Genomic DNA, 49266 nt, shown 5'->3' on the forward strand with positions numbered 1-49266 from the left:
CGAAGGCATGAAGCCCCTTCCCGCCCGCAGTGTCGCCGTCGTCCTCGGTACCCGCCCCGAGCTGGTCAAGCTCGCCGAACTGATCCGGGTCCTCGGCCCGGCCGCCCGGGTCGTGCACACCGGCCAGCACTACGACGACGCCCTCTCCGGCGACTTCCTCGACGAACTGGGGCTGCCCGAGCCCGAGTACCTGACGGGGGTCGGCGGGCAGCCGCGCGCCGTGCAGGTCGCCGCCGCGCTCGCCGGTCTGGACGAGCGGTTCGCCGCCGATCCGCCGCTCGCGGTCGTCGTCCAGGGCGACACCAACGCGGCGCTCTCCGGCGCGCTCGCCGCCAACGCCCGCGACCTCCCCCTGGTCCACGTGGAGGCGGGCCTGCGCAGCCACGACCGGGCCATGCCCGAGGAGCACAACCGGGTCCTCATCGACCGGCTCGCCGACGTCCTGTGCGCCGCGACCCCCGACAACCGCGACCTCCTCCTCGCCGAGGGCATCGCGGACGAGCGGATCGCCGTCACCGGCAACACCGTCGTCGAAGCCGTCCACGACCACCTCCCGCCGCCGCAGGAGCGCGCCCGGCTGCTCGCCGTCAGCGGCCTCGTCCCCGACGGCTACGTCCTGGCGACCGTCCACCGCCCGGAGAACACCGACGACCCGGCCGCCCTCGCCGCCGTCCTGACGGAGCTGGCCGCGCTCGCCCGCGAACTGCCGGTCGTCCTCCCGCTGCACCCCCGCACCCGGGCCCGGGTGGAGGCCACCGGTCTGGCGCACCTCCTCGACGGCCTCACCGTGCTGCCCCCGGCCGGATACGGCACCTTCCTGGCGCTGGCCCGGCACGCGGCCCTGATCGTCTCCGACTCCGGCGGCATCCAGGAGGAGACGACCGTCCTCGGCCGTCCCCTCGTCGTCGTCCGCCGCTCCACCGAACGGCCCGAGTCCCTCACCGACTTCGCCGACCTGGTCGAGCCGGGCCCCGGCATCGGCACGGCGGCCCGCCGCAGGCTCGCCGAGGGCGGCCTCGGTCTGCGCCACCTGGGCACGCTGCCCAGCCCGTACGGCGACGGCACCGCGTCCCACCGGATCGCCGGTCTGCTCGGCGACCTGGTCGCCGGGCGGAACGCGGACCGGACGGTCCCGGCCCCCCGCCACGCCCACGCCACCGCGGCCTGAGACTCCCCCGGAGCACCGCCATGAGCTTCCATCTCCTGCTGTACGTCTTCCCGTTCCTGCTGCTCGCCGGTTTCCTCGTGTACTGGGCCGGGTCGCGCCACGCCTACGACCGGCGTGAGCCCTCCCGGCCCGGTGACCCGGCCGCGTTCGACTGGCACTTCTTCGTCCCCTGCCGCGACGAGGAGGCCGTCATCGCCACCACCGTCACCCGGCTGCGCGGCGACTTCCCCGGCAGTCACGTCTGGGTCATCGACGACGCCAGCGACGACCTCACCGCCCCCATCGTCACCGCCCTCGCCGACCAGGACCCCCGTGTCCATCTGGTCTCCCGGCGCCGCCCCGACGCCCGCATCGGCAAGGGCGCGGCCCTCAACTCGGCCTACACCGCCCTCGACGAGCACCTGGAGGCGGACACCGACCGCTCCCGGGTGATCGTCTGTGTCGTGGACGCCGACGGCCAGCTGTCCTCCGACACCCTCACCCACGTCAGCGGCCCCGACGCCTTCGGCGACCCGGACACGGGCGGAGTGCAGATCGGCGTCCGGATGCGCAACGTCGAGGACGAACGCCCCCTGGAACACGGCGGCCGTGCCGCCAACGCCTACGCCCGCCTCCTGATCCGGATGCAGGACGCCGAGTTCGCCGTCTCCAACACCGGGATGCAGCTGCTGCGCCGCCGCACCGGCTCCGTCGGCCTCGGCGGCAACGGCCAGTTCACCCGCCTCACCGCCCTCGACCGGATCGCCGCCGCCGAGCGCCGCCCCTGGCAGCACGACGCCCTCCTGGAGGACTACGAGCTCGGCCTCCACATGCGTCTCGCCGGTTACCGGATCACCCATGTCCACGACACCTGGGTCACCCAGGAAGCGCTGCCCTACACCCGCCGCTTCCTCACCCAGCGCACCCGCTGGGCCCAGGGCAACATCCAGTGCGTCCGCTACGCCACCCGCATCATCGGCTCCCGCCACTACAAGGCCCGCGGCGTCGTGGAGTCCCTCTACACCTTCTTCCAGCCCATCGCCCACCTCGCCACCCTGCTGCTCACCCTGATCATGCTGGTGGCGCTGGTGACCGGCGGCGGCGCGGCCGAGGTCGTCCTCGCCGCCTGGCCGCTCGCGCTCGCCCTCGCGGTGGTCTCCGTCGTCCCCTTCCTGCTCTGGGGCCCCGTCTACCGCCGCGAGTTCGCCCCCGACCGCTCCCGCCTCAAGGGCCTCCTGTGGGGCTTCGCGCTCTGGCTCTACGCGTACCACCTCTTCATCGTCTCCACCCGGGGCTTCGTCCGCCTCGTCCGCGGCAGGACCGGCTGGGCGAAGACCCGCCGCAACGCCGAGACGGCGGGCGTCGGCCCGGTCGCCACGGAGTCCTGAGCGGAGCCTTTCGAGCGGAGCCCTCCCCCCGGGGTACGGCGAAGGGCCCGGAACCGTCGACCGGTTCCGGGCCCTTCGCCGTACGCGCGTCCCGAGGGACCGGCCGCTAACCCTGCGGCAGGTTCGCCAGCTGGTTCTGGATGCGGGCGATGTCCTCGTCCGCCTTGGCCAGTCGCCCCTTGATCTTGTCCACGACGTTGTCGGGCGCCTTCGCCAGGAACGCCTCGTTGCCGAGCTTGGCCTCGGCCTGGGCCTTCTCCTTCTCGGCGGCGGCCAGGTCCTTCGAGAGCCGCTTGCGCTCGGCGGCCACGTCGATCGTGCCCGACAGGTCGAGCGCGACCGTGCAGCCCGCGACCGGCAGGGAGGCGGTGGCGGCGAAGCCCTCGCCCTCCGGCTGAAGGCGCAGCAGCTGGCGGATGGCCGCCTCGTGCGGAGCGATGGCGGTGCCGCTCAGGTCGAGCCGGGCGGGGACCTTCTGGCCGGGCTGGAGGCCCTGGTCCGAGCGGAAGCGGCGGACCTCGGTGACGACCCGCTGGACCAGCTCGATCTCCTTCTCCGCGGCTTCGTCGCGGAATCCGGAGTCCTTCGGCCAGTCGGCGATGACGACCGACTCCTGGCCCGTCAGCGTGGTCCACAGGGTGTCCGTGACGAACGGGACGATCGGGTGGAGCAGCCGCAGGGTGACGTCGAGGACCTCGCCCAGGACCCGCGCCGAGACCTTGGCCTGCTCGCCGCCGTCGAAGAACGTCGTCTTCGACAGCTCGACGTACCAGTCGAAGACCTCGTCCCACGCGAAGTGGTAGAGCGCGTCCGCGAGCTTGGCGAACTGGTAGTCGTCGTAGTGGGCGTCCGCCTCGGCGACGATCTTGTTCAGCCGCGAGAGGATCCAGCGGTCGGTCGCCGACATCGCGGCGGCGTCCGGCAGCGGGCCCTCGACCGTCGCGCCGTTCATCATCGCGAAGCGGGTGGCGTTCCAGATCTTGTTGGCGAAGTTCCGGGACGCCTGGACCCAGTCCTCGCCGATCGGGACGTCCACGCCCGGGTTGGCGCCCTTGGCCAGCGTGAAGCGCAGGGCGTCGGAGCCGTACTTGTCCATCCAGTCCAGCGGGTTGACGGTGTTCCCGAACGACTTCGACATCTTCTTGCCGAGCTCGTCACGGACCATGCCGTGGAACGCGATCGTGCGGAACGGCGGCTGGCCGTCCATCGTGTACAGGCCGAACATCATCATCCGGGCGACCCAGAAGAACATCAGGTCATAGCCGGTGACCAGGACGGAGTTCGGGTAGAACTTCTCCAGGTCGGGCGTCCGCTCGGGCCAGCCGAGCGTGGAGAACGGCCACAGGCCGGAGGAGAACCAGGTGTCGAGGACATCGGTGTCCTGCGTCCAGCCCTCGCCCGTGGGCGGCTCCTCGTCCGGTCCGACGCAGACCAGTTCGCCGTCCGGGCCGTGCCAGACCGGGATGCGGTGGCCCCACCAGAGCTGGCGCGAGATGCACCAGTCGTTGAGGTTGTCGACCCAGTCGAAGTAGCGCTGCGACATGTCGGCCGGGTGGATGTCGACCCGGCCGTCGCGGACCGCGTCACCGGCGGCCTTGGCGAGGGTCTCGACCTTGACCCACCACTGCATCGACAGACGCGGTTCCAGCGTCGTCTTGCAGCGGGAGCAGTGCCCGACGGAGTGGACGTAGGGGCGCTTCTCGGCGACGATCCGGCCTTCGGCGCGCAGGGCGGCGACGATCGCGGAACGCGCCTCGAAGCGGTCCAGGCCCTCGAAGGGGCCGTGGACGGTGATCACACCGCGCTCGTCGAGGACCTCGATGGAGTCGAGGCCGTGGCGCTGGCCGATGGCGAAGTCGTTGGGGTCGTGCGCCGGGGTCACCTTGACGGCGCCGGTGCCGAACTCCGGATCGACATGGGTGTCGGCGACGACCGGGATCGTGCGGTCGGTCAGCGGCAGCTTGATCCGCTTGCCGATCAGACGGGCGTAGCGCTCGTCGTCGGGGTGGACGGCGACGGCGGTGTCGCCGAGCATCGTCTCCGCGCGGGTCGTGGCGACGACGATGGTGTCCTCGCCCTCGCCGTACTTCATCGAGACGAGCTCGCCGTCGTCGTCCTGGTAGTCGACCTCGATGTCGGAGATCGCCGTCAGACAGCGCGGGCACCAGTTGATGATGCGCTCGGCGCGGTAGATCAGACCGTCGTCGAACATCTTCTTGAAGACGGTCTGGACGGCCCGGGACAGCCCCTCGTCCATGGTGAAGCGGTCCCGGCTCCACGCCAGGCCCTCACCGAGGCGCCGCATCTGGCCGGCGATCTGGCCGCCGGACTCGGCCTTCCACTCCCAGACGCGCTCGACGAAGGCCTCGCGGCCCAGGTCGTGGCGGGACTTGCCCTCCTTGGCCAGCTCGCGCTCGACGACGTTCTGGGTGGCGATGCCCGCGTGGTCCATGCCGGGCTGCCACAGCGTCTCGAAGCCCTGCATCCGCTTGCGGCGGGTGAGGGCGTCGATCAGCGTGTGCTCGAAGGCGTGGCCCAGGTGGAGCGAGCCGGTGACGTTCGGCGGCGGGATGACGATGGTGTACGCGGGCTTCTCGCTCTTCGCGTCCGCCTCGAAGTACCCGCGCTCCACCCAGCGCTCGTACAGCGGCCCCTCTACCTCGGCCGGCGCGTACTGGGTCGGCAGTTCGGTGGTGGGCGCTGTCTGCTGCTGAGGGTTCTCGGTCACGGGCCCAGTTTAGGGGTGTCACGGCGTGGTCCTGAAACGCGATCGTTCGGTAACGGTGTGGCCCCCGCCGCACTGCTCGGGCGGCGGTTCCGCCAGGATGTCCGGCAGGCATAAACATTCTGTGAGGGGAACCTGTCGATGAGCTACAACCAGCCGGGCCCGTACGGCGGCCAGCCGCCCCAGCAGCCCGGCCCCTACGGCCAGCCGGGCCCCTACGGCCAGCCGCAGCAGCCGGGCCCGTACGGCCAGCCGCAGGCGCCCCAGCCGGGATACGGATACCCCCAGCAGGCCCCCCAGGGCGTTCCGCCGCAGCAGCCTCCGCAGGGCCCGTACGGCTACCCGCAGCAGCCCGGCCCCTACGGGCAGCAGCCGCCCTACGGCGCCCCGCAGGGCCCCGGTGGCCATGTGCCGCACCCGCCCGCTCCGAAGAAGTCGAAGGCGGGCTGGATCATCGGCGCGGTCGCGGTGGTCGCGGCGATCGGCGTCGGCGCGTACTTCGTGCTCGGTGGGAGCGGGGGCTCCTCGGTCGCGGACGACGGCCCGCACAAGCTGATCACCCCGGAGACCGTGCTCGGCGAGTACAAGAAGGCCCCCGGCAAGGAGGGTTCCGCGGACAGGAACTCCCTGAAGGAGGCCGAGAAGAACGGCGTGAAGAACGCCAAGGAAGCCGGCGCCTCCTACCAGGTGAAGGACCCGGCCAACCCGATGGGCGTCAAGATGATCTCGTTCAACGGTCTGTACGGCGAGATCGCCGACCCGGAGAAGGTCGTCGACGCCATCTTCGCGGCGTCCAAGGCCGAGGCCGACAAGGACAAGGGCAACCCCGAGGAGCCGGAGCTGGTCGGCAGCCCGCAGGCGTACACACCGGCCGGGCTCGACGGCGCGGTCCTGAAGTGCCAGCAGGCGAAGACCAAGCCGAACGCGGCGAACGGCACGCCCGCGTTCTCCATGACGATGTGCGTCTGGGCCGACCACTCGACGGTGGGCTTCGTCGTCCCCGTCGACATGGCGTCCATGATCGCGGGCAAGTCCGGTTCGGCCGAGGACGCCGCCGCCCTCACCGCCAAGTTCCGCGAGGAAGTCCGCGTCAAGCTCTGACCGGATTCCGCTCTCCGCCTCCCGGGGGCCGGGCACGGACACGGACATGGAAGAGGGGGTCCCGCCTCGGGCGGGACCCCCTCTTCGCCGTTCCGGTGGCTACGCCGACTTCTCGTGCCTGCCGTCGTTCTTCACGATCCTCGGGACCAGCGTCGGGTTCACGTTGTCGCGGACGACGTCCGCCGTGATGACGACCCGGGCCACGTCCTTGCGGGACGGGACCTCGTACATCACCGACTGGAGGACCTCCTCCATGATGGCGCGCAGACCGCGTGCGCCGGTGCCGCGCAGGATCGCCTGGTCGGCGATGGCCTCCAGGGCCGGGCGGTCGAAGTCCAGCTCCACACCGTCGAGTTCGAAGAGGCGCTGGTACTGCTTCACCAGCGCGTTGCGCGGCTCGACGAGGATCTGGAGGAGGGCCTCGCGGTCCAGGTTGTGCACCGAGGTGATCACGGGGAGGCGGCCGATGAACTCGGGGATCATCCCGAACTTCACCAGGTCCTCCGGCATGACCTCCTGGAACTGGTCGCTGGCCTCGATCTCGCGCTTGGAGCGGATGGTCGCCCCGAAGCCGATGCCCTTGGAGCCCGCCCGCGACTCGATGATCTTCTCCAGGCCGGCGAAGGCGCCGCCCACGATGAAGAGCACGTTCGTCGTGTCGATCTGGATGAACTCCTGGTGCGGGTGCTTCCGTCCGCCCTGCGGCGGTACGGAGGCGGTGGTGCCCTCCAGGATCTTCAGCAGGGCCTGCTGCACGCCCTCGCCGGAGACGTCCCGCGTGATCGACGGGTTTTCGCTCTTACGGGCGACCTTGTCGATCTCGTCGATGTAGATGATCCCGGTCTCGGCCTTCTTGACGTCGTAGTCGGCCGCCTGGATCAGCTTCAGCAGGATGTTCTCGACGTCCTCGCCGACATAGCCGGCCTCCGTCAGCGCCGTCGCGTCGGCGATGGCGAACGGGACGTTGAGCATCCGGGCCAGTGTCTGCGCGAGCAGCGTCTTGCCCGAGCCGGTGGGGCCCAGCAGCAGGATGTTGGACTTGGCCAGTTCGATGGCGTCGTCCCGGCTCTGCCCGCCGCCGTTCTCACCGGCCTGGACCCGCTTGTAGTGGTTGTAGACCGCGACCGAGAGGGCCTTCTTCGCGGGCTCCTGCCCGACGACGTACCCCTCGAGGAACTCGTAGATCTCGCGGGGCTTGGGAAGTTCCTCCCAGCGCACCTCGCTCGTCTCCGCGAGTTCTTCCTCGATGATCTCGTTGCAGAGGTCGATGCACTCGTCGCAGATGTACACACCGGGACCCGCGATGAGCTTCTTCACCTGCTTCTGGCTCTTTCCGCAGAACGAGCACTTGAGCAGGTCGCCGCCATCACCGATGCGTGCCACGAGGTGCTTCCCCTTCGCCTGGGAGCGCCTGGTTCAGCGACTCCTGGTGCCTCATATTCGACGGTACCTTGCCGGGCCCCTCGTTCGGGCCCCCCTTGGCACGGTTCTCATGGTCGTGATTCGGCCACAAGGACCGTGCCAGGGGAAGGTCGGGCGTCAGTTTCCCGCGGAGGCCGTGCTCTTGCGGGTCGAGATGATCTGGTCGACCAGGCCGTACGCCAGGGCGTCCTCGGCCGTCAGGATCTTGTCACGCTCGATGTCCTCGCGGATCTTCTCGATCGGCGTGGTCGAGTGCTTGGCCAGCATGGTCTCCAGCTGGTCGCGCATCCGCAGGATCTCCCTGGCCGCGATCTCCAGGTCGGAGAGCTGCTCTCGGCCGGTGCCGCCGGACGGCTGGTGGATGAGCACGCGGGCGTTCGGCAGGGCCATCCGCTTGCCGGGGGTGCCCGCGGCGAGCAGCACGGCCGCGGCGGAGGCCGCCTGGCCCATGCAGACCGTCTGGATGTCCGGCTTCACGAACTGCATCGTGTCGTAGATCGCCGTCAGCGCGGTGAAGGAGCCACCGGGGCTGTTGATGTAGATCGAGATGTCCCGGTCGGGGTCCATCGACTCCAGGCAGAGGAGCTGGGCCATGACGTCGTTGGCGGAGGCGTCGTCGATCTGCACGCCGAGGAAGATCACGCGCTCCTCGAACAGCTTCGCGTACGGGTCGTACTCGCGGACGCCCTGCGAGGTGCGCTCGACGAAGCGCGGCACGACGTAGCGGTTGTCCATCGGCGCGCCGGTGTAGAGGCCGCTCGGGGAGAGGTTGTTCTGCATCTGGGTGTTCACCGTCCTGGTGGCGTTCGGCGGGGGGCTGGGGCTCTGCTGCGGGCGGCCGGCGCTCAGGCGCCCGTGCCGCCGCCGCCCGGAACACCCGCGGCGTGCGTGATGATGTCGTCGATGAGGCCGTAGTTCTTGGCCTCCTCCGCGGTGAACCAGCGGTCGCGGTCGCCGTCGCGGATGATCGCCTCGACGGTCTGGCCGGAGTGGTGCGCGGTGATCTCGGCCATCCGCCTCTTCGTGCGGAGCAGGTACTCGGCCTGGATCTTGATGTCGGAGGCCGTGCCGCCGATACCGGCGGAGCCCTGGTGCATCAGGATGTCGGTGTTCGGCAGGGCGAAGCGCTTGCCGGGGGTGCCGCCGGTGAGCAGGAACTGGCCCATGGACGCCGCCATGCCCATACCGATGGTGACGACGTCGTTCGGGATGTACTGCATGGTGTCGTAGACGGCCATGCCGGCCGTCACCGAGCCACCGGGGCTGTTGATGTAGAGGAAGATGTCCTTCTCCGGGTCGGCGGCCAGGAGGAGCATCTGAGCGGTGATCTTGTTGGCGATGTCGTCGTCGACCTGCTGGCCGAGGAAGATGATCCGCTCGCCGAGCAGCCGGTTGTAGACATGGTCGCCGAGGCCGCCACCGATGGACGGCTCACCCGCGGCGTAAGGCTTCAGATTCGTCACGTATCCACCTGCTCGTCTCCGACGGCCAGAGCCGTCTCAGCGTCTCGTTCGGAGGGCACTGCCCTCGTATTCATGGACCCTAACGCGCAGGTGGGACAACGCCATCCCGGTTCCCGAACTGTTCGCTGGGAGCGCAAGGTAGTGGGGGACGTGTAAGCGGCCACGGGAACGCGCAGGGGCGGCCCGGCGTCGCGGGAAAGCCCACGGGCCCGCGCGCACCGGAGTGCGCGCGGGCCCGTGGGACGGGGTCCGCCGGGGGCGGAAGGCCCCTACTTGTCCTCGGAGACCTCGGCCTCGCCGGTGACGGCCTCGACGGCCTCGGCGGCGGTCTCGACCTCGTCCTCGTCGTCCGACAGGTCCACGACCTCGCCGTTGCTGTCGACGACCTTGGCGGCCTCGACGACGACCGCGAGGGCCTTGCCGCGGGCGACCTCGCCGACGAGCATCGGCACCTGGCCGCCCTGGGCCACGGCCTGGGCGAACTGGTCGGGGCTCATGCCGGAGGAGGCGGCACGGCGGAACAGGTGCTCGGTCAGCTCCTCGCGGGAGACGTCGAGCTTCTCCTTGTTGACGAGCTCATCGAGGATGAACTGCGTCTTGATGCCCTTCTCGGCCTGCTCCTGGGTCTCCGCCAGGAACTCTTCCTCGGTCTTGCCCTGGATCTCCAGGTACTTGGCGAGGTCGATGCCCATCTGGCCGAGCTGGTGGTGCTCCAGGTTGTGCTTGCGGGTGTTGATCTCGTCCTCGAGGAGCTTCTCGGGCATCGGGACCTCGACCAGCTTGAGGAGCTCGTCGAGGACGCGCTCCTGGGCCTGGGTGGCCTGGTCGAACTGCTTCATGTTCTCGAGGCGCTTGCGGCTGTCGGCCTTCAGCTCGTCGAGGGTGTCGAACTCCGAGGCGAGCTGCGCGAACTCGTCGTCCAGCGCGGGGAGCTCACGGGCGGCGACGGCGGTGACCTTGACGGTGACCTCCGCGTCCTTGCCCTCGGCGGAGCCGCCCTTCAGCTGGGAGCTGAAGGTGGCCTCTCCACCGGCCTCCAGGCCCTTGACGGCCTCGTCGATGCCGTCGAGCAGCTCGCCCGAGCCGATCGTGTACGAGACGCCGTCGGCGACGCCGTCGGGCAGCACCTCTCCGTCGACCTTGGCCTGCAGGTCCACGGTGATGACGTCGCCGTCCTGGGCGGCGCGCTCGACCGGGGAGGTCGAGGCGAAGCGCTCGCGGAGCTGCTCCACGGACTTCTCGACGTCCTCGTCGGTGACCTCGACCGCGTCGACGGTGACCTCGATGCCGGAGTAGTCCGGGATCTCGATCGTCGGGCGGATGTCGACCTCGGCGGTGAAGGCCAGCAGCTCGCCGTCCTTCAGCTCGGTGATGTCGACCTCGGGCTGGCCGAGCGGGTTGACCTCGGCCTCGTTGACGGCCTCGGTGTAGAACTTCGGGAGCGCGTCGTTGACGGCCTCTTCCAGCACGGCGCCGCGGCCGAACCGCTGGTCGATCACGCGAGCAGGGATCTTGCCCTTACGGAAGCCCTTGACCGTGACCTGCTGGTTGATCTTCTTGTACGCCGCGTCGAGGCTGTCCTTGAGCTCCTCGAAGGGCACCTCGACAGTGAGCCGAACCCGAGTCGGGTTCAGGGTCTCCACGGCGCTCTTCACGGTTCGGTCTCCTTGTGGCTGATTCCTGGAATCCACCGGTGCCGCTTGTGAGCGGTCCCGGCGGGTCGGCCCGGTCAGAAAGACACACGGGCACGCAGCTTGCATAGTAACCGCAAGCGGGTTGACGCCCACAACGTGATCAAGAGCGCGCGGGCTCCGCGCGTGATCGTCATGGTCGGGGTGGCGGGATTTGAACCCACGGCCTTCCGCTCCCAAAGCGGACGCGCTACCAAGCTGCGCCACACCCCGTCGGTGCGACACGTAGGGTACATGGACGGGGACTGTGCGGCGCCCTCAGTTTTCCGGGTGTGCGCGAACCCCCCGCGAACCGCTAACATGCTCCTCGTGCCGCGGTCCTCGTGACCTGCGGCGCGATGCTGTGCGGGTGTAGCTCAATGGTAGAGCACTAGTCTTCCAAACTAGCTACGCGGGTTCGATTCCCGTCACCCGCTCCACGCGCCCTCGGGGCCGGTCCGGAGAGTTCCTCCCGGACCGGCCCCGAGGCGTTTCGCCGCCCTGTTCCCTTCCCGCGGCCCCGGTCCTTCCGTTCCGACCCGCGCTCCGGCGTGGCCGACGGGCCCCCACCGGTTTCTCCGGCGGGGGCCCGTCGTCGTCCGGAACCCGTCAGAACTTGATGGACGCGACCGTCTGCGTTATCGAGTCGAGGAAGCGCTGGATGTCGTCGGCCATGCCGGTGGAGGCGAGGAAGAAGCCGAAAAGGACGGCGACCACGGCCGGGCCCGCCTTGAGGTTCCCCCCACGGATCAGCACCACCAGGATGATTGCCAACAGCAACACCACAGACAGTGAAATGGCCACGACTGATCACACCCTCGCTCGGTCCCGCTCTGCCCACCAGGGAGCTCGGTCCCCCGGACTCCCCCCGCTGGCTCCCATGGTGCCACCAACCCCCCTGCCCCCGCTGCCCGGTGACGAACCGTCGTGTACCCGGGAGAGGGCGGATGAGAATCGTCATACCCGCACAACCATGCGACTTTCATCCCTTTAAAGAGGCTTTCTCCTTGCGAGAAATCAGCTGACATCAAGCGACTTGTCAGTAGATGTCGGGCGGATTTCCCTTCTGTTCTCAGCCGGACGGCACTCCATTACCGTCGCCGCAATGTCGTCCAGCACTCAACCGGCCTCGCTCCTGGCGAAGGGGCCTCCCGCCGCCCTCGCCGGGCCGCCCGACCAGCGGGAGCCTCCGCCCCCCAGGAGCCGCGACCCCTACTTCGACAACGCGAAGTACCTCGCCATCCTGCTCGTCGCCCTGGGGCACGTCCTGCCCGTGGTGGTGGAGGGCAGCCGGGCCACCCGGGCCCTCTACATGCTCGTGTACGCCTTCCACATGCCGGTCTTCGTCCTGGTGTCCGGGTACCTCTCGCGCGGCTTCACCGGACGGCCCGACCAGCTCCGGCGGCTGCTCACCGGTGTCGCGCTGCCGTACCTCCTCTTCGAGGTCGCGTACACGCTGCTGATGCGGTGGGGTCTCCAGCCCGAGCGGCCCTACGACCTGCTCCACCCCACGTACGTCATGTGGTTCCTGATCGCCCTGTTCGTCTGGCGGCTGACCGCCCCCTTCTGGGCGGTCCTGCGGTGGCCGGTGGCGGTGTCCCTCGGGATCGGGGCGCTGGCCTCGGTCACCCCCGGTCTGGACGGGGTCGTCGGTATGCAGCGGGTGCTGCAGTTCCTGCCGTTCTTCGTGATCGGACTGCGCACGCGCCCGGAGCACTTCCGGCTGCTGCGGCGCCGTCCGGTGCGCGTGGCGGCCGTCCTGGTCTTCGCCGGGGCCCTGCCCTTCACGTACTGGGCGACGCCCAGCATCCCCATGACCTGGTTCTACCGGACCGTGAGCGCCCAGGAGATGGGGGTGGCCTGGGCACCGGGGCTGCTGCGGGTCGGCGTGCTCTTCGGCTGCTCGGTGGTCCTGACGGCGGCCTTCCTCTCGCTGGTGCCGGGCCGCGCGCTCTGGTGCACGCGGCTGGGCGCCGGGAGCGTCTGCGGCTACCTCCTGCATGGCTTCCTGATCCGCGGCGGGCAGTATTCGGGGTTCTTCGACCGCTTCCCCTGGCTGGGCACGCCGGGCGGCCGGGTGCTGCTGGTCCTGGTGACGTTCGCCGTGATGACCCTGTTGTGCGCTCCCCTGGCGCGCCGCCTCATGAGGCCGGTGACCGAGCCGGAGCTGGCCTGGGCGTTCAGGCCGGACGGGAGACCAGCAGCAGGGCGCGGTCGTCGTTGACGTCCTTGGCGACGGCTTCGATGAGGTGCCAGGCGACGCCCTCGAAGCCCTCGGCGACGCAGCGGTCGGCCTCGCCGGTGAGACGATCGATGCCCTCGTCGATGTCCCGGTCGGCGGCCTCGACCAGGCCGTCGGTGAAGAGCATGAGGACGTCCCCGGGGCGCAGGGAGCCCTTGACGGGGTGGAACTCGGCGCCGTCGTAGACGCCGAGGAGGGGGCCCTCGGCGGCCTTCTCCTCCCAGCGTCCGCTGCCCGCGTGGAGCTGGAGGGCGGGCAGGTGGCCCGCCGAGAAGAGTTCGTAGTCGCCGGATTCCAGGTCGAGGACGAGGTGGATGGAGGTGGCGAAGCCCTCGTCCCAGTCCTGGCGGAGCAGATAGCCGTTGGCGGCGGGCAGGAAGCCGTGCGGCGGGAGCGAGCCGAGGAGTCCGCCGAAGGCGCCGGAGAGCAGCAGGGAGCGGGAGGCGGCGTCCATGCCCTTGCCGGAGACGTCGGTGAGGACGACTTCCAGGGTGCGGCCACCGTGGGTGCGGGCGGCGACGACGAAGTCCCCGGAGAAGGACTGGCCGCCGGCCGGGCGCAGGGCCATCTCGCGGTGCCAGCCCTTGGGGAGCCGGGGCAGCGCGCTCTGCACCCGGATGCGTTCGCGGAGGTCGAAGAGCATGGTGCCGCCGCGCCGCCACGGCACGCCGACCCTCGCCCGGAACTGGGCGATGAGCAGTCCGAAGAGGCCGCAGGCGGCGACCACGAGGACGGTGCCGGGGGTGACCCGGGCGGGGCCCTGGGTGTAGGGGCCGAGGACGACGGACTCGACGATGAGGGCGCCCGCGGCGGCGGCGTACAGGCCGAGCAGGCTGGCGGGGCGCAGCAGCAGTCCACCGGCCACGATGGGCAGGACGAGGGCGGCGGGCGCGCACCAGACGGGGTCGTAGAGGGTGGCGCAGGCGATGGCGGGGACGGTCAGGAGGAGTCCGGCGAGGGCGAGGCGGTCGGAGCCGTCGCCGCGGAAGTAGTCGACGCCGGATTTGCGCAGCGCGGTGCGGACCCGGCGGACGCGTCTGCGCAGCCGGGCCGCGTACGTGCTCACTCCGGCGCGGTGTCCCATTGGCCTGGACCCTATCGATCCATCCGGGTTCCGTGCAGGGGTACCCCGGTGACAAGGTGCGGGAAATCGGGTCGCCCCGGGCAGATGGCACTGATATCGATGGCATATGACGAATGAACTGCGGGTGCTGGACCCGGACGACTGGGACCGCTGGTACGAGGTGTTGGAGCTGGCGTTCGGCGGGGTGCCCGAGGAACCGGAGGAGCGGGCGCTCTGGAAGGACCTGACGGAGCCGGAGCGGTTCCTGGGGATGTGGGACGGGGATCTGCCGGTGGGGACGGCGGGGGCGTTCTCGTTCCGGCTGACCGTGCCGGGCGGGGCTTCGGTGCCGGTGGCCGGGGTGACGATGGTGAGCGTGGCGGGGACGCACCGCAGGCGCGGGATCCTGACCTCGATGATGCGGCGGCAGCTGGACGACGTACGGGCGTGGGGCGAGCCGCTGGCGGTGCTGACGGCGTCGGAGCCGGAGATCTACGGCCGGTTCGGGTACGGCGCGGCGGCGTTCGCGTCCCGTGCGGTGATCGACATGACACGGGTGCGGCTGACGGTGCCGGAGGGCACGGACGGGGTGACGCTGCGGGCCGCTCCGCTGGCGGAGTCCTCGGCGGTGTGCGAGGAGCTCTACGCGCGCCTCGTGCCGTCGCGGCCGGGGATGCTGGCGCGGCTGCCGGGCTGGGAGCGGCTGCCGCTGCTGGATCCGGCGGGGAGCCGGGAGGGGGCGTCGCCCCGGCAGGTCGTGCTGGCGGAGCGGGACGGCCGGGTGGTGGGGTACGCGCACTACGCGGTGAAGCCGGACTGGTCGGCGGGGGGTCCGGACGGTTCGGTGTGGGTGCATCAGCTCGCGGCGCTCGACCCGGCGGCGGAGGCGGCGCTGTGGCGGTTCGTGTGCTCGGTGGACCTGACGGCGCGGGTGCGGTTCATGGGGCGGCCGGTGGACGACACCTGGCAGTACCTGGTGTCGGACGTGCGGCGCTGCGAGCCGACGCTGCGGGAGTCGCTGTTCGTCCGGCTCGTGGACGTGGGCGGGGCGCTGGAGGCACGGACGTACCAGACGCCGGTGGACGTGGTGTTCGAGGTGACGGACGCGTTCTGTCCCTGGAACGAGGGGCGTTGGCGGCTGACCGGGGACGCGAAGGGCGCGCGGTGCGTGCGGACCGGGGACGCGCCGGATCTCGCCCTGTCCGTAAGGGAGTTGGGCTCGGCCTATCTGGGCGGGGTGTCGCTGGTGGCGCTCGCGGCGGCCGGACGGGTGCGGGAGCTGCGGGAGGGTGCGCTGACGGAGGCGTCCGTGGCGTTCGGCTCGCCGGTGGCGCCTTGGCTGCCGCACGGCTTCTGAGGGTGTCCTCGGGGGTGGCCTGGGCGAGTGTCCGTGGCGGCCACCACCGGCCGGGACGGGGTCTCCGGTCCCGGCCGCCCGGCCCGTACGGGCTCCGGCCGTGCGGCCCGTACGGGTCCCGGCCGTGCGGCCCGTACGGGTCCCGGCCGGCAGGCTCCTACGGGCTCCGGGCCAGGTGTTCCGGGGGTCACGCCCGCTGGCAGTCCGGGCACCAGAAGAGGTTGCGGGCGGCGAGGTCCGCGGTGCGGACGGGGGTGCCGCACAGGAGGCAGGGCTGCCGGGCGCGGCGGTAGACGTACACCTCGCCGCCGTGGTCGTCGACGCGCGGGGGGCGGCCCATGGCCTCGGGGGTGTGCTCGGGGCGGACGGTGTCGATGCGGTTGAGCCGGACGCCTTCGCGCATGAGGGCGGCGAGGTCGGTCCAGATCGCGTCCCATTCGCGCGCGGTGAGGTCCTTCCCCGCGCGGTAGGGGTCGATGCCGTGCCGGAAGAGGACTTCGGCGCGGTAGACGTTGCCGACGCCCGCGATGACCTTCTGGTCCATGAGGAGGGCGGCGACGGTGCTGCGGGAGCGGGAGATCCGGCGCCAGGCGCGGTCGGGGTCGTCGCCGTCGCGGAGCGGGTCGGGGCCGAGGCGGTCGTGTATCGCCGCCTTCTCCGCGTCCGTGACCAGGGCGCAGGTGGTGGGGCCGCGCAGGTCGACGTATCCCCCGGCGTTCGCCAGGCGGAGCCGGACGGTGTCGGTGGGCGGCGGGGCGGGGGCGTCGCCGAAGGCCACCTTGCCGAAGAGGCCGAGGTGGATGTGGATCCAGCCGGTGCCGGGGAAGCCGAGGAAGAGGTGCTTGCCGTGGGCCTCCGCGGTCTCCAGGACGGCGCCGTCGAGGAGGGCGGCGGAGCCGGTGAACCTGCCCTGGGGGCTGGTGACGCGCACGGACCGGCCGCCGAACCGTTCCCGGTGGTCGGCGGCCAGTCGGTGGATGGTGTGCCCTTCGGGCATCAGGCGGTGGGCTCCTGCGGGTGGTGGGCCGGGATCGGGGGGAGCTCGCCGGTGTTCTCGTAGGCGGTGAGCATGTCGATCCGGCGGGTGTGGCGTTCGTCACCGGAGTACGGGGTGTTCAGGAAGATCTCGACGAACTTGGTCGCCTCTTCCCGGGTGTGCATCCGGCCGCCGACGGAGACGACGTTGGCGTTGTTGTGCTCGCGTCCGAGGGCGGCGGTCTGCTCGCTCCAGGCGAGGGCGGCGCGCACCCCCTTCACCTTGTTGGCGGCGATCTGCTCGCCGTTGCCGGAGCCGCCGATGACGATGCCCAGGCCGTCCGGGTCCGCGGCCGTCCGCTCGGCGGCGCGCAGGCAGAACGGCGGGTAGTCGTCGAGGGCGTCGTAGATGTGGGGACCGCAGTCGACGGGCTCGTGGCCCTGTGCGGTGAGCCACTCGACAAGGTGGTTCTTCAGTTCGAAGCCGGCGTGATCGGAGCCGATATAGACGCGCATGATGCCGAGTGTGGCACGTCAGGGGCCGGGTAGCAGGCAGCGGGGTCGGGACGTTCTTCCGGCCTGGTACGGACCTTCGCCTCTCGCGAGGTCGCCCTACAACGATTCGGAATACTCCGTTCCGATCACCCCCGCCCCTGGGGTTCCATGCTCGGGCTCGCACCCCGAGCGACCCCCCACTCATGAGGAAGCGTCGATGAACACGCAACCGACCCTGACGAAGGACGACGGGGAGACCGGCACCACCGGCGCTCCTGACTCCTCCGACGGCCTCAAGGCCGGACTCAAGAACCGCCATCTGTCGATGATCGCCATCGGCGGTGTCATCGGCGCCGGGCTCTTCGTCGGCTCCGGCTCCGGCATCGCCGCCGCCGGGCCCGCGATCCTCCTCTCGTACGCGCTCGTCGGCACCATGGTCGTCTTCGTGATGCGGATGCTGGGCGAGATGGCCGCCGCCCGGCCGTCCTCCGGCTCCTTCTCCGCCTACGCCGACCAGGCCCTGGGCCGCTGGGCCGGTTTCAGCATCGGCTGGCTCTACTGGTTCTTCTGGGTCGTCGTCCTCGCGGTCGAGGCGACGGCGGGCGCCAAGATCCTGGAGGGCTGGATCCCGGCGGTCCCGCAGTGGGCCTGGGCGCTGATCGTGATGGTGGTGCTCACCGCGACGAACCTGGCCTCGGTGGCCTCGTACGGCGAATTCGAATTCTGGTTCGCCGGGATCAAGGTCGTCGCGATCGGTGCCTTCGTCGTGATCGGGCTGCTGGCCGTCTTCGGGGTGCTCCCCGGTTCGGACAACCCGGGCGCCGGGTTCGCGCACCTCACCGACGCCGGGGGCTTCTTCCCGATGGGTGCGGGCGCGATCCTCACCGGGGTGCTGATGGTCGTCTTCTCCTTCATGGGCAGCGAGATCGTCACCCTGGCCGCCGGTGAGTCGGAGGACCCGCAGCGGGCCGTGACGAAGGCCACCAACAGCGTGATCTGGCGGATCGGCGTCTTCTACCTGGGCTCGATCCTCGTCGTCCTCACCCTGCTCCCGTGGAACGACAAGTCGATCCTGGAGAAGGGCTCGTACGTCGCCGCCCTCGACTCCATCGGCATCCCGCACGCCGGTCAGGTGATGAACGTGATCGTCCTGACGGCGGTGCTCTCCTGCCTGAACTCGGGGCTCTACACCGCCTCCCGGATGGCCTTCTCGCTCGGACGGCGGGGCGACGCGCCGAAGTCCTTCGCGCGGGTCAACGGGCGGGGCGTGCCGCGGGCGGCGATCCTCGGCTCGGTCGTCTTCGGCTTCGTCGCGGTCTTCTTCAACTACAAGTGGCCGGACACCGTCTTCGCCTTCCTGCTGAACGCCTCCGGCGCGGTGGCGCTCTTCGTCTGGCTGGTCATCTGCGTGACCCAGCTGAGGATGCGCGGCATCATCCTGCGCGAGTCGCCGGAGAAGCTGGTGGTGCGGATGTGGCTCTTCCCGTATCTGACCTGGGCGACCATCGCCATGATCGTCTTCGTGCTCGGCTACATGCTGTACGACGGCGGGAGCGCCCGGGAGCAGGTCGTGCTCTCGCTCCTGGTGGCCGCGCTGGTGATCGTGGTGGCGCTGGTCCGCGAGCGGTTCGCGAAGGCCGCCGCGCGCCGGTAGCCGCCGGGTGCCGGTAGCCGCCGGGTGCCCGGCATGGGGAAGGGCCCGTCGCTCCCCGGAGCCGCGGGCCCTTCCGTATGCCGTGATGCCGGGCGGGGTCTCAGCCCCTGCGGCCGGCCAGCTTCCAGACGGCCGGGAGGGCGCCCATGGCGAGGGCCGCCTTGAGGGCGTCGCCGAGGAGGAACGGGACGAGACCGGCGGCCACGGCCTGGCCGAGGGTCATGCCGGTGGCGAGGGCCAGGTAGGGCACGCCGACCGCGTAGATGATCGCGGAGCCGAGGAGCATGGCGCCCGCCGTGCGCGGCACCGAGCGGTCGGCGCCGCGCCGGGCCAGGGCGCCGACGACGGTCGCGGCGAGCAGCATTCCGAGGACGTAGCCGAAGGACGGCATGGCGTAGCCGGAGGAGGACTGCGCGAACCACGGCACGCCCGCCATGCCCACGACCGTGTAGAGGGCGAGGGCGAGGAAGCCGCGGCGGGCGCCGAGGGCGGTGCCGACGAGCAGGGCGGCGAAGGTCTGCCCGGAGACGGGGACCGGGGAGCCGGGGACCGGGACGGAGAGCTGCGCGGCGAGGCCGGTGAGGGCGGCGCCGCCGAGGACCAGCGCGATGTCGCGGGTGCGGCTCGCGGGGAGCAGATCGGCGAGGACGGTACCCGCACGGAGGGTACGGGCGGGGGTGGCGGCGGTGCTCATCGGTACTCCGCGGGGTGAGGGTGGGTGGGACAGGTTGACGGTATGCCAGGAGTGAACGCCCGATCACCGTCAGCCGCCGACAAAGCCCGAGCCGAGCGCTTCATCAGGTTTCGACAAAGAGCGGGATCCATGCCTCGCGCCACGTGACCCTCGTCACTGGCAACTCGACGCGAGACGCCCCTTTTGCACCGGAGGGAGGTCAGCGGAGAGACTGTGGAGTCCCCATAAAGTGTCATCTCCCCGAGAGCGCGAGCCCCCCACCATGCGCGACGAGCCGTCGTCCTCCCCGGTCAGCGGACCGGAGCCCCTCTCCCACGGTCTGAAGCAGCGCCATCTGACGATGCTGGGGCTCGGCGGCGTCATCGGTGCCGGGCTCTTCGTCGGCTCCGGCGCGGGCATCGCGGTCGCCGGGCCCGGGATCGTCGTCTCGTATCTGCTCGCCGGGACGCTCGCGATGCTGGTCATGCGGATGCTGGGCGAGATGTCGGCGGCGATGCCCGCCTCGGGGGCGTTCTCGGTGCACGCCGAGCGGGCGCTGGGCCGGTGGGCGGGCTTCTCGGTGGGCTGGCTGTACTGGTTCCTCCTCGTGGTGGTCCTCGCGGTGGAGGCGACCGGCGCGGCGCGGATCGCGCACGGCTGGGTGCCGGGGGTCCCGCAGTGGGGCTGGGTGCTGGTCTTCATGGTGGTGTTCACCCTCGCCAACCTGGCGGCGGTGAAGAACTTCGGCGAGTTCGAATTCTGGTTCTACCCCCCCGAAGCTCGACGGGCCACGTAGTGCAGAATCGGTACTTCCACCCATCCTGCCCATAACGGACAAGTCGGACATTCGTTGAGGTAGCACCACCCGAATTCGACTCGTGGATGGGGCTGTTGTGGTCTACCGAAGAGGGCATGAAGTCGCGCCCGCTCTCCTGGCATGGCGGGATGAGCGCGTGCGTCTGGGTGGCGGTGCCGGTGGTTCTGAGAAGTCGATGCGGAACGTGTCCGCCGTCGCGTGGGGCCTGGGTATCGGGGAGGCACCGCACTTGCTGCCAGACAACGCCCTGGAGCTGTACATCAAGGCGTACCCCGGGCGCCTGCGTGAGACGTCGATGGCTTCGTACCGGTCGGCCCTGGATCAGTGGGCGCGGTATCAGGCGCGGGGACACTTGAGTCTGGAGCGGGTCCCCCTGAGCAGTGTCAGGCTGGACCTGGACGAACCGGCGGACGTTGAGCAGCTTCACCCGACGTTGCGCAAGTGGCGCCGCACGATGCGGACCGAGTTCAAGGCGAAGACCACCGTCACCGGGTACTTGAAGATCGTCCTTGGCATGTTGGAAGAAGCCGGGAAGGATGACCCGCTGAGCCTGGACGAGGAAGACGTTCAGGAGTACATCGACCGGCGGATAATCGAGCGCGAGCGCATCGGCAAGGAACTGTCCGTGTCTCGCCACGATGTCTACTTGGCCGCCGTCCGGTGTCTCTTCCGGGACTCCAAGCGCAAGAAGGACGACCCCACCGCCGACCTGAAAAGGCTGCGGCGCAGGGGCGACGGGGTGCGCACCCCCGTTGCGTCCACTCTGACCGTGCGGAAGGCGCACGGCGCCGCCGTCGAGGACATGGCGTCCACGGACGCGACCCGCTTCGAGACCGGCCGTCGCATGTGGCTGCTCACGGCCCTGATGTCCGGCATGGGGTACCGCATCTCTTCCGCGACGCGCACCTTCCCGCGCGATGACCTGGACTTCGACGGAGAGAACTACTGGCTGACACCCCAGTTCCTGAAGGCGCGCAAGGGGCGCCCGATCCGGCAGCACCCGGTACCGGAGCACATCGCACACGAGATCCTGAGCAACTGGAGTCCGGGGGAGTCCCTGGTACCGCTGGGATGGACCGTGGCCAACACCGCCGACCGGTGGTCGGCGTGGATGCTCTCCAAGGGGCTGACGTCACGGCCACACCAGTTCCGTGCGTACTGGATCGATGAACTCATCGAGCTGACCGGTGATCTTGAGAGCGTGTCCCTCGCCGCCGACCACCGGGACGTCCAAACAACCATCGGCTACCGTAACCGGCGCGTTCGCCGGGAGTCCCTGACCACCATGCGCCGCTTTCACACGGACATGCCCGCCCGGGTGCCCGCGCAGCGGACAGAAGGCACCTTGGACCTGTCCAACGTCCGTGTGCTGGGTCTCCCGGCGCCCGCGTAGGTCCCACCCACCGCTGAGGAGTCATCGTGGATAAGCCGCTGCACGTCGTGTCGGAGTTCGGTGAAGCGTGGCTGATGTGGACGGCCGCTCTGTACGAGGAAGCTCAGGCACTGCGTGAGGCTCAGTCCCTCATCAGGCACCCTGAGGCCACGTGGACGTACTACGAGTCTGCGGGGGTGGCCGCCGAGCGGCTGTGGATCGCCGCCGACCTGGAGAGCATCGCCGCATGGCTCGAAGGACTTCCCGCCGAAGCCGCGTAGGGGCCTGTGGGACCTGAGGGGGTCCGGACACTCGTCCGGGCCCCCTTCGGCGTGTCTGGGGGTGCGTCAGGACCGTGCCGGTATGACGATCGGATCATGAGCACCGAAGCAGTCGCGGCCGTCATGTCCCTGAGCCTGGCCCTGTGCACCATGGGCATGGGCGCCATGGTGATCACGCTCGTCTTCCGGGTGCTCCCGGAACGGGAGGCGGAGCGGATCGCCGCCGAGCGGCGAGGGGCCTACCGGTACGCGGTCGACGCGGCCGAGGGGCACGGCGTGCACGGTGGTGGGGTGCATGAGCCCCGGTTTCGTCCGGAGGGTCCCGGCGGGCCGCGCGGCCCCGGCGGCGGGCCGTTCGGGTTCGGGCAGCGGCCTGGCCGTGACGGCTGACGAAGCCCAGCTCTTCCGGCTCCTGGTGGGCTGCGTGCTCCTGGCCGTAGCGCTCCTGGCCGTGGTCGTCTGGTAGATGCCCGCCCCGCCGTGGACCGGTCCGGCGAAGCGGGTAGTACCTGACCATGCCCAGTGCGCTGACCGAGCAGGGGTCCAGCTCCGCATGGCGCCGTGACCGCGCGGCCGTCCTCGCCGAGGAGACGCGGTGCCGCTGGTGCGGCGAACCGGCGAGCGAGGTGGACCACATCATCCCCAGGAAGTACGGGGGTGACGACCGCCGCGAAAACCTCGCCGCGTCGTGCCAGCCGTGCAACCTCGCCCGCGAGCAGGGGCACTACAACGCGCCCCCGTCCCGCGACTGGTGACCGCCAGGATGGGGCCCACCACCCACCACAGGAGGTCAGCCATGCACCACCCCACCACCGCGTCCGGTCACGCGCTCGCCCACGCGCAGCGGATGGACCGCTTCTACTCCCGCGCCGCCGCGCTGGGGGCGGACCGCGAGCGCGCCGACGACGCGTTGCGCAGGGTCCAGGGCCGGTACGAGGGCAGCTCCGCGACGGCCGAGGAGTGCGACGCGGCCGTGCGGCTGCTCGCCGCCGACTGCGGCCGGTAGCACCCCGGGTTTTTGAGGCAGGGGGCCGCGCGGACACCCCGCGCCCCCTGTTCTCTCTCCCCGGGCAGGGGGAGGGGGGTCCCGCTCATCCCGCGCCAACAAGCCTCTAACCAGGGAGAATGCATCTCATGGCGTCTACTATGCGCTCGCGTACGTCCCGGGGGCCCAGCGTCCCGAGGGCCCGCCGGACAGCCGGACGGGCCGAGCGGGGCGCCGAGACCGCGATCCGCGCGTCACGGAGCGGCGGGAAGGCCGACCCGAAGCGGGCCGCCGTGGAGGCTGTCGTCCGGATCGTCGCCCGGGGCCTGGACGTCGCCGCCGACGACCCGTACGCCCTCGCCCAGCTCGTTCCCCGGATGCTCGACATCCTGCGCCTGGCGCAGCTTGTCCCCGAACCGGCGGGGGCCGCTGATGACACGTGGGCACTGTTCGAGCGGGCTATGTCCACCCCCGAAGTGGCGTACCCGGCCGACCCCCGGTAGCGCCACGTTCGGCCCGGCGGTCGGCAGGCTCGCCGCCGGGCTGGGGACCCCGCTCATGCCGTGGCAGCAGTACGTGGCGAACGTGTCCCTGGAGCTAGCCGACTGCGGGACGCGCTTCCGCTACGGGTCCGTCCTGGTGTCGGTCCCCCGCCAGTCGGGGAAGACGACCCTGTTGCGGCCGGTCATGGCGCACCGGTGCCAGATGGTCCCGGACGCGTCCACGTGGCTGACCGCGCAGCGGCGCATGGACGCGCGGGACATCTGGCTCAAGACCGTGACGGCCGTCGAGCGGTCCCCGCTCCGCGCGATCACGACGACCCGCCGCGCCAACGGGTCTGAGGGAACGTTCTTCCGCAACGGGTCGGAGATCAGAGTGTTCGCGCCGACCGAGGACGCCCTACACAGCAAGACGACCGACTTCGTCGGCGTGGACGAGATGTGGAGCTTCGGGGCGGACGTCGGCCGGATGCTGCTCCAGGCCATCGACCCGACCCAGGCAACCCGCCCGTGGGCACAGGTCTGGTACGTGTCGACGGCGGGGACGGGGCGCTCTACGTGGATGCGGCCGATGGTCGACCGGTGCCGCGAAGACCTCGCCCGGGGCGAGCAGGGCGACACGGCGTTCTTCGAGTGGGGCATCCCCGAGGACACCGAGGACCTGACCGACCTCGCCGTCTACGCCGACCATCACCCGGCGGTCGGCCGGACCATCGACCGCGCCGTCCTCGCCCGCTCCCAGTCCCGCATGGACCCGGCGGAGTTCGCCCGCGCCTACGGGAACTACTGGGTGTCGGCCGCGTCGTTCTTCCTGGCTCCGGCGGTCTGGGACCGGGCCCGCGCGTGGGCGCCGCTCGACGGCGGGCCGGTCGCGTTCGGCGTCGAGCAGCACCCGGACGGGTCCGGCGCGTCGATCGTCGCCGCCGGGACCCTGACGGACGGGCGCCGCGCCGTCGAGCTGATCGAGCAGCGGGCCGGGGTCGGCTGGCTCGCGCCCCGGCTCCTGGAGCTGGTCCAGCGCCACCGCCCGAGCGCGGTCGTCATCGACCCGTACGGGCCCGCCCGCTCCGCCCACAAGACCCTGACCGAGCAGCACCGCGTAGCGGTGCCGCTGGTCGACTTCACCGCCGCCGACCTGATCCAGGCCACCGACGAGCTGGTGAACGGACTGGTGGAACGGACGATCGCGCACCGGTCTCACAACCGGCTCGACGCGGCCCTTCTGTGCGCGACGTCGCGGCAGGTGCGCGAGCAGACCGTGGTGTCCCGACAGAGCACGACCGAGGGCGAGCACCCGGCCGCGCTCATCGCCGCGATGCTCGCCGCCTACGGACTCGCGCACCCCCCGCAGACCGGCGCCCGCCCCGGGGTCGGCCGCCCGGGATGACCCCGGCCGCCAGCCCTCGTACGTCACCGCCCGCCCCCGTACGTCTCCCAGATGACGTACGGACAGCGCCCCGCGGAATGTGACCCACGCCACAGTCACCGACAGCCGGCATTTTCCGCCCTGTGACGTGGGTCACACGTTCTCGAGAACCCGGACGCCCGTCGCCGCCCCGCCGCGCCCCGGCTCGCCGCGCCGCCGGACGGAACCGGAGGTAGCCTCCGCTTATGGGTCGATGGCTCCCGATCAAGCGTCCGGCGCGCGGAAATGATGCCGCCGCCGCCGATCGCTCCTGGACGATCGGGGACGACCCAGCGCCCCGCCGTGACGGACTCGCTCCCGCGCTCGCTGCTCGCATCGCTGGCACCGACCCGGGGCGCCTGTGGGGACGTGTGCCGCGCGCTCTGGCCATGCGTCTGCCCACCGTCCGGCGGGGCGTCCGCCTGATATCCGGCGCCATCGGCACGATGCCCCTGCGCCGCTGGCGGGACGGCGAGGAGATCCCCCCGGGCCCGCTGCTCACCCAGCCCGAGACGTGGCGCCCGTACTGCCGCAGCATCGCCGCCCTGGTGGAGGACCTGATCCTCTACCCGCGCGCCTGGTGGCTCGTGACCGGCCGCGACGGCTGGACCGGCTACCCGACGTCCGTGGTCCGGCTGGACCCGGAGTCCGTCCAGGTCGACGCCGAGCCGGGCACGGACGAGGTCGTCCGCGAGTGGGCCACCTACCGGGGCCGCCCCGTCAACGCGACCGACCTGATCGCGTTCGACGGCCCGGACGAGGGACTCCTCACGCTCGGGGACGACACGATCGTGACGGCCCTCGCCCTGGAGGCCGCCGCCGCCCGCTACGCCTCCCCGGAGATCCCGACCGGCATCCTCAAGCAGACGTCTCAGTACGACCTGACGGACGACGAGGTAGACGCGCTCCTGGACCGGTGGGAGCGCTCCCGCCGGACGCGCGGCACCGGGTGGCTCAACAGCGGGGTCGACTACCAGGGCGTCACGACGACCCCGGCTGACTTCCAGCTCGTGGAGTCCCGCGAGGAGTCGGCCCTACAGCTCTGCCGACACCTGGGGCTCCCGCCCCGGTACGCGGCCGTGGCGTCCGGGGACTCGTTGACCTACTCCACTCAGCTCAGCGAGCGCACCGACCTGATCGAACTCTGCTTCGCGCCGTACCTGTCGGTGATCGAAGAGCGTCTGTCGATGTCGGACCGGAACGGCTCGCCGCGCGGGCAGACCGTGCGGTTCTCCGTCCTGGAGTTCCTGCGCTCCGCGCCGCTGGACCGGGCCGAGAGGTACGCCCGGCTGATCCCACTCGGCGTCATGTCGACCGGCGAGGCCCGGGGCGAGGAAGGTCTCAGCGGACCCCCGCCCCCGCCCCCGGCCGCGCCCGCGCCCGCGCTTCCGCCGTCCGAGGAGGCCCCGTGATCCTGCGCCTGTACGCCCCCGTGGCCGCCGTCGCCGGGGCCGACGAGCCGCCCCCGGCCGACCGTGCCCAGCCCTCGCGGTCGGTCGGGGGCCCCATCCTCACCTACGGCGTCCGCGCCCACCCCAGCGGCCCCTTCGGCTCCGTGACGTTCGCGCCCGGCTCCCTGGAGGCGGACTCCGACCTGTCCCGGGTCAAGCTGCTCCGCGACCACGACGCGGCGCAGCCGCTCGGGCACATGGCAGAACTGACCGACTCCCCGACCGTCGCGGACGCCGAGTTCGCGGTCGGCTCGCACCCCGCCGCCACCGAGGCCCTGGCCCTCGCCGCAGAGCGGGTCCTTGACGGGTTCTCTGTCGGCGTCGAGCCCATCGAGTGGACCGAGGACGCCGACGGCACCGGGGTCACGATCACCCGCGCCCGCCTGGCCGAGGTCTCTCTCGTCGCCCTGCCCGCATACACCGACGCCCGCGCGGTGCGCGTGGCCGCCCAGGAAGGCACCCCCATGAACAACCCCCCCGCCGCCCCGGCGCCCCCGCCCCCGGCCGCGCCGCCGCCGCCGTCGCCGTCGCCGGATCTGCCGCTGACGGCCGCCGACGTCGCCGCGCTCCGCGCGCTCCTCGCCGCCCCGGCCCCGGAGATCGCGCCCCCCGCCGCCGCGCCGCTCACGGCCACCGCGCCGCTCCAGGCCGCCGCGATCACCACCACGTCCCGGCTCGACGCGCACGGGTACTCCCGGCCGCTCCCGGCCGTGGTCGTGGGCCGTGAGCGGGTCGACGCCTGCGACTACCTCGCTGCGTCCCTGGAACTGATGGTCCACGGGAACTCGGGCCCCTGGGAGCGGGTCCGGCGGGTCCTCGCCGCCGTGGTGCACGAGACGACCGCCCTGGTCCCCGGACTGCTCCCTGAGGTGATCGTGGGGCCGATGCTGGACCAGCTCGCCCCGGAGCGGCCCGTGTGGCTGTCCCTCGCCCCCCGCGCGATGCCCGCCACGTCGTCCTCCTTCAAGCGGGTGAGGGTCACCCAGCACACCGAGACCGGCGAGCAGTCGGCGGAGAAGACAGAGCTTCCCAACCGGCCGCTGAAGGTGTCCGCCGAGGACGTGGCGAAGAAGACGTATGGCGGGTGGGTCAACATCTCCCGACAGGTCATCGACTGGACGTCCCCCGGGGCCCTCGCTCTCATCGTGCAAGACCTCCTGGCCTCCCTCGTGCAGGACACCGAGGATGTGGCGTGCGCCGCCCTGGTGGCCGCCGCCACGGACTCCGTGACCGGAGACCTCAAGGACCCCGCCGAACTGAACTCGCTCGTCTACCAGGCAGCGGCGAAGGTCTACGGTGCCGTGGCCGCCCGCCGGACCCCGGCTGACCGGGTGTGGATGTCGCCGGACGTGTGGGCCGCGATCGGCTCGATGGTCGACGGCAGCAAGAGGCCGCTCTTCCCCGCCCTCAACCCCAGCAACGCGCTCGGAGCGCTCCGCCCGACCGAGCCGACCGGCGCGGGCGGCGACTTCGTCGGCTTCCGGCCGGTCGTCTCCCCGGGCCTGCCCGCCGCGACCCTCATTGTCGGGGCGTCCACCGCAGTGGAGGTCTACGAAGACCAGCGGGGCACGCTCCAGGCCGTGGAGCCGTCCGTCCTCGGTACCCAGGTGGCCGCCTACGCCTACCTGGCTACCTACCTCGCCCAGCCGAAGAAGCTGGTGGCGCTGAAGCAGAAGGCCGCCGGGGGCGCCCCGGCCGCGAAGGACTGACGCGCGATGCCCCGGGAAGTCACCGCCCAAGAGGTGGCCGACGTGATCGGCATCGAGCCGCCCGCCGCCGGGACGGCCGACGCGGTATGGCTCGCGCGCGCCGTCGCCGCCGTCAACACCGCCGCGCCGCGCACCGTGCCCCGGCTCCGGCTCCTCGATGCGCCGCCCCCGCCGCCGCCCCCCGACCCGCCCCCGGACTGGCCGGACGACATCCGCGCCGCGCTCCTCATGCAGGCGCAACGGCTCTTCGCCCGCCGGTCCTCGCCCACCGGGGTCGCCGCCTACACCGACACCGGGCCCGCCTACGTCGCCCGCTGGGACCCCGACATCGAACGGCTCCTCGAAATCGGCTCATGGGCACCCCCTCAGGCCGGGTGACGGCCGACATGATCACCGAGGACATGGAAGCCCTCGCGGCGCTGATCCGGCCCGGGGTCGACCGGCCCGTCACCACCGACCCCCGCAACCTCGCCGTGCCGTGCGTGCTCGTCGAGCCGCCCCGGCTCGCCCCCGCCGACACCCTGTGCGGCGACACCCGCGCCCGGTACTCCGTCCTGGTGGTCGGGCTCCCCGGGGCCCGCGCCGAGCTGGAGCCCCTGGCCGTCCTCCTGGCCGCCGTCCTGACCGCGCTGGACGCCGCGTCCCTCCCCTGGCTCCTGGCCGAGCCGGTCGCCTACTACCCCCTCGCCGCCGCGCAGTCCGTCGAGCCGTCACAGGCGTACCGCGTGCAGATCGGAGAGTGACCGTGAGCACCCCGATACCCCCCACCGCGACCCGCGTCCGCAAAGGTGCCTTCTCCCTTCAGGCGGACTCCGCGCCGACGCCGACACCCTTCTCCTGTCAGCCCACTGCGGTCGCCCTGTCCCCGGAAGCAGGGGACAAGGGCGACGCCGTGGAGGTGCTGTGCGGTCAGGTCATCGACGGGGAAGTGTCCCCGACGAAGTGGACGATGAAGTTGACTTCGATCCAGTCGATCGAGGCTGAAGACGACGTCAAGACCAGCCTTGTGATGTACGCCCTGGTGCATGACGGGGAGACAGTGACTTTCGTTGTCCAGCCCTCGCCGACCGCGAAGGCATGGACCGGCAGAGTGACTGTGATCGCCCTTGCCATCGGCGGAGAGGTCGGGGGGACCCCGCCGGTCAGCGAGGCCGAGTGGCCGATGGTCGGACCGCCCGTGGAGAAGACCGACGAGGCCCCGGCCGCCGACAAGACCCCGGCCGTCAAGGCGACGCCGTCCGGCCCGGGCGCGTAGCCGTGGCCGCCGGACGCGGGACGACCGTGGTCCAGGTCGAGGGCGGGCGCGAGCTGCGCCGCCGTCTGCGCCGCATCGAGGGGGGTCTCGACGACCTGCGCGACGCGCACCGCTGGGTGGCCGACTACGTCGGCACCATGGCCCGCGCGCAAGCTCCCCGCCGTACCGGGGCGCTCGCCGCGACGGAGCGGGACTCGGGGACCCGGACGATGTCGACGGTCCGCTACGGGCGGGCGTCGGTGCCCTACGCGGGGCCCATCCACTACGGGTGGCCCGCCCGGCACATCGCCCCGACCCCCTGGGTGATCACCGCCGCGCAGGCGTCCGAGGGTGTGTGGCGCCCCCACTTCGAGACCCTGCTAGCCGAGCTAGTGGAGAGGACTCCAGGATGACCCCCGTGCCCCGTGGCACCCCGCCGCCGCCGCCCGGCGCCCCGGCCCCGCCGCCCTTCGGCTGGATCGTCGATCCGCTCGGGCTCACCCGCGACGAGATCGCCGCTTTCTGCGCCGCCGCCGGGGTCCCCTCCCTCTCCGACGTCGAGTCCACGGCGCTCCCGGGCCTGGTGGCCGTCGCCTACGCCCGCCGCCACGACCCGGACGCCTATCCGTGGTCGGCCGCCGGACGCATCCCGCTCGCGGACCTCACCCCCGACGACGACGCCCCCGACGCCGAGGCGGAAGAAGCCGCCTACGCCGAGGAACGGACGGCCGCCGTCCTCGCCGGGGAGGACGCGCCGCTCCCCCCGCTCTTCGCGGACTGACCGGCGCGGACGTCGTGCTCGCCCGAGCGTGGCGGATCAGTCCGGCGGATGTGCGGCGCTGCACGCTGCGCGAGATCGCCGCCATGTGGGCTCTGCTCGACATCGAGGCAGCGCACCGACAGAAGTGAACCCCGGGCCCCGGCCCCGCGGAATTCACTCACCGTTTGGGGGGCGTGACTGAGAGCGAGGGACCCATGGGGCGCCCCGCGAACCTCCGGATCAACATCACGTCGGACAGTCGGCAGGCTCAGGCCGACGTGGCGCAGACGACCAGCCGCGTCGGCGGAGCGCTCGACAAGCTCAAGACCGCCGGTCCCGGCATGGCCGCCGGAGCCGCCCTCGCCATTGGCGCGGCCATCGTCCAGGGCATCGGGGAAGCCCTCGCCCAAGGGAAGATCGCGGCGAAGCTCGGGGCCCAGCTCGGCGCCACCCCGGCCGAGGCGCAGCGGTACGGGAAGGTGGCCGGGAAGCTCTTCACCGAGGGCATCACGGACGACTTCCAGGGCGCCGCCGATGCCATCAAGGCGACGATGAGTGCGGGGCTTCTGCCGACCGGCGCGACCGAAGCGCAGGTCAAGAAGATCGCCACCAAGGTCAGTGACCTGTCGTCGACGTTCGAGCAGGACTCCTCACAGGTTGCGCGGGCCGTCGCGCAGATGGTCAAGACCGGTATGGCGGACTCCTCTGAGCAGGCGTTCGACATCCTGACCCGGGGTTTCCAGTCCGGGAACAACGCGGCTGACGACTTGCTCGACACGTACAGCGAGTACTCGACTCAGTTCCGCAAACTGGGGCTCGACGGGTCACAGGCCATGGGTCTGATCACCCAGGGGCTCGCCGGGGGCGCCACGTCGGCGGACCTGGTGGCCGACTCCCTCAAGGAACTGTCCATCCGAGTCGTGGACGGCAGCAAGACCACCGCCGACGGATTCAAGGCGATCGGGCTGAACGCCGACGACATGGCCGCCCGCTTCGGCAAGGGCGGGAAGACCGCCGCCGAAGCCCTGGACCTGACCATGGACCGGCTCTCGTCCATGCCCGACCCCGTGGCCAAGGCACAAGCTCAAGTCGCTCTCTTCGGGACCCAGAGCGAGGACTTGGGCCGCGCGCTGGACTCGATGGACCCCTCATACGCCACGAAGGCACTGGGGGAGGTGGGGGGCGCCGCCGACAAGATGGGCAAGTCCCTCCGGGACAACGCGAGTTCGAGGATCGAGCAGTTCCAGCGGGGCGCCCAACAGGCCCTGGTGGACTTCATCGGAGCGAAGGTGCTCCCGATGCTCGACAGGTTCGTCGAGTTCTGGCGGAAGTACTTGTCACCGGTCGTTCAGTTCTACGTCCAGCTCCTCCGCAACCACTTGCAGCCCGTTATGGACGCCGTCCGGCAGGGGTTCGACAAGGTCCGCAAGGCGTTCGAGGAGAACCGCGCCAAGCTGCAACCGCTGATCGACGCGTTCAAGAAGTACCTGCTTCCCGCGCTCGTGTCGGTCAGTGAGTGGGTCGGCAAGCTCGCGGGGAAGGTCGTCGGCGTCCTGTTCGACGCGCTCGCGGGGACCGTCGACCTGGTCGCGGATGTGGTCGACGGATTCGTCAAGCTCGTCCGCTGGGTGAAGGACGCCATCAACTGGCTGGGGCGGCTGAAAGCCCCATCGTGGCTGTCCTCGATCGGGGATTTCATGGGCACCTTCTCCCTCGCCACCGAGGCACCCGCCGCCGCCGTCGCCGCCGCGCCCCGGGCCGCCACCGTCCGGACATGGGCCCGCTCCATCGCCGTCCCCGTCTCCGTGACCGTGGTCATCGACGGCGAGCAGCTACAGGGCCGGATCACCCGCACCGTCTCCGGGGCGCTCCAGGCCGAAGGCGCCCGCTACCTCGCAGGGGGGTGGGCATGATGGCCGTCACGCTCGACGCGGTGTCCAAGGCCGCCGACAAGGGGTACGGCAACTTCACCTTCGAAATCCGGACCGACCCGGCCGCCCCTGTCGGCACCGCGTACGCGCTCGTACCGAACTCCGGCGCGGGCACGGTCCGGGGCACGCTCGATGCGGCCGGAGCCGCGCTCGTGGACTCGGTCCGGCGGATCTCCGCCGGGGCGAAGACCGCCACGGTCACCGTGACCGGGCACGGCGAGGCGTCCGCCCCGTGGACCATGGAAGCGCTCGCGTGGGAGACCTTCACCCAGGACCGCCGGACGCTCGCCGTCACGGGGAAGTGGTGCGTGTCCGGGGGCGCCCCGGGGACGACGACAGCAGACGCTGAGCTGGACTGGGGCGACGGAACGCCGAAGCAGGTCGGAACGATGACCGCGCCCGGCTGGACCACGGGACTGCTCCCCTTCGGCATCCACCGGTACGCGCAGACCCTCACGGACCGCACGTACACCGTGAAGCTCACCAGCGGCGCTCAGAGCGTCCAGCGGACGATCACAGTCCCTGGGACCGGACGGCCGATCCTGCGCGCCTTCGGGTCCGACACAGGGGCCGTCGCGGACGTCTGGGAGTGGGCAGAGCGAGAGTTCGTCCGGTCCACGTCCGTCCTTGCGATCGTCGGCAGCCGCGACCCGGTCGTTCTCCTCGATGAGCTGCGCCGTCCGTCCAGCACCCTGACGCTCCTCACCCGCACCCAGGGAGAGGCGTGGGTCATGCTCCAGACCCTCTACCTGCGCGAGCCACTCCAGCTCCTCACCCCGTGCGCCGACGTCCCCACCGTGTGGCTCGTCGTGCTCGGGGTCACCGAGCGGCGCGTGACGAACTCCAGCTCCGACCACCGGCGCGGGTGGGATCTCCAGGTCCAGGAGGTGAAAGCCCCGTGAGACCTGTCAGCGACCGGTGGGCCGCGACCATCGCCAGCTCGCACGCCATCGAGACGTCCGTATTCGCCTCCCTCGGAGACGAGTTGCTCACCATGGTCCCGATCATCGGCGGGACGATCACGTACGACGTGACGGCCCGGGGGCGCCGCCGCTGTCAGATCGCCGTGCCGCTGCGGGCCGAGGGCCGGACGTGGGACCCGGGCAGCGACCCGGCGCACCCGCTCGCCGCCTACGGCCAGCGGCTCCACATCTCCACCGGGGTGAAGCACCCCGGCGGCGCCACCGAGTCCCTTGATCAGGGGCGGTTCCTGATCACTAGTACCCGCACGGACGAAGTCGAAGGCGTCGTCACCGTGACCGGCTCCGACCTCATGCAATTGATGCAGGAGTGCCGCGTCGTCGGCAATCCCTGGGGTGGCTTCGGCATCAACACGACGTATCAGGAAGTGATCGACCACCTGTCCTACGTGGGGCTCAAGAACTGGTGGGTAGAGGACCCTCAGATCTTGTTCTACTCCTTCGCCCCCGGGATGGTCGACCGGAACATCGGCGCGCCGATGGACATCCCTGAGCGGACGGACCGCATGGAGCCCCTGGAGACCCTGTGCGCCGCCTGGCCCGCCGACATGTCCGTCAACGACAGCGGGTACCTGGAGTTCCGGCCGCCGGTCACCAAGCCCGCCGCGCAGGCCGTCGCCCGGATCGCCGGGGAAGCCACCGGCACCCTGATCACACGAGGCCGCACCCAGGCCCGCCAGCGCGTCTACAACGACGTCATCGCCCGGGGCACCGACCCCGCCACCGGAGAACAACGGGCACTCGGCATCGCCAACAAAGCGACGGGCCCCCTGAGCATCTTCGGCCCGTACGGCTGGATCACCCGCTGGTACGACTCCCCGCTCCTCACCACCAACGCGCAGGCTCAGAAGACCGCTCAGACGCTGCTCGCCCGGGGCCTCCTCTACGCCCTGACCGAAGAAGTCACCGCCGTTCCGAACCCGGCCCTGGAGCTGAACGACACGGTCGACGTCGTCACCGCGACCGGCGGCACGTTCCGGGGCCTCATCTCTTCCATCACGCTCCCCCTGTCCGCGTCCGGCGGACCCATGACCCTCACCGTCACCACAGAGACCGGAGACACCTAGATGCCCACCCTGGCCCAAGCCATGCAGACGACCCCCGCGCCCCGGCCGCCGTTCTCCCTCATGGCCATCTCATCCGCAACCGCCGCCACGATCACCACCCCGCTCGGGCCCATCGTCAACGCCACCGGGGTCACACCGACCGGCGGGCACGCCATCGTCGTCACCATCGACGGCACCCCCTACGCCATCGGATGGAAACGCCCCTGACGAAAGAGGGGGCGCCCGGCACACGACCGACCGCCCCCCCAACTCGCCTGCACTGCTTAGGAGTTGAGATCACCTACGAACACAGTCCACGCCGACGCGCCGACCACCACGACCGGGCCGTCAGTCACCTTCGAATCCCGCACCGGGACGACGCCCGGGAAGCCGTCCGCAACCTCTACACAGTCGCCGTTGCTCCCGCCGCTGTATCCGCTCTTCCGCCACTCAGCCGCGCTCAGGTCAAGCTTGTTCATGTCGTTCGTGCTCCTCCGCCGATGCATCAAGTAGAGCGAGAGACTGACCCACTGGGAGAGCTTCGCTCAGTGCCAAATCGTAGGACGTCTGGCACTCCACTACTACCTCCGGCTCGTCCAGCACGCGCCCCGTGTGGAGCCCTTCCACGTAGGCCACCGGCGGGTCCTCGGCGAACCGCAAGAGGTGAACCATGCTCTCCATCAGCGCGTGCGCTCCGGACCCGAAGGGGATGACCTGGACTCGGATGCGTCGGGACCGCGCAAGCTCCGTGATGTGGCGAAGCTGCTCAGCCATCACGGCACCGCTGCCGACGCGCCGCCGCACAACCGCTTCATCCAGGAGAACCCACACTTCCGGTCCAGAAGGGTCACGGAGTATCCGCGATCGGTCGATTCGCTTCTGAACCTTGGCCCCCACAATCTCGCTTGTGGGGTTGACAGTGAACGCTTCGAAGACCGCCGTGGCGTATGCAGGGGTCTGCAACAGGCCAGGGACCAGCGTGGGCCCGAACAGCCTTAGCGACGTGGCTACTTTCTCCAACTGGGACGCTGCGTCGAAGTGATCAGCAAAGCGGTTCTCTTCCAGCTCAATACGCCAGCGAGTGAAGAAGCCGTCAGCTCCGAGAGCTACGTCAATCCGTTGGGTGTCCTCGATGCAGGGGCGCCGCCGTCCCCCCTCGAAGTGCCCAATCATATTGGGCGATACCTTGACGATCCTAGCCAAAGCAGTCTGCGTCAGACCGGCTTGTTCGCGCCTGCGCGCCAGCTCCCGGCCGAAGAACTGCTGAGGCGAGAGACCCGCTCTCTCACTCTCCGTATCCATCTTCATCACATCTCCCCACAAGGTGATTTGGAGGGTTGTACCCCCTGGAACCGTAGAACCAACCGGCCGATGCTCGTACCGGAAACACCGCCGACGAGAGGCACGGCTCATGAACGAATGGCGCTTGACCCTGATCCCGAAGAAGCCGGTCACTGCGTACGCGACCGCTTGGGAAGAGATCCGCTACTCACTCCCCCTGACCCTCTCCCGCCTGGACCGCGTCCAGGCGCCCGCGCAGCTCTCCATGACCCGCCGGGAGGCCGAGGGGCTCTACGCCGACTTGGGGCGCGCCCTCGCCGCCAGTCCGCCGCTGCCCGGGGCACGCAAGTGATCTACCGCCGCGCACCGCGCACCGTTGGGCTGGCCGCTGACTGGCTCGCCGCCGCCGCTGTCTTCCTCGCACTGCCCGCGCTCGTCGTCGCCCTGGCCGTCGCCGGGACGCCCGGCACCTAGGTTCCCGTCCCCGCCGGGTGAGTCGACCGGATCAGGCTCCCCCCCCTCGCATCCGCCACCCCGGCGGGGACGGGGCACTACCCGCCCCGAGCGTCTGCCTGACCTGAACAGCGACGTTCGGGGCGGTTTGCAAGATCAGCACAAAGGATCATCGCCCCCCGGCATCATGGGGTGACGACTCCCGAGAAGGGGACTGCATGTCTGATCAGTCCTTGTTCAACACGAGCGGCATCCCGGTACTCCTGGGGATGGCGGTAGTGAACCGCCCGTACTGCGTGGAGTGCGGTTCACGCCGGACGTACACGCTCGACACGCTGGACCCGTTCAAGCTCAGAATGATGCGCTCACGTCTCTGCGAGGACTGCGGACGCGTGACCTCTGCCTACATCGAGGAGAACTCGAATGCTCAGCCGAATGACGCTCCGGGCCTGGGTGCGCGTCACCCTGGGACGCACCGCCGCTGACTGCCCTGCCTGTGGGGGAAGCGGCTGGATCGGAGACCTCAACTGTCCCTCGTGCAACGGGCCGAGCTAGCCCCGTCCCTCTCACATGCCCCGCCGGGTCGTCACCCAGCGGGGCATTCCCATTTCGGGGCATTCGGCGCAAAGAGCTTGGTCTATGACACTCCGGACGCTTGGTCTATGAGCCCCCGCGCACCGCCTTGACCTGGGCGAACGCGCTTGGGTAAAAAGAGTTCTGGTTCGCCGCCCTGAAGGTCGGCGCGATCGTGCTCTTCCTGGTCCTCGGGCTGCTGGCGATCCTGGGGTGGCTGCCGGACACGGACCCGGTGGGTCTGGCGAACCTGACGGGGCAGGGCGGTTTCCTGCCGAACGGCTGGGCGGGGGTGGTCTCCGGGGTCCTCGTGGTCGTCTTCGCCTTCGGCGGTCTGGAGATCGTCACGATCGCGGCGGCGGAGTCCGACGACCCGGCGCGGAACGTGGCGCGGGCGGTGCGCAGCACGGTCTGGCGGATCCTCTTCTTCTACGTGGGCTCGGTGCTGGTCATCGTGACGCTGCTGCCGTGGACCTCGATGGAGCCGGGCGAGTCCCCCTATGTGGCGGTGCTCGACTCGATCGGGGTGCCCGGGGCGGGCCAGATCATGAACGTGGTGGTGTTCGTGGCGCTGCTGTCGGCGCTCAACGCGAACCTGTACGGCTCCTCGCGGATGGTGTTCTCGCTCGCGGAGCGGGGGGAGGCGCCGAAGGGGCTGCTGCGGATCTCGCGCGGGGGCGTGCCGCTCCGGGCGGTGCTCGCCTCGGTGGCCTTCGGGTTCGTCTCCGTCCTGCTCAATCTGAAGTGGCCGGACTCCGTCTTCCTCTACATGCTGAACGCGGTCGGCGCGGTGCTGCTGTTCGTCTGGGCGCTGATCGCGGTCTCGCAGTTGCGGCTGCGGCGCCGGATCGAGCGGGAGGCGCCCGAGACGCTGACGCTGCGGATGTGGTGCTTCCCGTGGCTGACCTGGGTGGCGCTCGCGGGGATGGCGGCGGTCCTGGTGCTGATGCTGACGGACGGGACGGCCCGGCCGCAGCTGCTGTGGTCGGCGGCGGCGACCGGGGCGGTGCTCCTGGTGGCCTGGGTGCGGGAACTGCGCACGAAACGGAACTAGACCTTCACCTTGTGTGAGGCCAGTGCCCGTATAGCGGACTCGGGTTCCCCGTGAGCGGGGTGCGTGACCAGAATGTGGGCTCTCTCCGTCTCAGCTAGTGAACAGGGTTCGCCCATGTCCCGGACCACCGCGCCCGCGCCGACCGACCGCGAGGACGGCGCGCCCGCCTCTTCGGAGGGTCTCGCGCACGGCCTCAAGCAGCGCCATCTGTCGATGATCGCCCTCGGCGGTGTCATCGGCGCCGGGCTCTTCGTCGGCTCCGGCGCGGGCATCGCCGCCGCCGGACCGTCGATCGTGATCGCCTACGCGCTCTCCGGCGTGCTGGTGATGCTCGTGATGCGGATGCTCGGCGAGATGTCCGCCGCGAACCCCGCCTCCGGCTCCTTCTCGGTGCACGCCGAGCGGGCCTTCGGACCGTGGGCGGGCTTCACCTCCGGATGGGCGTTCTGGTTCCTGCTCTGCGTGGCCGTCGGTCTGGAGGGCATCGGCGCGGCGAAGATCATGACCGGCTGGTTCCCGGGCAGCCCGGAGTGGGCCTGGGTGGCGCTGTTCATGGTGGTCTTCACGGTCACCAACCTGGCGGCGGTGAAGAACTTCGGCGAATTCGAATTCTGGTTCGCCGCCCTGAAGGTCGGCGCGATCGTCCTGTTCCTCGGCGTCGGCGTCCTCGCCGTCACCGGTCTGCTGCCCGGCACGGACTCCCCCGGCGCCGCCAACCTGACCGGCGGCGGCGGTTTCTTCCCCCAGGGCTCCGAGGGCCTGATCGTGGGCCTGCTGGCCTCCGTCTTCGCGTACGGCGGACTGGAGACGGTCACCATCGCGGCGGCCGAGTCGGAACACCCGGTCCAGGGGGTCGCCAAGGCGGTCCGCACCGCCATGTGGCGCATCGCGCTCTTCTACGTCGGCTCGATGGCGGTCATCGTCACCCTGGTGCCGTGGAGCGACCCGGCCGTGGTCGAGAAGGGCCCGTACGTCGCCGCCCTCGACCACCTCGGCATCCCGGCGGCCGGACAGATCATGAACGTGGTCGTGCTGGTCGCCCTGCTCTCCGCGATGAACGCCAACATCTACGGCGCCTCCCGGATGGCCCGCTCGCTCGTCGCGCGCGGCCAGGGCCCGAAGGCCCTCGGCCGCACGACCGGCGGCGTCCCCCGCCCGGCGGTGCTGGCCTCCTCCGTCTTCGGCTTCGGCTGTGTGCTGCTGAGCTACTGGCGCCCGGACGACATCTTCCTCTGGCTGCTCAACATGATCGGCGCGGTCATCCTGGTCGTCTGGTTCTTCATCGCCGCCTCCCAGCTGGTGCTGCGCCGCCGCACCGAACGCGAGGCGCCCGAGAAGCTGGTCGTGCGGATGTGGGCCTTCCCGGTGCTGACCTGGGTGGCGCTCGCGGGCATGGCGGCGATCTTCGTCCTGATGGCCCGCGAGGAGGGCACCCGGACACAGCTGTACGGGACGGGCGCCCTGACGCTCCTGCTCGCCGCCGTCGGCTTCACCCGCCAACGGACGGCGTCCCGCCGGGGCTGACCCCGCACGCCTTTCCCGTACGTACGGGCCGACACCCGTGTACGCACGGGCCGACGCCCGCCCCCGAGGAACCCCGGACCGCCCGCCCCGGTCCGGGGTTCCTCGGCGTCCGGGGGTGCCGAGCTCGGTGTACCGGCCTCCCCAGTACGCGGCGTCCGCGCGACGGACGATGGCGCGGAGCTCTTCGACGGTGCCCGGCTCGACCTCGGCGGGGATGCCGATGGCCGCGTCATGGGTGGCTGCGGAGACCAGGCGTAGCGCGGCCCGCTCGTCGCGGTCCATGGACCGCCGTGGGGCCTGCTGGCCGAGGAGCACGGCGATGTCCGTGCCGAGCGCGTCGGCGATCGACAGCAGGGACGGCAGGGAAGCCGTTCCGCCGCGTTCGAGCTTGCGGACCACGCCGACGGACACGCCGGCCACCTCCGCCAACTGCTCCTGCGTCATGCCGCCGCGCAGCGCCTTCAAACGCTCAGAGGTGGTGCACTCCGACCACTGCATGATCCAGAACCTCCGCGCGATCGGCCCCATACGGACAGTACTGGCTGGAACGGTGGAGCCGACAGCCTTTGATCAGACCGCAGTTGGGTTCAAGCGGCGAGCACCGCCGTGACACCGAGGAGGGCCTCCAGCTCGGTCACGGCCTCATCCTCGTCCGTGACGTGGACCGTGGCGATGCCCAGCTCGGCGGCTGGTGGAAGGTTCACCGCGTGATCGTCCACGAACACGCACCGCTCGGCGGGCAGCCCGATCCGCTCCAGGGCGAGTTCGTAGATCGCCGGATCGGGCTTCGCCATGCCGACCAGCTCGGAGACGACGTGCGCGTCGAACAGGTCCCAGATGCCGACGTGTTCGTACGGGTCGAACGGGTCGAGACCGAAGCTGTTGGACAGCAGAGCAAGCCGGTGGCCTGCGGCACGCGCGGCACGCGCGAGCGCGACCATCCGACGGGCCACGGGCACCCCGGCCCAGGCCCGCCCCATCAGGTTCACCGGATCCACATGCGCACCCAACAGTGGCGCCGTGCCCTCGTTCCACTCGGCCTGCCCGATCTCCCCGATCTCCAGAGCCGCGTACAGCCGTCGGCCCTCAGGGTGATCGTTGAGAGTGCTGCGCCACGCGCCCGGAGCCAGCCCTTCCGACACGCACCAGGCACGGTGGACATCGATCGGGCTGGCGGTAAGCACCCCGGCGAAGTCGAGGATCAGGCCGCGCCCGTCGGCGACATCAGTCCTGTGCGGCATCCGGCGATCGTTCCTTCCCTGATGGGTTCTCCCCGGCGACGCTACCGCGCATCGACCACCTGGACGGGCAAAACCTCCCTCACCCATTCGCGCGAGCACCTGGCGTCCCGCCTGAAGGAACACCTGGACTGAGGGACGCGCGATGGAGGCCGCTTGTCCGCGTGCTCGACGATCAGATGAGCGGAGCCCGCCCCCCGGACCGGTCCACCAGCGACCTCGCCCTGATCACCAGCCTCCTCTCATCATCCGGGGCTCCTCCCCGTCCGGGAGGCGGGGCCGGAGGTGGAGGGTGGGGGCGACACGGGACCTAGGACGAAGGGCTGATCAACAAGAAGGGCACCTACTGTTAGCCTGCACCTGCATATAAGTTGCAATAAGCAGGAGCAGTCGAAGGGGCCGGGCACATGGCGATCTACACACTTCCTGAGCTGCCGTACGACTACGCGGCGCTGGAGCCGGTGATCAATCCGCAGATCATCGAGCTGCACCACGACAAGCACCACGCCGCGTACGTCAAGGGCGCGAACGACACCCTGGAGCAGCTGGAGGAGGCCCGCGACAAGGACCAGTGGGGCGCGATCAACGGCCTGGAGAAGAACCTGGCGTTCCACCTCTCCGGCCACATCCTCCACTCCATCTACTGGAACAACATGAACAGCCCGAAGGAGGGCGGCGGCGGCGAGCCGCTGGCCGCCGACGGCATCGGCGACCTCGCGGACGCGATCACCGAGTCCTTCGGCTCCTTCGCCAAGTTCAAGGCCCAGCTGACCAAGGCCTCCGCGACCACCCAGGGCTCCGGCTGGGGCGTCCTCGCGTACGAGCCGATCAGTGGCCGCCTCATCGTCGAGCAGGTCTACGACCACCAGGGCAACGTCGGCCAGGGCTCCGTCCCGGTCCTCGTCTTCGACGCCTGGGAGCACGCCTTCTACCTCCAGTACAAGAACCAGAAGGTCGACTTCATCGACGCCATGTGGCAGGTCGTCAACTGGCAGGACGTGAGCAAGCGCTACCACGCCGCCAAGGCCTCCGTACCGCTGATCTCCTTCTGATCCGGTCCCCCTGACCGGTCTCCTTCCGGTCCGGGCCCCACGGGGCTCCCCCGCACGTCCTGCTCGTGATCGTCTTCTCAGCCTTCACCTGCGGACGGAACGAAGAAGAACCCCCGCGATGACCTGAATCGCGGGGGTTCTTCCGTTCCGTCACCGGGACCGGCTCACTCGAAGCTGGGGTCCGCCGTCCGGGTGCGCTTGATCTCGTAGAAGCCGGGCGTGGACGCCACGAGCAGCGTGCCGTCCCACAGCCGGGCCGCCGCCTCGCCGCGCGGGGTCGGGGTGACGACCGGGCCGAAGAAGGCGACCTCGTCGCCGTCCGGACCCGGCACCGCGACGACCGGGGTGCCGACGTCCTGGCCGACCTTGTCGATGCCCTCCTTGTGGGAGGCGCGCAGCTCGGTGTCGTAGGTGTCCTGGTCCGCGAAGTCCGCGAGGTCCTCGGGCAGACCGGCGTCCTTCAGGGCGCCCACGATCGCCTCGCGGGTCGGGCCCTCGCCGTTGTTGTGGAAACGGGTGCCGAGCGCCGTGTACAGCTTGCCGACGACCTCGTCGCCGTGCAGCCGCTGGGCCGCCATGACCACCCGGACCGGGCCCCACGCCTGGGTCTCCAGCATCTCGCGGTACTCGGCGGGCACCTCGTCCAGCCGGTCCTCGTTCAGGACGGCCAGGCTCATGACCTTCCAGCGCACGTCCACCGGGCGCACCTTCTCGACCTCCAGCATCCAGCGGGAGGTCATCCAGGCCCACGGGCACAGCGGATCGAAGAAGAAATCGGCGGTGGTCCTGCTCTCGGACATGTCGCTCCTCGGTGGGCCGTCGGAATTTCGGCGGGTGGTGCGCCGAAAGGAGGGAACCCCGGGACGCCCGGAGGCATTCCCGTGTCCCGGGCGACAGCAGCACATGGGAGAATCGCCACTGTTTCGAACGCGCCACGAAGGAGTGACCGTGCCCGGTGAGAATCTGTCCCGCGACGAGGCCCACGAGCGGGCGGCGCTGCTGTCCGTCGACGGGTACGAGGTCGTCCTCGACCTCCGCTCGGCGGTCGGCGACTCGGCCGAGGAGGTGCGCACCTTCCGCTCGGAGACCACGATCCGCTTCCGCCGCACCGGCGACGGCACGAGCACCTTCGTCGACCTGATCGCCCCGTCGGTGACCTCGGTCACCCTCAACGGGCGCGCCCTCGACCCGGCGACCGTCTTCGACGGCTCCCGGATCGCGCTCGACGGCCTCGCCGACGAGAACGTCCTGGTGGTGGACGCCCGCTGCGCCTACAGCCGCACCGGCGAGGGGATGCACCGCTTCGTCGACCCGGAGGACGGCGAGGTCTACCTCTACACGCAGTACGAGCCCGCCGACGCCCGCCGGGTGTACGCGAACTTCGAGCAGCCCGACCTCAAGGCCCCGTACCGCTTCTCGGTGACCGCGCCCGAGGAGTGGACGGTCTGGTCGAACGGCGCGGGCGAGCGGGACGCCGAGGGCGTGTGGCGGTTCGCCGAGACCGCGCCGATCTCCACGTACATCACCTGTGTCGTGGCCGGTCCCTACCACTACGTGACGGACAGCTACACCCGTGGCGAGCTGGAGATCCCGCTCGGCGCGATGTGCCGGAAGTCCCTCGCGAAGCACTTCGACGCGGACGACGTCTTCCTGATCACCAAGCAGGGCTTCGACTTCTTCCACGACAACTTCGACTACCCGTACCCCTTCGGGAAGTACGACCAGGCCTTCGTCCCCGAGTACAACCTCGGCGCGATGGAGAACCCGGGCATGGTGACCTTCCGCGAGGAGTACATCTACCGGGGCAAGGTCACCCAGGCCGCGTACGAGAGCCGGGCCAACGTCATCCTCCACGAGATGGCGCACATGTGGTTCGGCGACCTCGTCACCATGGTGTGGTGGGACGACCTGTGGCTCAAGGAGTCCTTCGCCGACTTCATGGGCTCCTTCGTGAACGCCGAGGCCACCCGCTTCAGCGACAGCTGGGTGACCTTCGCCAACAACCGCAAGGCCTGGGCCTACCGCGCCGACCAGCTGCCGTCCACCCACCCGATCACGGCCGACATCCGTGACCTGGAGGACGCCAAGCTCAACTTCGACGGCATCACGTACGCCAAGGGCGCCTCGGTGCTCAAGCAGCTCGTCGCCTACGCCGGCCGGGACGCCTTCCTGGAGGGCTCCCGCCGCTACTTCAAGCGCCACGCCTTCGGGAACACCCGGCTCGCCGACCTCCTCACGATCCTGGAGGAGACCTCCGGGCGGGACATGCGGTCCTGGGCCAAGTCCTGGCTCCAGACCTCCGGCGTGAACACCCTCGCCCCAGCCGTCACCCTCGACGCGGAGGGCCGGATCACCGAGCTGGCCGTCCTCCAGGAGGGCGACGAGCTGCGCCCGCACCGCGCCGCCGTCGGCCTCTACCGGCTCGTCGACGGGGAGCTCGTCCGCTACGCGCGCTCCGAGACCGACATCACCGGCGCCCGGACCGTCGTCGCCGACCTCGCGGGCGAGGAGCGGCCCGACCTGGTCCTCGTCAACGACGACGACCTCACCTACTGCAAGATCCGCTTCGACGAGGAGTCGCTCGCCACCCTGCGCGCCCACCTCGGCGACATCACCGACCCCCTGGCCCGCGCCCTGTGCTGGTCCGCGCTGTGGAACCTGACCCGCGACGGTCTGATGCCCGCCCGGGACTTCGTCTCGGTCGTGCTCGCCTTCGCGGGCCGCGAGACCGGCATCGGCGTCCTCCAGATGGTGCACGCCTGGACGAAGTCGGCCGTCACCCTCTACGCGGCCCCGGCCTGGCGCGAGGAGGGCGGGCGACTGCTCGCCGAGGGCGGACTGCGGGAGCTGCGGCTCGCGGAGCCGGGCAGTGAGCACCAGCTGACCTGGGCGCGGTTCTTCGCCGCGACGTCCTCCTCCGACGCCGACTTCCAGCTCCTCGAAGGGCTGCTCGACGGTACGGCGAAGATCGACGGGCTCGACGTCGACCAGGAGCTGCGCTGGGCGCTGCTCTCCCCGCTCGCCGCGCACGGTCGGGCGGACGAGGACCGGATCGGGGCGGAGCTGGCCCGGGACGACACCGCGACGGGCAAGCGGCACCAGGTCCGGCTGCTGGCCTCGCGGCCCTCGGCCGCCGTCAAGGCGCAGGCGTGGGCGCAGGTCGTCGAGTCCGACGCCCTGTCGAACGCGCTGGTGGAGGCGACGATCGCGGGCTTCGTCCAGCCTTCGCAGCGGGAGCTGATCGCGCCCTACGCGCAGAAGTACTTCGCGGTGATCGAGCGGCTGTGGGCCGAGCGGTCGATCCAGATCGGCATGGACGTGGTCCGGGGCCTGTTCCCGGGGCTCCAGGACGACGAGGCGACCCTCACGGCGACGGACGACTGGCTGTCGGCGCACGCGTCGGCCGCCCCGGCGCTGCGGCGGCTGGTCCTGGAGGCCCGGGACGACCTGGCGCGGGCGCTGCGCGCGCAGGAGTGCGACGGCCGGGCGGTCTGACCCCGCCTTGCCCGGAGGGGCCGGTCCGCACATGCGGACCGGCCCCTCCGGCGTGCCTGAGGCCGTGGGGCCTGGGGCCGTGGGGCCGGGGCCCGTCGGGCCAGGCGCCCGACGTCGTACGGCCAGGCGCCCCGGGGCGCCCGCCCGAGCGCCCGAGGCCGTACGGCCGGGGGTCCGGAGCCGTACGGCCGGGTGTCCGGAGCCGTCCGGTCAGGTGCCCTCATCCGTCCGGGCCGACGCTCCTCGGCGGTCGAACGTCGGTACTTTAGGGCGAGGTTGTCCTCAGTCGTCGACGGGCGTGTAACAGGGGTTAGGGGAGCCTTCGGGAGCGGAAGACCCCCGGCATGAACCACGACACCCCCCTCACTCCCCGCCCGCTCCCCCTCTCCTCGCGCACCGGACGGACGCAACGGCTCGCTTCCGCCGCCCAGTTGAGGGCCCTGGGCATTCCCGCCGGGGAGGTCGCCGCCCGCTGCCGCCCCGGCGGCTGGCAGCAGTTGCTGCCCGGTGTCTTCCTGCTCCAGCCGGGCCCGCCCACCAGCGAGGACCGGCTCCGCGCCGCCCTGCTCTACGCCCGCAGGGCCGGGACCGTACCGCCCCGGGCCCCGGACGCGATGATCACCGGGCTCGCCGCGCTCACCCTGCACGGCTTCGCCTCCGCTCCCCCGCTCACCGCCCTGGAGCGGATCGACGTCCTCGTGCCGCGCACCCGGCGGCTGCGCTCGACCGGCTGGGTGCGGGTCGTGCGCGCCGCCGAGACCCCGGAGCCGCTGGAGCTGACCGGCGTCCCCGTCGCCCCGGTGGCCCGCGCGGTCGCCGACGCGGTGTCCGGCCTGTCGGACGCGGAGGCCGTACGGCACCTCCTGACCGAGGCCGTGCGCGGCGGCCACTGCGAACCGGGCCCGGTGGTGCGCGAGTTGAACCGGGCCCGGCTGCTGACCCGGCCGCACGTGGTGGACGCGGTGGACACGTTGCTCACCGAGGGGCGGTCGCGGTCCGAGGAGCGCCTGTACGCGATGGTGCGGGAGTTCGGCCTGCCGGACCCGCTGTGGGACGTGGATCTGCGGCTGCCGGGCGGTCCGCACCTGGGCGGGGTGGACGCCTACTGGCCCGACCAGGCGGTCGCGGTGGAGCTGGACACCCGGGCGCCCCGGCAGGACGACGACGCGCTGTGGTCCGAGTACACCCGCAAGCGGGAGCACCTGGAGCGGCTCGGCGTCACGGTGGTCCATCTGACCCCGCGCAAGCTGCGCGAGGCGATGGACCAGCAGGCCACCGTGGTGCGTACGGCCCTGATGGCCGCGTCCGAGCGGCATCCCGCCGCGTGGATCGTCGTCCTGCCCCGGTGACCGGTCAGGCCTTCGAAGCGGTGCCGCAGAACTCGGCCTCCAGGACGGCCTGGCTGTCGCCCGTCCAGTCGGCGTTGAAGTTCATCGCCAGCGAGTGCCGCCCGTCCTTGCTGACCACGGCTTCGGAGGAGGAGCCGTGGATGCCGCCGCCGTGGCCCCAGACCTCCTTGCCGCAGCTGAGCTTCTGCCGCATCAGGCCGAGGCCGTAGCCCACCCCCGGGAGGTCGGCGGAGACCGGGACCGTGGTGGTCAGCTCCCGCTGCTCGGCCTTCGGGAGCAGCTTGCCGGTGATCAGGGCACGGTAGAAGGTCTGGAGGTCGCGGGCGTCGGAGATCATCTCACCGGCCGCGCCCGCGATGCTCGGGTTGAGCGTGGAGACGTCGTGGACCGGGGCGTTCACGTCCTCGGAGAGCGTGGAGTACGCCGGGCTGCTGGGCTTCGGCATGGCCGAGCGGGTCCCGGGGACGCTGGTGGAACGGAGCTTGAGGGGCTTGATGATGCGGTTCTCGACGGCCTTGCCGTAGGAACGGCCCGTGACCTTCTCGATGACCATGCCCGCGAGGACGAAGTTGGTGTTGGAGTAGTTCCAGCCCGCGCCGGGGGCGAAGTCCGGCTGGTGCGCCATGGCGACGGAGACGAGCTGCCCCGGGGTCCAGGTGTCGTAGCGGTGCTCCAGGAAGCCGGGGCCGAAGACCTTCCGCTGGAAGGCCGGGTCGCTGGTGTAGCTGTAGATGCCGCTGGTGTGGTTGAGCAGCTGCCGGACGGTGATCTTCCGGCCGTCGTGGCCGTTGCCCCGGACGACGCCGGGGAGCCACTTCTCGACCGGGTCGTCGAGGTCGATCCGGTTCTCGGCCTGGAGCTGGAGGAGGACGGTGGAGGTGAAGGTCTTGGTGATGGAGCCGACCCGGAAGCGGTCGTCGCCGCCGCGCTCGCCCGCGGTGCCGGTCCAGGAGGAGCGTCCGTCGCGGGCCTGGGCGACGGCGCCGGGCACTCCCGCGTCGACCGCGTCCTGGAGCGCCCGCTGGGTGGCGGTGTGGCCACCCTTCACCGGAGCGGCCGGGGCGGCGGGTGCGGCGGCGAACGCGGGGGCGGCCAGGGCCGTGGCCGCCACCCCCGCGGCCAGGACGGTGGCGAGGACGGTACGGGTGGTGCGTACGGCGGTCATGCGGGCTCCCCTGAGGCTGTCGTGCGTGGAGTGCGGTCACGGGGGAGGACCTCGGGGCGGGGCGGGAGGGTTGAGCGGGGGTGGGACGGTTGAGTGTGTTTCGGCCGTTCGGCCCAAGGGGCGCTCCGGCGGGCCCCGCGGGGTCAGACGTCCTGCTGTCCGGTGAGCCGGGAGCGGCCCACCGGGGGCCGTTCCCGCCAGAGGTCGAGGCCGATGTCGACGAGGGCGACCCGGGTCAGTCCGGGGACGGCGGCGAGGGGGTGCCAGGCGGCCCGGTCGGTGGAGCCGCCCGTCTCGTGGCGCAGCTCACCGCCGGTGATCCGGGCCTCGTAGACGATCCGCAGCCCCTGGAAGTCGCCGGGGGCGCGGAGGCGGCGGGGCCGGTTCCTGCGGATCGAGTCGATGCCGAGGAGGGCGGTGGGTTCGGCGAGGTAGCCGGTCTCCTCCTCGACCTCCCGGACCACGGTCCGCACCGGTTCCTCGCCGTGGTCCATGCCGCCGCCGGGCAGGGTCCACCGTTTCGTGCCGTCCCTGGCCACCCAGCGGGCCAGCAGCACCTCACCGTCGCGGACACACACGGCGTAGGCCGCCACCCTCAGGTCCTGCCTCATGGGACGAGGTTAGGGCCCGGTCGCGGGACGGGCGCGGTCCGTGCCGCGGGCGGTTCCTGGCGGGCGGCGGAGGGCCCGGCGCGGGCGGCGGCGAGACGGCCGATAAACGCCCAGGAGGGGGCGGCCGGGGGGTGACGCTCGCCACCCCGGAGCCGGTGGCCACGGTTCCGGCGGCGGACGGCGGTCCGTCGGGCGGGGACGACCCGGGGAGGACCGGGGGCCATCCGGGGAGGACCGGGGGGCGATCCGAGGGGGCAACCGGGGCGATCCGGGGGGCGACCGGGGGCGAGGGCCCGCGCCCGCCGTGCCCGTACGGAAGCGGCCCCGCCCGCGCCCGTACCACGGCGTTCCGTCCGGTGCTCGCGCTCGCCGTCCCGGCCCTTGGACAATGGATTGGACAAGGCGTACCGGGACATACGCATCATGGACCGGCAGCAGCCTGCACACACGTACGGATGGAGTCCCCGTGAAGGTCGGAATCGTCGGAGCCACCGGTCAGGTCGGCACAGTCATGCGCAAGATCCTGGCCGAGCGGAACTTCCCCCTCGACGAGCTGCGGCTCTTCGCCTCCGCCCGCTCGGCGGGCACGGTCGTGGACGGCGTCACGGTCGAGGACGCCTCGACGGCCGACTACACCGGTCTGGACATCGTCCTGTTCTCCGCGGGCGGCGCCACCTCCAAGGCCCTCGCCGAGAAGGTCGCCGCCCAGGGCGCCGTCGTGATCGACAACTCCTCCGCCTGGCGCCGCGACCCCGAGGTCCCGCTGGTCGTCTCCGAGGTCAACCCGCACGCGGTCAAGGACCGCCCCAAGGGGATCATCGCCAACCCGAACTGCACCACGATGGCCGCCATGCCGGTCCTCAAGCCGCTCCACCAGGAAGCCGGTCTGACCGCGCTGGTCGCCACCACCTACCAGGCCGTCTCCGGCTCGGGCGTCGCCGGTGTCGCCGAGCTGGACGGCCAGATCAAGGCGGTCGCCGAGGGCGCCGCCGCCCTCGCCCACGACGGCGGGGCCGTGGACTTCCCCGAGCCCGGCGTCTACAAGCGTCCGATCGCCTTCAACGTGCTGCCGCTGGCCGGGTCGATCGTCGACGACGGCTCCTTCGAGACCGACGAGGAGCAGAAGCTCCGCAACGAGTCCCGCAAGATCCTGGAGATCCCGGGGCTGAAGGTCTCCGGCACCTGCGTCCGCGTCCCGGTCTTCTCCGGCCACTCCCTCCAGATCAACGCGCGCTTCGAGCGCCCGATCGGCGTCGAGCGCGCCCTGGAGCTGCTCGGCGACGCCGAGGGCGTCGAGCTGTCCGAGATCCCGACCCCGCTCCAGGCGGCGGGCAAGGACGCCTCCTTCGTCGGCCGGATCCGGGTCGACGAGACCGTCGAGAACGGCCTCGCGCTCTTCGTCTCCAACGACAACCTGCGCAAGGGCGCGGCGCTGAACGCGGTGCAGATCGCGGAGCTGGTCGCGGCCGAGCTCAAGGGCTGAACCGTACGTCCCCCGAGGGGGGGGGGCCCCCCCCCCGGGGGGGGGGCCCCCCCGGGCCCCCGGGGGGGGGGGGGGGGCCGCCCAATGTCGCGGGCCCCCCCCCCCCGGCGGGGGAGGGGTGGGGCCCACACACACAAACACC

47 protein-coding genes, 2 tRNA genes and 3 pseudogenes are annotated in these 49266 nt (G+C 71.1%); 34 read left to right on the top strand and 18 right to left on the bottom strand.

Annotated features, from left to right (window positions below):
* The first annotated feature begins 7 nt into the window (after positions 1-7).
* Entirely contained in the window at positions 8-1168 is a 1161-nt protein-coding gene (gene wecB, locus ACFXGN_RS18975; protein ID WP_384860259.1) for a non-hydrolyzing UDP-N-acetylglucosamine 2-epimerase, read from the top strand.
* A 20-nt stretch (positions 1169-1188) separates the two neighbouring features.
* Positions 1189-2535: a glycosyltransferase gene (locus tag ACFXGN_RS18980; RefSeq protein ID WP_384860261.1), complete on the top strand. Its 1347-nt coding sequence runs from the start codon at positions 1189-1191 to the stop codon at positions 2533-2535.
* Between the two features lie 106 nt (positions 2536-2641).
* On the opposite strand, the gene ACFXGN_RS18985 is transcribed toward ACFXGN_RS18980, so the two are convergent.
* Positions 2642-5263 (bottom strand): valine--tRNA ligase, encoded by a 2622-nt coding sequence (locus ACFXGN_RS18985; protein WP_384860264.1) that lies wholly within the window; start codon positions 5261-5263, stop codon positions 2642-2644.
* A gap of 138 nt (positions 5264-5401) precedes the next feature.
* Between ACFXGN_RS18985 and ACFXGN_RS18990 the strand changes: the two genes are divergently transcribed.
* Complete coding sequence (locus tag ACFXGN_RS18990; protein WP_384860267.1) at positions 5402-6361, top strand: hypothetical protein; 960 nt, start codon at positions 5402-5404, stop codon at positions 6359-6361.
* Positions 6362-6460: 99 nt separating this feature from the next.
* On the opposite strand, the gene clpX is transcribed toward ACFXGN_RS18990, so the two are convergent.
* From clpX to ACFXGN_RS19015, 5 genes are all read right to left on the bottom strand, one after another.
* Positions 6461-7744, bottom strand: a complete 1284-nt coding sequence (clpX, locus tag ACFXGN_RS18995; protein WP_384860270.1) for an ATP-dependent Clp protease ATP-binding subunit ClpX — start codon at positions 7742-7744, stop codon at positions 6461-6463.
* A 156-nt stretch (positions 7745-7900) separates the two neighbouring features.
* On the bottom strand, positions 7901-8563 hold the full coding sequence (locus ACFXGN_RS19000; RefSeq protein WP_366440676.1) for an ATP-dependent Clp protease proteolytic subunit: 663 nt from the start codon (positions 8561-8563) through the stop codon (positions 7901-7903).
* 65 nt (positions 8564-8628) lie between these two features.
* Entirely contained in the window at positions 8629-9246 is a 618-nt protein-coding gene (locus tag ACFXGN_RS19005; protein ID WP_384860273.1) for an ATP-dependent Clp protease proteolytic subunit, read from the bottom strand.
* 269 nt (positions 9247-9515) lie between these two features.
* Positions 9516-10901 (bottom strand): trigger factor, encoded by a 1386-nt coding sequence (tig, locus tag ACFXGN_RS19010; protein WP_351791909.1) that lies wholly within the window; start codon positions 10899-10901, stop codon positions 9516-9518.
* Positions 10902-11073: 172 nt separating this feature from the next.
* Positions 11074-11150: transfer RNA gene (locus ACFXGN_RS19015), tRNA-Pro, on the bottom strand.
* A gap of 132 nt (positions 11151-11282) precedes the next feature.
* On the opposite strand from ACFXGN_RS19015, the gene ACFXGN_RS19020 reads away from it, so the two are divergent.
* Positions 11283-11356 (top strand) — tRNA-Gly (locus ACFXGN_RS19020).
* A gap of 169 nt (positions 11357-11525) precedes the next feature.
* Here ACFXGN_RS19020 and ACFXGN_RS19025 read toward each other — a convergent pair.
* Positions 11526-11720, bottom strand: coding sequence for a hypothetical protein (locus tag ACFXGN_RS19025; RefSeq protein ID WP_056558898.1), 195 nt, complete (start codon positions 11718-11720; stop codon positions 11526-11528).
* 301 nt (positions 11721-12021) lie between these two features.
* On the opposite strand from ACFXGN_RS19025, the gene ACFXGN_RS19030 reads away from it, so the two are divergent.
* Positions 12022-13140, top strand: a complete 1119-nt coding sequence (locus ACFXGN_RS19030; protein WP_384860276.1) for an acyltransferase family protein — start codon at positions 12022-12024, stop codon at positions 13138-13140.
* Here ACFXGN_RS19030 and ACFXGN_RS19035 read toward each other — a convergent pair.
* Positions 13097-14242: a PP2C family protein-serine/threonine phosphatase gene (locus ACFXGN_RS19035; RefSeq protein ID WP_366440587.1), complete on the bottom strand. Its 1146-nt coding sequence runs from the start codon at positions 14240-14242 to the stop codon at positions 13097-13099. The two genes, ACFXGN_RS19030 and ACFXGN_RS19035, sit on opposite strands and share 44 nt — an antisense overlap.
* A gap of 106 nt (positions 14243-14348) precedes the next feature.
* Here ACFXGN_RS19035 and ACFXGN_RS19040 point away from each other — a divergent pair, with 106 nt between their 5' ends.
* Positions 14349-15578, top strand: a complete 1230-nt coding sequence (locus tag ACFXGN_RS19040) for a GNAT family N-acetyltransferase (protein ID WP_384860279.1) — start codon at positions 14349-14351, stop codon at positions 15576-15578.
* Positions 15579-15765: 187 nt separating this feature from the next.
* Here the strand turns inward: ACFXGN_RS19040 and ACFXGN_RS19045 are convergent, their stop codons facing one another.
* Both ACFXGN_RS19045 and ACFXGN_RS19050 read right to left on the bottom strand, forming a co-directional pair.
* Positions 15766-16575, bottom strand: a complete 810-nt coding sequence (locus ACFXGN_RS19045) for an Fpg/Nei family DNA glycosylase (RefSeq protein WP_384860282.1) — start codon at positions 16573-16575, stop codon at positions 15766-15768.
* Entirely contained in the window at positions 16575-17069 is a 495-nt protein-coding gene (locus ACFXGN_RS19050; RefSeq protein WP_384860285.1) for a ribose-5-phosphate isomerase, read from the bottom strand. Before ACFXGN_RS19050 ends, ACFXGN_RS19045 begins: the two co-directional genes overlap by 1 nt.
* 196 nt (positions 17070-17265) lie before the next feature.
* Between ACFXGN_RS19050 and ACFXGN_RS19055 the strand changes: the two genes are divergently transcribed.
* A complete protein-coding gene (locus ACFXGN_RS19055; protein ID WP_384860287.1) occupies positions 17266-18702 on the top strand; it encodes an amino acid permease in 1437 nt (478 codons plus the stop codon).
* A gap of 100 nt (positions 18703-18802) precedes the next feature.
* On the opposite strand, the gene ACFXGN_RS19060 is transcribed toward ACFXGN_RS19055, so the two are convergent.
* Positions 18803-19396: a biotin transporter BioY gene (locus ACFXGN_RS19060; protein ID WP_384860289.1), complete on the bottom strand. Its 594-nt coding sequence runs from the start codon at positions 19394-19396 to the stop codon at positions 18803-18805.
* Positions 19397-19658: 262 nt separating this feature from the next.
* Here ACFXGN_RS19060 and ACFXGN_RS19065 point away from each other — a divergent pair.
* From ACFXGN_RS19065 to ACFXGN_RS19155, 19 genes and pseudogenes are all read left to right on the top strand, one after another.
* Positions 19659-20141, top strand: a pseudogene (locus ACFXGN_RS19065) (amino acid permease); the annotation flags it as partial.
* 235 nt (positions 20142-20376) lie between these two features.
* Positions 20377-21585 (top strand): phage integrase N-terminal SAM-like domain-containing protein, encoded by a 1209-nt coding sequence (locus ACFXGN_RS19070; protein ID WP_384860292.1) that lies wholly within the window; start codon positions 20377-20379, stop codon positions 21583-21585.
* A 26-nt stretch (positions 21586-21611) separates the two neighbouring features.
* The gene (locus tag ACFXGN_RS19075; RefSeq protein ID WP_384860294.1) at positions 21612-21845 is read left to right on the top strand and encodes a hypothetical protein; all 234 of its coding nucleotides are present in this window, start codon (positions 21612-21614) and stop codon (positions 21843-21845) included.
* Between the two features lie 96 nt (positions 21846-21941).
* Entirely contained in the window at positions 21942-22235 is a 294-nt protein-coding gene (locus ACFXGN_RS19080; RefSeq protein ID WP_384860297.1) for a hypothetical protein, read from the top strand.
* 125 nt (positions 22236-22360) lie between these two features.
* Positions 22361-22600: an HNH endonuclease gene (locus ACFXGN_RS19085; RefSeq protein WP_384860300.1), complete on the top strand. Its 240-nt coding sequence runs from the start codon at positions 22361-22363 to the stop codon at positions 22598-22600.
* A gap of 41 nt (positions 22601-22641) precedes the next feature.
* Positions 22642-22851 (top strand): hypothetical protein, encoded by a 210-nt coding sequence (locus tag ACFXGN_RS19090; protein WP_384860302.1) that lies wholly within the window; start codon positions 22642-22644, stop codon positions 22849-22851.
* A 128-nt stretch (positions 22852-22979) separates the two neighbouring features.
* Positions 22980-23333 (top strand): hypothetical protein, encoded by a 354-nt coding sequence (locus ACFXGN_RS19095; protein WP_384860305.1) that lies wholly within the window; start codon positions 22980-22982, stop codon positions 23331-23333.
* Between the two features lie 55 nt (positions 23334-23388).
* Complete coding sequence (locus ACFXGN_RS19100; RefSeq protein ID WP_384860307.1) at positions 23389-24717, top strand: hypothetical protein; 1329 nt, start codon at positions 23389-23391, stop codon at positions 24715-24717.
* A gap of 407 nt (positions 24718-25124) precedes the next feature.
* Entirely contained in the window at positions 25125-26147 is a 1023-nt protein-coding gene (locus tag ACFXGN_RS19105) for a phage portal protein (protein ID WP_384860310.1), read from the top strand.
* A complete protein-coding gene (locus ACFXGN_RS19110) occupies positions 26144-27895 on the top strand; it encodes an HK97 family phage prohead protease (protein WP_384860312.1) in 1752 nt (583 codons plus the stop codon). The genes ACFXGN_RS19105 and ACFXGN_RS19110 overlap by 4 nt, the downstream gene beginning before the upstream one ends.
* A gap of 6 nt (positions 27896-27901) precedes the next feature.
* A complete protein-coding gene (locus tag ACFXGN_RS19115) occupies positions 27902-28273 on the top strand; it encodes a hypothetical protein (protein ID WP_384860315.1) in 372 nt (123 codons plus the stop codon).
* The gene (locus tag ACFXGN_RS19120) at positions 28249-28638 is read left to right on the top strand and encodes a hypothetical protein (RefSeq protein WP_384860317.1); all 390 of its coding nucleotides are present in this window, start codon (positions 28249-28251) and stop codon (positions 28636-28638) included. Before ACFXGN_RS19115 ends, ACFXGN_RS19120 begins: the two co-directional genes overlap by 25 nt.
* Positions 28639-28640: 2 nt before the next feature.
* Complete coding sequence (locus tag ACFXGN_RS19125; RefSeq protein WP_384860320.1) at positions 28641-29150, top strand: hypothetical protein; 510 nt, start codon at positions 28641-28643, stop codon at positions 29148-29150.
* Between the two features lie 2 nt (positions 29151-29152).
* Positions 29153-29542 (top strand): hypothetical protein, encoded by a 390-nt coding sequence (locus ACFXGN_RS19130; RefSeq protein WP_384860323.1) that lies wholly within the window; start codon positions 29153-29155, stop codon positions 29540-29542.
* A complete protein-coding gene (locus ACFXGN_RS19135) occupies positions 29539-29910 on the top strand; it encodes a hypothetical protein (protein ID WP_384860326.1) in 372 nt (123 codons plus the stop codon). Before ACFXGN_RS19130 ends, ACFXGN_RS19135 begins: the two co-directional genes overlap by 4 nt.
* Positions 29911-30083: 173 nt before the next feature.
* The gene (locus ACFXGN_RS19140; RefSeq protein ID WP_384860329.1) at positions 30084-31802 is read left to right on the top strand and encodes a phage tail tape measure protein; all 1719 of its coding nucleotides are present in this window, start codon (positions 30084-30086) and stop codon (positions 31800-31802) included.
* On the top strand, positions 31799-32722 hold the full coding sequence (locus ACFXGN_RS19145) for a hypothetical protein (protein ID WP_384860332.1): 924 nt from the start codon (positions 31799-31801) through the stop codon (positions 32720-32722). Before ACFXGN_RS19140 ends, ACFXGN_RS19145 begins: the two co-directional genes overlap by 4 nt.
* Positions 32719-33867: a hypothetical protein gene (locus ACFXGN_RS19150; protein ID WP_384860334.1), complete on the top strand. Its 1149-nt coding sequence runs from the start codon at positions 32719-32721 to the stop codon at positions 33865-33867. Before ACFXGN_RS19145 ends, ACFXGN_RS19150 begins: the two co-directional genes overlap by 4 nt.
* A gap of 21 nt (positions 33868-33888) precedes the next feature.
* Complete coding sequence (locus ACFXGN_RS19155) at positions 33889-34074, top strand: hypothetical protein (protein WP_384860337.1); 186 nt, start codon at positions 33889-33891, stop codon at positions 34072-34074.
* Positions 34075-34130: 56 nt separating this feature from the next.
* On the opposite strand, the gene ACFXGN_RS19160 is transcribed toward ACFXGN_RS19155, so the two are convergent.
* Together ACFXGN_RS19160 and ACFXGN_RS19165 are read right to left on the bottom strand one after the other, a co-directional pair.
* Positions 34131-34325, bottom strand: coding sequence for a DUF397 domain-containing protein (locus ACFXGN_RS19160; RefSeq protein WP_384860340.1), 195 nt, complete (start codon positions 34323-34325; stop codon positions 34131-34133).
* A complete protein-coding gene (locus ACFXGN_RS19165) occupies positions 34312-35154 on the bottom strand; it encodes a helix-turn-helix transcriptional regulator (RefSeq protein WP_384860343.1) in 843 nt (280 codons plus the stop codon). The genes ACFXGN_RS19160 and ACFXGN_RS19165 overlap by 14 nt, the downstream gene beginning before the upstream one ends.
* A gap of 103 nt (positions 35155-35257) precedes the next feature.
* Between ACFXGN_RS19165 and ACFXGN_RS19170 the strand changes: the two genes are divergently transcribed.
* The 4 genes and pseudogenes from ACFXGN_RS19170 (at position 35258) to ACFXGN_RS19185 (ending at position 38731) form a co-directional block, all read left to right on the top strand.
* A complete protein-coding gene (locus tag ACFXGN_RS19170; protein ID WP_384860346.1) occupies positions 35258-35479 on the top strand; it encodes a hypothetical protein in 222 nt (73 codons plus the stop codon).
* Positions 35476-35601: a hypothetical protein gene (locus tag ACFXGN_RS19175; protein WP_384860349.1), complete on the top strand. Its 126-nt coding sequence runs from the start codon at positions 35476-35478 to the stop codon at positions 35599-35601. The genes ACFXGN_RS19170 and ACFXGN_RS19175 overlap by 4 nt, the downstream gene beginning before the upstream one ends.
* A gap of 691 nt (positions 35602-36292) precedes the next feature.
* Positions 36293-37207 (top strand): annotated as a pseudogene (locus ACFXGN_RS19180) (amino acid permease); the annotation flags it as partial.
* 114 nt (positions 37208-37321) lie between these two features.
* Positions 37322-38731 (top strand): amino acid permease, encoded by a 1410-nt coding sequence (locus ACFXGN_RS19185; protein ID WP_384860352.1) that lies wholly within the window; start codon positions 37322-37324, stop codon positions 38729-38731.
* 324 nt (positions 38732-39055) lie between these two features.
* On the opposite strand, the pseudogene ACFXGN_RS19190 reads toward ACFXGN_RS19185, so the two are convergent.
* Positions 39056-39259 (bottom strand): annotated as a pseudogene (locus ACFXGN_RS19190) (helix-turn-helix domain-containing protein); the annotation flags it as partial.
* A 59-nt stretch (positions 39260-39318) separates the two neighbouring features.
* Positions 39319-39972, bottom strand: a complete 654-nt coding sequence (locus ACFXGN_RS19195; protein WP_384860355.1) for an HAD-IA family hydrolase — start codon at positions 39970-39972, stop codon at positions 39319-39321.
* A gap of 404 nt (positions 39973-40376) precedes the next feature.
* Between ACFXGN_RS19195 and ACFXGN_RS19200 the strand changes: the two genes are divergently transcribed.
* Positions 40377-41021, top strand: coding sequence for a superoxide dismutase (locus tag ACFXGN_RS19200; protein ID WP_351791942.1), 645 nt, complete (start codon positions 40377-40379; stop codon positions 41019-41021).
* 164 nt (positions 41022-41185) lie between these two features.
* Here the strand turns inward: ACFXGN_RS19200 and ACFXGN_RS19205 are convergent, their stop codons facing one another.
* Positions 41186-41821 (bottom strand): DsbA family protein, encoded by a 636-nt coding sequence (locus tag ACFXGN_RS19205; protein ID WP_384860358.1) that lies wholly within the window; start codon positions 41819-41821, stop codon positions 41186-41188.
* A 148-nt stretch (positions 41822-41969) separates the two neighbouring features.
* On the opposite strand from ACFXGN_RS19205, the gene pepN reads away from it, so the two are divergent.
* Both pepN and ACFXGN_RS19215 read left to right on the top strand, forming a co-directional pair.
* Entirely contained in the window at positions 41970-44516 is a 2547-nt protein-coding gene (gene pepN / locus ACFXGN_RS19210; protein ID WP_384860360.1) for an aminopeptidase N, read from the top strand.
* Positions 44517-44860: 344 nt separating this feature from the next.
* On the top strand, positions 44861-45865 hold the full coding sequence (locus ACFXGN_RS19215) for a hypothetical protein (protein WP_384860363.1): 1005 nt from the start codon (positions 44861-44863) through the stop codon (positions 45863-45865).
* Positions 45866-45869: 4 nt separating this feature from the next.
* Here ACFXGN_RS19215 and ACFXGN_RS19220 read toward each other — a convergent pair whose 3' ends face one another.
* Together ACFXGN_RS19220 and ACFXGN_RS19225 are read right to left on the bottom strand one after the other, a co-directional pair.
* Entirely contained in the window at positions 45870-47030 is a 1161-nt protein-coding gene (locus ACFXGN_RS19220) for a serine hydrolase domain-containing protein (RefSeq protein ID WP_384860366.1), read from the bottom strand.
* Between the two features lie 143 nt (positions 47031-47173).
* The gene (locus ACFXGN_RS19225; protein WP_384860368.1) at positions 47174-47641 is read right to left on the bottom strand and encodes an NUDIX hydrolase; all 468 of its coding nucleotides are present in this window, start codon (positions 47639-47641) and stop codon (positions 47174-47176) included.
* 466 nt (positions 47642-48107) lie between these two features.
* Between ACFXGN_RS19225 and ACFXGN_RS19230 the strand changes: the two genes are divergently transcribed.
* Entirely contained in the window at positions 48108-49124 is a 1017-nt protein-coding gene (locus ACFXGN_RS19230) for an aspartate-semialdehyde dehydrogenase (RefSeq protein WP_384860371.1), read from the top strand.
* The last annotated feature ends 142 nt before the right edge of the window (positions 49125-49266 follow it).

It is taken from the genome of Streptomyces sp. NPDC059247 (assembly GCF_042754005.1).
Lineage (GTDB): Bacteria > Actinomycetota > Actinomycetes > Streptomycetales > Streptomycetaceae > Streptomyces.

Excerpts from the sequence above, each read along its gene's own strand:
- wecB (WP_384860259.1), top strand. The coding sequence starts at position 8 with ATGAAGCCCCTTCCCGCCCGCAGTGTCGCCGTCGTCCTCGGTACCCGC.
- ACFXGN_RS18980 (WP_384860261.1), top strand. The coding sequence starts at position 1,189 with ATGAGCTTCCATCTCCTGCTGTACGTCTTCCCGTTCCTGCTGCTCGCC.
- ACFXGN_RS18990 (WP_384860267.1), top strand. The coding sequence starts at position 5,402 with ATGAGCTACAACCAGCCGGGCCCGTACGGCGGCCAGCCGCCCCAGCAG.
- ACFXGN_RS19000 (WP_366440676.1), bottom strand. The coding sequence starts at position 8,563 with ATGCAGAACAACCTCTCCCCGAGCGGCCTCTACACCGGCGCGCCGATG.
- ACFXGN_RS19030 (WP_384860276.1), top strand. The coding sequence starts at position 12,022 with ATGTCGTCCAGCACTCAACCGGCCTCGCTCCTGGCGAAGGGGCCTCCC.
- ACFXGN_RS19035 (WP_366440587.1), bottom strand. The coding sequence starts at position 14,242 with ATGGGACACCGCGCCGGAGTGAGCACGTACGCGGCCCGGCTGCGCAGA.
- ACFXGN_RS19040 (WP_384860279.1), top strand. The coding sequence starts at position 14,349 with ATGACGAATGAACTGCGGGTGCTGGACCCGGACGACTGGGACCGCTGG.
- ACFXGN_RS19045 (WP_384860282.1), bottom strand. The coding sequence starts at position 16,575 with ATGCCCGAAGGGCACACCATCCACCGACTGGCCGCCGACCACCGGGAA.
- ACFXGN_RS19050 (WP_384860285.1), bottom strand. The coding sequence starts at position 17,069 with ATGCGCGTCTATATCGGCTCCGATCACGCCGGCTTCGAACTGAAGAAC.
- ACFXGN_RS19055 (WP_384860287.1), top strand. The coding sequence starts at position 17,266 with ATGAACACGCAACCGACCCTGACGAAGGACGACGGGGAGACCGGCACC.
- ACFXGN_RS19060 (WP_384860289.1), bottom strand. The coding sequence starts at position 19,396 with ATGAGCACCGCCGCCACCCCCGCCCGTACCCTCCGTGCGGGTACCGTC.
- ACFXGN_RS19080 (WP_384860297.1), top strand. The coding sequence starts at position 21,942 with ATGAGCACCGAAGCAGTCGCGGCCGTCATGTCCCTGAGCCTGGCCCTG.
- ACFXGN_RS19085 (WP_384860300.1), top strand. The coding sequence starts at position 22,361 with ATGCCCAGTGCGCTGACCGAGCAGGGGTCCAGCTCCGCATGGCGCCGT.
- ACFXGN_RS19090 (WP_384860302.1), top strand. The coding sequence starts at position 22,642 with ATGCACCACCCCACCACCGCGTCCGGTCACGCGCTCGCCCACGCGCAG.
- ACFXGN_RS19095 (WP_384860305.1), top strand. The coding sequence starts at position 22,980 with ATGGCGTCTACTATGCGCTCGCGTACGTCCCGGGGGCCCAGCGTCCCG.
- ACFXGN_RS19100 (WP_384860307.1), top strand. The coding sequence starts at position 23,389 with ATGCCGTGGCAGCAGTACGTGGCGAACGTGTCCCTGGAGCTAGCCGAC.
- ACFXGN_RS19105 (WP_384860310.1), top strand. The coding sequence starts at position 25,125 with ATGCGTCTGCCCACCGTCCGGCGGGGCGTCCGCCTGATATCCGGCGCC.
- ACFXGN_RS19115 (WP_384860315.1), top strand. The coding sequence starts at position 27,902 with ATGCCCCGGGAAGTCACCGCCCAAGAGGTGGCCGACGTGATCGGCATC.
- ACFXGN_RS19120 (WP_384860317.1), top strand. The coding sequence starts at position 28,249 with ATGGGCACCCCCTCAGGCCGGGTGACGGCCGACATGATCACCGAGGAC.
- ACFXGN_RS19135 (WP_384860326.1), top strand. The coding sequence starts at position 29,539 with ATGACCCCCGTGCCCCGTGGCACCCCGCCGCCGCCGCCCGGCGCCCCG.
- ACFXGN_RS19145 (WP_384860332.1), top strand. The coding sequence starts at position 31,799 with ATGATGGCCGTCACGCTCGACGCGGTGTCCAAGGCCGCCGACAAGGGG.
- ACFXGN_RS19155 (WP_384860337.1), top strand. The coding sequence starts at position 33,889 with ATGCAGACGACCCCCGCGCCCCGGCCGCCGTTCTCCCTCATGGCCATC.
- ACFXGN_RS19160 (WP_384860340.1), bottom strand. The coding sequence starts at position 34,325 with ATGAACAAGCTTGACCTGAGCGCGGCTGAGTGGCGGAAGAGCGGATAC.
- ACFXGN_RS19165 (WP_384860343.1), bottom strand. The coding sequence starts at position 35,154 with ATGAAGATGGATACGGAGAGTGAGAGAGCGGGTCTCTCGCCTCAGCAG.
- ACFXGN_RS19170 (WP_384860346.1), top strand. The coding sequence starts at position 35,258 with ATGAACGAATGGCGCTTGACCCTGATCCCGAAGAAGCCGGTCACTGCG.
- ACFXGN_RS19185 (WP_384860352.1), top strand. The coding sequence starts at position 37,322 with ATGTCCCGGACCACCGCGCCCGCGCCGACCGACCGCGAGGACGGCGCG.
- ACFXGN_RS19195 (WP_384860355.1), bottom strand. The coding sequence starts at position 39,972 with ATGCCGCACAGGACTGATGTCGCCGACGGGCGCGGCCTGATCCTCGAC.
- ACFXGN_RS19200 (WP_351791942.1), top strand. The coding sequence starts at position 40,377 with ATGGCGATCTACACACTTCCTGAGCTGCCGTACGACTACGCGGCGCTG.
- ACFXGN_RS19205 (WP_384860358.1), bottom strand. The coding sequence starts at position 41,821 with ATGTCCGAGAGCAGGACCACCGCCGATTTCTTCTTCGATCCGCTGTGC.
- ACFXGN_RS19215 (WP_384860363.1), top strand. The coding sequence starts at position 44,861 with ATGAACCACGACACCCCCCTCACTCCCCGCCCGCTCCCCCTCTCCTCG.
- ACFXGN_RS19220 (WP_384860366.1), bottom strand. The coding sequence starts at position 47,030 with ATGACCGCCGTACGCACCACCCGTACCGTCCTCGCCACCGTCCTGGCC.
- ACFXGN_RS19225 (WP_384860368.1), bottom strand. The coding sequence starts at position 47,641 with ATGAGGCAGGACCTGAGGGTGGCGGCCTACGCCGTGTGTGTCCGCGAC.